Origin of the sequence: Pedobacter africanus (assembly GCF_040548825.1) — a bacterium.
Lineage (GTDB): Bacteria > Bacteroidota > Bacteroidia > Sphingobacteriales > Sphingobacteriaceae > Pedobacter > Pedobacter africanus_A.
Genome location: NZ_JBEPSL010000005.1, coordinates 115,343 through 173,013 on the forward strand (window position 1 = coordinate 115,343; position 57,671 = coordinate 173,013).

Here is a 57,671-nt window from a genome sequence, read left to right on the forward strand (position 1 = left end):
TGCAAATTTAAAAAGTTCTGGTTGGCCTTCAGATCGGGATAGTTCTCCACAGTCACCATCAGGCCCTTCATGCTGGAACTGAGCTGATTGTCTATTTCCAGTTTCTCTGCATTGCTGATGTTCGGGTTTGCGGCCTTGCTCCGCAGATCAACTATTTTACCCAGAAGGCTGCCTTCATAATCCATGTACTGTTTAACTGTTTCGATAAGGTTCGGCAAAAGCTCAAATCTCTTTTTTACCATTACATCAATTGCAGAGAAAGCATTGGTTACCTGGTTTCTTTTTCCGATCAGGGAGTTGTAAATCACTATCCCGATAATAAGGACCGCGAGGATAATTAGCGTTATGATCATTTTTTAGCTTTTTTGAATGAATAGAAGTTCTAATATATAGAAAAATTCAAAAAAAAATCCTCGTTACCTTACGATAACGAGGATAATCATCCCTATTGTTTGTTAAAATCCATAAATGAACGTTAACGCTTCAATTAAGACAATTAACAGGCCATTTTAAAAAAGACTTTAATTGTTTGCTTAAGTGATTGATATATAGGTGTGTATATTGTTTGCCAAAAATAACATATAATGAAAAACGTGGAAATAAATACTCAAATTGTAGAACAACGGGCATGTATTTCTACATTTCTGGCTTTATCCGAATAAAATGGAAAATACGTCTTCAATCTTACTTACAGCGGTAATCTCAATTTGATACCGTTCGGTTACCAGGCCTTTTTTGTTGTAGTTGGAAATAAAGATCCGTTCGAATCCCAGCTTCTCCGCTTCCATAATGCGTTGCTCAATGCGGCTTACTGCCCTGATTTCTCCCGACAGTCCAACCTCGGCCGCAAAGCATATTTTTGAAGAAATGGATATTTCTTCATGCGAGGATATAATGGCGACCATAATGGCCAGGTCTATCGCCGGATCTTCCACCTTTATACCTCCGGCTATATTTAAAAAAACATCCCTGGTACTCAGTCTGAACCCACACCTTTTTTCAAGTACAGCCAGCAGCATGTTCATTCTTTTGGTGTCGAAGCCATTTGACGATCGCTGCGGCGTTCCGTAAGCCGCAGCGCTAACCAGGGCCTGTGTTTCTATTAACATCGGCCTGGCGCCTTCTAAAGTGGCAGATATGGCAATTCCGCTCAACTCTTCATCCCTTTGAGAAAGCAGGATCTCCGAAGGGTTCGAAACCTGCCTCAGGCCCGAATTGTGCATAGCGTAGATCCCCAGTTCTGCAGCGGCCCCAAACCTGTTTTTGATCGAACGTAATATCCGGTACACATGATGCCTGTCACCCTCAAACTGTAAAACAGTGTCCACCATGTGTTCCAGTATTTTAGGGCCGGCTATGGTACCATCTTTGGTAATGTGGCCAATCAGGAATACCGGCGTGTCGGTCTCCTTTGCAAAACGGAGCAGCTCTGCCGTACATTCCCTTACCTGCGACACACTGCCTGGGGTAGATTCTATATGTGCCGAATGCAGCGTCTGTATGGAATCAACAATTACGATATCGGGTTCAAGGGCCTCCAGCTGTTTGAATATGTTCTGTGTGGATGTTTCTGTAAGGATATAGCAGTCAGCTTCCGGCTTATCGGTAATGCGTTCTGCCCTCATCTTGATCTGCTGTTCACTTTCCTCACCGGAAACATACAGGATCTTTTTTCCGGGGATATTCAAGGCCAGTTGCAGCATCAGCGTAGATTTTCCGATCCCGGGTTCACCACCAATTAAAATTACAGAGCCAGCTACCAGTCCGCCACCCAAAACCCGGTCCAGCTCCTTGTCGCCGGTTAAGGTTCGTTCTTCAGTAATGGACTGGATGTGGTCTACTTTATTGGGCTTGTTTGTGCGTTCCATACCGGTGCTTGTTTTCCAGGAAGGAACCTTTGCCGCCGTTTTTTCAATAACCTCTTCTACAAAGGTATTCCATTCGTTACAGGAAGGGCATTTGCCCAGCCATTTTGCAGATTCATATCCGCAACTCTGGCAAAAATATGCTGATCTTGTTTTAGCCAATTTATTTTATTTTAATGAACCATTTCCTCATCCTGAATTTATTTCGGGCTGAAAATTTCAAGGCATCCGATTTACGAATTTAAGGGAAATTATGGCAAAGTACTCAAACCAAACAAAACAGGCCCGGTCTCTGTAATGAAACCAGGCCTGTTAAACAATCGCTTTGCAATTATAATTTGATCTCTTCGTCTTTTGACGAAATAAAGTGGAATTCTGTGAGGTTATAAGACGGTACAGCTTTAATTTTTATGCGTTGTCCGAATTTAAAGAACCACTTCCACTGCAAGGAAATAAATCCCTTTTTAATGAAAGCTTCAATGTAAGGGTGTACACAAAGCGTAATATTTTTTTCGTTTTGCTCCTGCAAAATATAGGTCAGGTTGTTTTCAATGTCGTCCATCAAAACAATACTGGCCTTAATTTCTCCCGTACCGTCACAGGCTGGGCATTTCTCGCTGGTTACAATGTTCATCTCCGGTCTTACACGCTGACGGGTGATCTGTACCAGTCCAAATTTACTTGGCGGAAGTATGGTGTGTTTTGCGCGGTCAAGCTGCATCAGGTCTCTCAGGTGATCAAACAGGATCTTCCTGTTGGCCGCTTTGTGCATGTCGATAAAATCGATCACTACAATACCGCCCATATCACGTAAGCGCAGCTGACGGGCAATTTCCTTTGCGGCTTCCTTGTTTACCTGCAGGGCATTGTCTTCCTGGTTTTCCTTGCTTGCCGTTCTGTTCCCGCTGTTCACGTCAATCACATGCAATGCCTCAGTATGTTCTACAACCAGGTAGGCACCCCCGGCCAGGTTCACCGTTTTGCCAAAAGCATTTTTAATCTGCTTTTCAATTCCGAAATGCTCAAATATCGGTTCTTTATGCCTGTACAATTTTACGATCTTTTCCATCTCGGGCGAGATTTCATGAACATAGGAGCGGATGTCCTCAAAAAGATTGCTGTCGCTCACATAAACATTCGTGAAGTCAGTACTTAGAATGTCGCGGATCAGTGTAGATGTACGGTCCATTTCTCCCCATACACGTTTGGATGGCTCAGCATCCGGAAGCTTCTTGATAAAGCTTTCCCATTTAGCCACCGAATCCAGAAGGTCTTTCTGAAGTTCGGCAACACCTTTTCCTTCCGAAACAGTTCTGATGATCACACCAAAGTTCTTGGGCTTAATACTTTCTATAATCTTTTTTAACCGATTACGTTCAGTATTGCTCTTGATCTTTTTTGAAATAGAGATCACATTTGAGAAGGGCACCAATACAATATATCTTCCTGCAATAGAAAGATCAGAACTTAAACGAGGTCCTTTAGTTGAAATTGGTTCTTTAGCGATCTGGACAGGTAGTACCAGGTTTTTAGCAACTACTTCTGATATTTTACCTGCTTTGTTAATGTCGCCCTCTAACTTGAAATTATCTAGTAAAGTGCCATTAACAGAGCCGTTACGCTTAATTTTCGTAAGCTTTATTAAAGATTGGACTTGCGGGCCCAGATCGAAATAATGCAGGAATGCATCTTTTTCATAACCCACGTCTACGAACGCAGCATTCAGGCCTGGCATAATTTTCTTTATGCGGCCTAAATAGATGTCGCCTACAGCGTAGTTATTATCAATCTGTTCCTTATGAAGTTCTACAAGTTGTTTGTCTTCAACTAAAGCTATGGTTACTCCCTGAGGAGATGAATCTATGATGAGTTCCTTTACCAAAAGCTACAGATTTTAAGGTATAAATACCTTATTTAACACATGGACAATAAAAAAAAACTTGCTGCCAACAACTAAAGGCTACGATCACAAATCCTAGCCTTTTTTGTTGTGCAATACATTAAGAAAAAATTATTTTTTCTTATGTCTGTTTTTTCTTAAACGTTTTTTGCGTTTGTGCGTAGCCATTTTATGTCTTTTTCTTTTTTTACCGCTTGGCATAGTTTTAAATTTTAAATATTTTTATAAATCTGTTTATTATTTTTTGCTGTTTAATGCTTTGACCTTATCGTCAATAAACTTTGATAAGGTAGCATTGCCAGCTAATTTTTTACTGTTTAAATAAGCATCTATGGCTTCCTGGTTCTTTCCAAGATTCTCATAAGCTGTTCCCAGATAAAAATAGGCATCTGGAGTAGGCTTTATGGCAATGATATTGTTAAACCTTGTAATCGCCTTGTCAAACTGACCGGATTTAATCGCAAAAGTACCTAAGCTCATGTTTGCTTTTAAGTTCTTAGGATCTTTTTTAACCACATCCATCAGCATAGCTATCCCCTGCATTGGCATGCCCATTCCATTTACTATGGTAATGCCCAGTCCGGTTTTAGCATCTGCACTGTTCGAATCTATTTTTACCGCATTGGTATAAGCCAGATTGGCTTTTTGCAACAATGCCGGTTGCAATAAACTGTCACGGGTATTGTCAAAGGCTTTTAAGAACCGTTCGCCGGTTAACAGCCAGTTATTTAATGTCTGCTCCTTTTCTGCTATGATCTCTAAATACAGGGCACTTGGAACAGCTTGTTCCACGTCATCCCATTTCTGGGCCAGTAATTTCGCTGCTTCAGCTTTTTTAGCTTCAGGAGCCGATTTAAAAGCATTTTCCAGTGTACTGATCTCAGCAGAAAGGTTTGCACTCAGTAAATTCTTGCCGGTTGTAGAAACCTCATTTAAATTAATAGCTGCTGTTTCAGCCGCGGCCATCTGACCACCAGCAGGAACAGCAGCTTTAGGCTCTTCTTTTGGCTTCACCAAACCTTTAATATCCCTCGTAAACAAAAATGCAACAAGCAAAACCATTGCACTTATTAAAATAATTTGTTTAGAACGGATACTGTTTATCATGGCTATTAGGCTTCTACGCTAAGTTTTTTTGAGTTGTTCTTTACTTTGTCAACAAAAACCTTTGCTGGTTTGAAACTTGGTACAAAGTGCTCAGGGATGATGATCGCTGTATTTTTAGAAATATTTCTTGCAGTTTTCTGTGCTCTCTTTTTTACAACAAAACTACCGAAACCTCTTACATATACATTTTCGCCACCGATCATACTGTTTTTGATGACCTTGAAAAATGCCTCAACGGTTTCTTGTACATCTACCTTTTCAATTCCTGTTTTCGTTGATATTTCTGAAATAATATCTGCCTTAGTCATATTTTTTGTTTTATTAATTTACTGTGTGTTGTATATTATAAATGTTTTGGGGTTGCAAAAGTATTGCTTTTTAATGAGATAGGAAAATAAAAGATGATTTATTTGTCAGTTCTTCTATCACTGTATTGCAAGTTTTACGAAAATCAAATATTTACCCCGTATTTTTACCGCCATGAGTTTTCAAACTGAAATCGTAAACTGGTACCTTAAAAATAAACGGGCACTGCCCTGGAGGGACACTACAGATGCCTATGTGATCTGGTTATCGGAAGTGATCCTGCAGCAAACCCGTGTAGAACAAGGCTTGCCTTACTTTAATAATTTTTTACAAAACTATCCCACAGTTCAGGATTTTGCTGCTGCAACGGAAACACAGATTTTGAAATTGTGGCAGGGACTCGGCTATTACTCCAGGGGAAGGAATATGCTTTTTACCGCTAAGCAGGTGTGTGAATTGTACAACGGACAATTCCCCGCCAGTTACAAAGAACTGATCAAACTAAAAGGAGTGGGCGACTACACTGCCGCCGCAATAGCTTCTTTTTCTTCAAACGAAGCCAGGGCAGTATTGGATGGAAATGTATTCCGGGTATTGGCCAGGTATTTTGGCATAGCAGAACCCATCAATAGTACCGCAGGAAAGAAACAGTTCCAGGAGCTGGCACAATCGCTGATGGAAGGCCAGGAAGCTGCGGTGTACAACCAGGCCATTATGGAGTTCGGGGCAATGCAGTGCAAGCCCAAATCGCCCGACTGCAGCAGCTGCCCATTGGAGCAAACCTGCTTTGCCCGCAAGCATCAACTGGTGTCCGGCCTCCCTGTTAAGCTCAATAAGTTAAAAAAGCGGACCCGTTATTTCAATTATTTCCTTTGTACCGATAGGGAAAACATCCTGGTTAAGAAACGGAACCCCGGAGATATCTGGCAGGAACTGTACGATTTTCCACTGATTGAGACCGACAGGATATACAGCGAAGACCAGGAACAATTTAACAACAAGCTAAAAGAAGCCTTTGGTAACGACTGTAAAATCACCACTTTATCGCATCAGAAGCATTTATTAACACACCAAACTATATATGTTCAATTTTTTGGTTTAGATAATTATATCATTAACTTTAATCAGAATGCAGAAATAAAATGGGTCTCATTGCAGGAGTTTGACGAATTGCCGCAGCCTAAAGTGATCTCCAGTTTTGTGGCTAAGCATCTTATTACATAGAAAAACCAAAGTTCATGTCAGGTATTAACAAAGTTATTTTAGTCGGACATTTAGGCAAAGATCCTGAAGTCAGACATTTAGACGGAGGTGTAACTGTAGCCAGTTTCCCGCTGGCAACATCAGAAACCTATAACAAAGACGGCAAACGCGTAGAGCAAACAGAATGGCACAACATCGTTTTGTGGAGAGGACTGGCAGAAGTTGCCTCCAAGTATTTGCAAAAAGGTAAACTCGTGTATATCGAAGGTAAATTACGTACCCGCTCTTTTGAGGACCGGGAAAAAGTGAAAAAGTACGTTACAGAAGTTGTGGCGGAAAATTTTACTATCCTGGGCAGGAAAAGTGATTTTGAGCAAACACCGGTAAGCAGCAGCGAAAATGTAGCGCCAAAGAGTGAGAGTGAGTATACTGATCTTACAGACCCATCTGGCGATCTGCCCTTTTAAATAAAAAAAGGGTGCTGATTAAGCACCCTTCAAATATTATTCTACGGTTACCGACTTGGCCAGGTTCCTTGGCTGATCCACATTGCAGCCTCTCAAAACAGCTATATGATACGATAGCAATTGCAGTGGTATGGTTGCCAGTAAAGGCAAAAATGCTTCGCTTGCATCCGGTATCTCTATGCAGTAATCTGCCATTTTTCTGACTTCAATATCACCCTCAGTTACAATGGCCAGTACAATCCCTTTTCTGGCTTTTACTTCCTGAATGTTGCTGATCACTTTCTCATAGGAAGAGTTTTTGGTAGCAATCACTACAACCGGCATTTCCTCATCAATTAAAGCGATAGGACCATGTTTCATCTCGGCAGCAGGATAACCCTCGGCATGAATGTAAGAGATCTCCTTCAGCTTTAAAGCCCCTTCCAGCGCTACAGGGAAACCGCTTCCCCTGCCCAGGAACAGACAGTTCCGGGAATCCTTGAATTTCTCAGAAATTTCCTTGATCATTTCATTGGACTCCAGTGCCACCTGGATTTTCTCCGGAATACAATCCAGTTCAGTTAGCAGTTCTACAAGTTTTGAATGGGTTAATGTGCCTTTTTGCTGTGCCATGTAGAAGGCCATTAGCGTAAGTACTGTAACCTGGGCAGTAAATGCCTTGGTCGACGCCACCCCAATTTCCGGCCCCGCATGCGTGTATACACCTGCATGGGTAAGTCTTGGAATGGAAGCGCCGACAACGTTGCAGACGCCAAAAATGGTAGCTCCTTTTTCTTTGGCCATTTCTATGGCCGCCATGGTATCTGCTGTTTCGCCCGATTGGGAGATGGCAATAACCACATCTTTCTCGGTAATGATCGGATTGCGGTACCTGAACTCTGAGGCATACTCAACCTCAACCGGGATGCGCGCATACTCTTCAATCAGGTATTCGCCCACCAGTCCGGCATGCCATGAAGTACCACATGCCACAATGATAATGCGGTCTATGTTCTTTAGTTTATCGGCATATTCTTTTATTCCACCAAGCTGCACCTTACCCTCATTCGGATAAATACGGCCCCGCATACAGTCCCTTATCGAACGTGCCTGCTCAAAGATCTCTTTCAGCATGAAATGCTCGTAGCCACCTTTTTCCAGCATCTCCAGCTTTAGCTCCAGCTCCTGGATATAAGGGCTTTGAACCACATTGTCCAAACGCTTGATCAGCAGTTCGTCGCGCTTTAAAAAGGCAATCTCATTGTCGTTCAGGTAAATTACATTTTTGGTGTATTCTACAATAGGGGTCGCATCCGAGGCAATAAAATACTCGCCATCGCCAACACCAATTACCATCGGACTTCCTTTCCTTGCTGCAATCAGCTGGCCTGGCTGTTCTTCATCCATCACTACAATGGCGTAGGCCCCGCTTACTTCATTTAATGCAAGCCTAACGGCTTCTAAAAGATCGGTATTGTCGTTTTTATAAATTTCCTCGATCAGGTGTACCAGCACTTCGGTGTCGGTGTCGCTTTTAAACTCATGGCCACGCGTCAGCAATTCTTCCTTAAGCGTTGCATAGTTCTCAATGATCCCGTTATGGATAATGGTCAGCTTGCCATTGTTTGAAGTATGGGGGTGGGAATTCCTGTCGGATGGTGCGCCGTGTGTTGCCCATCTGGTATGGCCAATTCCGATTGTTCCTGAAAGATTTTTTCCGGCGGCAAAGTTTTCCAGTTCCTGTACTTTTCCTGCCTTTTTATAGATGTTTAATCCCGAGTCGTTAATTAAGGCAATACCGGCACTGTCGTAGCCACGGTATTCTAATCTTTTCAGTCCTTTAATAACAATGGGCCAGGCTTCTCTATGGCCTATGTAACCAACTATTCCACACATACAATAGGTTTATATTTAGGTATAAAAATAAATCCCCCGAAATTAAATATTCCCGGGGGATTTGACCACATCATCTGGTTAATTTTTTTAATTGACCAGGGTATAGTAAATGTTTAATCTCAAAGCTTTATCACTGTCAGCCCGCGGATGCTTAAATTTGCTGATGATTGATCTTGCGGCTGAAGTTACAGGAGGATTAATGTTCAGTTCTGTAAGCGAGCTTGGGGCCAGGAAGGTTCCGTAATCTTCTGTCTTTCCATCCATTAAGTCCTGAATGTAACTGGTAACGGCAAAAATATAACGTTTTCTTACCGAGTCAAAATAGCCGCCAAACACCAATTCGCCTACTGCTCTCGGGTCTCCCTGATAGGACGAAGTAGAATTGTCATTATCAGGGAGATTTGCACGCTGGCCGGCAATATCATATCTGTATAGCGAGAGTCGTTGTGCAGCGCTGAAAGGCAGCACATCTGTTCCGGCGCTCAGGTCAACTACCAGTTCGGCTTTGTTAATCACGATTTTTGCATTGGGCTTTCCGCCCTTGGCCGGATCTCTTTTGTCGGCCAGGAATTTCTTGAGGTAAGGAAATGAAATTTTGTTTTTCAGTCCACCCAAAGCCTGCAAATAAGTTACGGTATAAGGTGTAGCCGGGGCAGGATTGTCCAGCTGGGTTTTAACAGGCGTGCCTGTATAGTCATGTTTGATAGAAGCGTGTACCGGTCCGGCAGAAGCACCTGTTGAATTGTTGCTGCCAATAGGAAAGTTTACGACTACCGTATCTGTATTGGCCGGCGTTGTGGCATTTGGCCGTTTATAATAAATTTCTATCCTGCTGTCTGACGCATTTGCCGTAAAAAACATCATCCCGCCTTTATCCGTTGCGGTCGATGTTACATTCAGCCCTTTAAAAGACTTCCAGAAGTTAGCGGCTTTAGATAAGGTTACCGAATCCAGATTGATGATGTTGTTCTGGATAAAGGAATTGGCTAATTTGATCCTTACCTGCGGGATCACCGATTTTGAGGTGTCAGCACCTCCGGTTACGATATCTGTAATCTTGAACTTGGTGTTTGGCTTGATCTTTCCGCTGTAAGTACCAATAACTGCGGGTTGTACCGGCCAGGTTTTATCTGTAGTGTAAGCTGTTTCTTTAGAAAGATCGTTGGCCAGCTGTTTTACGGTAAAGATGTAAGTTGGCGCAATGGTATCGCCATAAAACTGCGTAGAATAAGGTAAAACCAATACCGCAGAATCAATTATGGCGCCTGTGCCAAATTTGTAGTTCGCCTGTGGCAGACCAACCGACATGGATAACGCGGCTTCCGATTTGCCAAAATCCGGATCGGTCATGTAACCCAGGGGATACCTTAAAAGGCCCACACCCGAACTAATATCCTCCCTAAGGGTTTGAGAGGTAACTGTAAGACTATCTACGCGTTCACCAAGTATGCCCTGGCCATCTTCAGAGCCTAAACCAATTGTGTTGGAATCTTTACAGGAAGCAAAAAGAAAAAGACCTATCAACAGGGTTAATAAGTCTTGTTTTGTAAATTTCATATATATTTTAATAACCTGGGTTTATGCTATTGAAGCCAATTCTTCATCCGAAATCTCCTCATATAAAGAATAGAAGTTTTCAAAATTTTCGGTTAAATTAAAAGCTAAAGTTGGTTTATTAGAATCTTTAACAAATTTTAACACATTGCCGCTGATGTTTTCGTCGGCCAGTACCACTGCATCCGAGTAACTGACAGCACCCATATGTAAGGTATCGCAGTCTGCATTTTCAAACATTTTGGTATCTTCAGCAGTCATGGCGTTCATGATCGCCTTTTTATGCAGGTCGGCATTTAAAGTCTCGGTAAAGCAGTTCTCATAAATGGAGTAAACAACTTTTGAGTTTTTAAAAGTAGGGTCGTTTTTATACGTGGTTTTAATATAAGCCGGCACCAATGCGGTCATCCAGCCATGGCAATGTACAATATCCGGTGCCCATCCTAATTTTTTAACGGTTTCCAGCGCGCCTTTGCAAAAGAAGATCGTCCTTTCGTCGTTGTCGGCATAAAACTTATCTTCTTTATCCCTGAATACATATTTACGTTGAAAATAATCTTCATTATCCAGAAAATATACCTGCATGCGGGCTGCAGGGATAGAGGCAACCTTAATGATTAAAGGGTTATCATTGTCATCAATAATGATGTTCATTCCTGAAAGACGGATAACCTCGTGCAATCTGTTCCTTCTTTCATTGATATTCCCAAACCTAGGCATCAATATGCGGATCTCAAATCCTTTATCCTGCATGGCCTGAGGTAATTGGCGGGTAATTTCAGAAATCTTTGTGAGTTCAAGGAAAGGCGACATCTCGTGTGTAACAATCAGTAGCTTCGTTTTTGCCATCTCCATATTCTAAATAAAAATTTATGTTAAAGAAAAGATTATCAAGGGGCAAAGGTAAGCAAAATAATAACATTTATCAATATTATGCACAAGATGTTTTGTTGCTTGGGTATAAATGAGCAACTTTGCCCCTTTGAAATTTTACAGGCTGGTTTGGAAGTAATAAATACTATTGCGGCATTAAAGTCGCTGCTTGGGCCAATTCAATTGGCGCAACAGAAAATTGCCCTGGTGCCCACAATGGGTGCCTTGCATAAAGGACACGTATCGCTGATCAAAATAGCACAGCAACAGGCTGATGTGGTGGTATGCAGCATTTTTGTAAACCCCACCCAGTTTACAGACCCTAAAGACCTGGAAAAATATCCCCGCCCGCTGGAGCATGACCTGAAGATGTTAAGTGAAGCAGGCTGTAATGTGGTCTTTATGCCCTCGGTTACCGAAATGTACCCTAAAGCCGAAGCCTGGCATATAGACCTTGGGCCGGCAGAATTTCTTTTAGAGGGCGAATTTCGCAAAGGACATTACCAGGGCGTAACACAAATCGTAAAAAAGCTTTTTGATGCCGTAAACCCCGATGTGGCCTTTTTTGGGCAGAAAGATTTTCAGCAGGTGCTCATGATCAAAAACATGGTCGCCTATTTCAATATGCCGGTACAGATTGTTTCCTGTCCCATCATCCGGGAAGCCGACGGACTGGCCATGAGCTCGCGCAACATACACCTTACTGCGGCCGACCGTAAAAATGCCCTGGTACTGAGCCGCGCGCTCAGTTATGTGCAGGAAAACTTTGCCGACAAAAGCGTTCCCGATTTGCTGCGAGCTGCCAAAGAGATGATCGATGCGACACCTGGTGTTGAACTCGATTATTTTACGATAGCCAACGGAGAAACCCTTTTGCCCGAAGAAGATAAGACCCATCACAATATCGTTGCGCTGGTGGCCGCTAAAGTGGGCCAGACCCGCCTTATCGATAATATGATACTCAACTGAGACAATTAACACTCCCGAAAAACCACGCATTGATAAATTTAGTTTAACTTTGCATCATGATTATCGAGATCTTAAAATCGAAAATACACCGTGTTAAAGTAACACAGGCAGAATTGAATTATGTTGGCAGCATCACCATTGATGAAGATCTGATGGATGCAGCCCAGATCATTCCCAACGAAAAGGTGCAGATCGTGAACAACAACAATGGCGAACGTTTCGAAACCTATGTCATTAAAGGCGCGCGTGGCAGCGGGACCATTTGCCTGAACGGTGCTACAGCCCGGAAAGTTCAGGTCGGCGATATCCTGATCATTATGTCTTACGGCTCCCTGCCAATAGAAGAAGCGAAAAAATACCATCCCATACTTGTATTCCCCGACGATAACAACCACTTGTTGAAATAAATTGTTATGCAGCCATAGTAATTTGGCTGAGAATTATATAAATTTGGCATAACTTATTATTTTACAATATTATTATGCGATTTCAATTAAGTGAAGAACAATTGATGATCCAGCAGGCCGCCCGCGATTTTGCGCAGAACGAACTGAAACCTGGAGTTATCGAAAGAGATGAGCATCAGAAATTCCCTGCCGAACAGGTAAAGAAGCTGGGCGAACTGGGTTTTCTGGGAATGATGGTATCAGAAAAATACAATGGTAGTGGCCTGGACGCCCTGTCGTATGTATTGGTTATGGAAGAGCTGTCTAAAATAGATGCATCTGCTTCGGTGGTCGTTTCTGTAAACAACTCATTGGTTTGCTACGGACTGGAGTCTTATGGTTCCGATTATCAAAAGGAAAAATATTTAAAACCCCTTGCTGCCGGTGAAAAGATCGGCGCTTTCTGTTTATCTGAGCCCGAAGCAGGATCGGACGCGACCTCACAACAAACTACAGCCGAAGACAAAGGAGATCATTACCTGCTCAACGGGACAAAAAACTGGATCACCAATGGCAGTACGGCTTCTACTTACCTGGTTATCGCACAAACAGATAAATCCTTAAAACATAAAGGCATCAATGCTTTTATCGTTGAGAAAGGAATGGAAGGTTTTACTGTAGGACCTAAAGAAAATAAACTGGGCATCAGGGGTTCCGATACCCACTCGCTGATGTTTAACGATGTCAAAGTACCAAAGGAAAACCGCATCGGCGAAGATGGTTTTGGTTTTAAGTTTGCCATGAAAACCCTTGAAGGTGGCCGGATAGGTATTGCTGCCCAGGCATTGGGCATTGCTGCGGGCGCTTATGAACTGGCGCTGCAATATGCACAACAGCGTAAAGCTTTCGGTAAACCTATTGCTGAACACCAGGCCATAGCTTTTAAACTGGCCGACATGGCTACTCAGATTGAGGCAGCCAGGATGCTGGTGTACAAAGCTGCATGGCTCAAAGATCAGGGAGAATCATATACACTGGCCGGTTCTATGGCCAAGCTCTATGCTTCTAAAGTGGCCATGGATGTTACTGTTGAGGCGGTTCAGATTCATGGAGGCTACGGCTTTGTAAAAGAATATCATGTGGAACGTTTGATGCGCGACGCGAAGATCACTCAGATCTATGAAGGGACTTCTGAGATCCAGAAAATGGTGATCTCGAGGGAGATCATCAGATAAAATATTGTGGAGGTTCGGCTAAGAACAAAATAGGGATACTCTTCCGAGACTGGAATCTTTTGCCCGCTTCGCTAAGAGGGCAAAAGTTCCTATGTCTCATCAGAGCACCCAATTTTGTTTTTAAACGCCGAATTTGATTGTTTAATCTTTATCAGTTCCCGCAACGGCATTAAATACAGCCTTGATCAGTGCTACTACAATGGCCAGAAAAGCTGCTGCCCAGAAACCGGTGGTGTTGAACCCGCTCATCAGGTTGTCGACCAGTAAAATCATCAGTACCGTAATGATAAAAGATACCAATCCCAGGGTTAAAAAGTTAACAGGGAAGGTCATTACCCTTAAAATAAATCCGATAGTGGCATTGGCCAGGGCTATTAAAACCGCTGCAATAATTGCCGTTCCGTAACCGTCTACCTGTACACCTGGAACGATGTAGGCCCCAATCAGTACGGCGAGGCCCATTAATAAAATTTCTACAATCAGTCTCATAATGTTTAATTTAGTGATATGGTTAAAAGTACTGTTAATTTGTTTGCTGTTTTGTATGCCGCAGTTTGTTTGCTTGCCTGTTCATCTGCAAATAATAAGCCACTTTTGATCGGGTTTAGTGCAGACAGTTCGGCCATTGTGTTTAACGATATTGATCAGTCAGGTTTGCTGCAGCTGAAAACCGGTCAAAATGCTGATTCTTTGCTTCATAGCCTGGTGTCTGTTCTGGAAAGCCCTTCTGAAAAAGACACTGCAATTAAAGAAGCGCCTGTTGAAGGACGGTTTAAGGTGAGCGACAGCAACCTGGTTTTTATTCCGGCCATGCCTTTTGTTAAAGGAAGGGACTACCTGGTGATTACGCACCTGAACACCCGCTTCGGGGAACTGAAAGATGTAATGAACGGAGGGCTGAGCAACCGGATTAAGCCAGTTTCTAAATTGCTTACCAGATAGGATTTGCCAGCCCTTTGAAGTGCTGTTTTGCTCAAGTTAAGTTTGTGTCTGATTTTAGGTTTATACAATCTTCATACAATGATTATACAATGATTATACAATATTAAAACAATAGTTTATTGTATAAAGATTGTTTAATAAAACTTTAAAAATTGTTAAATTAAAGTTTTATACCTAAATTAGGTTCAACCTTAATACAAAGGGATTAATGATTTAGACTATGGGAAAAGCAACAGAAGGAATAGCCGGGCCTGTTTCCGGAAAAGTAGGTCCGCATGTGTATTATATGTTAAATGGTAAGCCCTGTGTGCGTAGCTTGCCAAGCAAAAGATCTGGCAAAAAGACAAAAAAGGAAAAAAATAATACCACCGGTTTTGCCAAAGTACAGGCTTTTTTAAAGCCGATCAAATCATTTTTAAAAGTGGGATTCAAGGATTATGGAACGTCAACAGGGGGCTATAGAGGGGCGGTATCCTATGCCTTGAGAAATGCGGTTGAGGGTGAACATCCAGACCGGGTTGTAAATCCCGCTTTGGTAAGGGTTTGCGGGGGTGAGCTTCATTTTCCTGAAACTTATGAGGTTGTTTTTGAACCCGATCAGGTGGTCCGGTTTACCTGGAGTGCCGAGGTAGGCCAGAATGGCAACCCTTACGATCAGGTATTTATGCTGGCTTATTCACCTGCTGATGCTGAGTTGAATTTGAGCAGCATGGTTGGTGTTTCAACCGGCGCTTTTAGAATGACCGGTACGGATAGCCTTACACTTACACCGGCGCGTTTGGCGAGGGAATATCACATTTATATGGGTTTTATAGCAAAAGACAGGTCAGGGCAGGCGCATAGCCAGTACATGGGAAAGATACTGGTGCCGGCGAAGTAAAAGATTTATAAGCCGCTGATTGCGAGCCGGCATTTTTATTTTGTAAAAATATTTCTTACATTTGCGGTGTAATAGAGGTAAGAGGGGACAGGAGTCCCCTCTTTTCTGTTATTGGCAAATTGGTTATGCAGGTAGAAAAAAGAGTAACAGAATTAGTTGAAGAGAAGATTTCGGACAGGCCGGAGCTGTTTTTAGTTGAGGTAAAAATGCTGCCAAACAATAAGCTCATTATTCATGTAGATGGCGATGAAGGGATCAGTATCCAGGATTGTGCGGCCATCAGCAGGCATGTAGGCTTTCATTTGGAAGAAGAAAATACAATAGAAAAAGCGTATAACCTGGAAGTCTCTTCACCGGGTGTTGGTGAGCCCTTAAAGTTGAAAAGGCAATACCTTAAAAATATCGGCCGCGAGGTTAGTGTTAAATTAAACGGCGGTGAAGTAAAAGAAGGAAAATTGCTGACAGCCGATGAGCAAGGGATCACCATTGAGGCAAAAGTTAAAGAAAAAGGCAAAAAAGTTCAGCTGGTTGAAACCAGGGCAGACTTTGATAATATAACAGAAACAAAGGTTTTAATTTCATTTAAATAAAAATGAGCAATATTAATTTAATCGATTCATTTCAAGAGTTTAAAGACTTCAAGAACATCGACCGCCCTACAGTGATTAGTGTGCTGGAAGAGGTATTTCGCAGTATGTTGCGTAAAAAATATGGTACGGATGAGAATTGTGACGTAATTGTTAACCCGGATAACGGTGATTTGGAAATCTGGCGTACCAGGAAAGTGATGGAAGATGGTTTTTCTGAGGACGACGATCTGGAAATTGAGCTTGCTGAAGTAAAACAGCTGGACCCGGATATGGAGGTTGGCGACGATTACATCGAGCAGATCACACTGGAAAGCTTTGGCCGCAGGGCGATTTTAGCTGCCCGTCAGACCCTGGTTTCTAAAGTTTTAGAACTGGAGAAAGACGAGATCTTTAAAAAATATAAAGACAGGGTTGGTGAAATTGTTACCGGTGAAGTTTACCAGGTATGGAAAAAAGAAACGCTGGTACTGGACGATGAAGGCAACGAGTTGATGATGCCTAAAACAGAGCAGATCCCTGCCGATTACTTCAAAAAAGGAGATTCTGTTCGTGCAGTGATCCTGAAGGTAGATATGGTAAATGCTACGCCTAAGATCATCATTTCGAGGATTGCACCTGAATTCTTGCAACGCTTGTTTGAGATTGAGGTTCCTGAGATCTTTGATGGTCTGATCACCATTAAAAAGATTGTTCGTGAGCCAGGTGAAAGGGCTAAAGTTGCGGTAGAATCTTACGATGACAGGATTGATCCGGTAGGTGCCTGTGTGGGTATGAAAGGTTCACGTATCCATGGTATCGTCAGAGAGCTTAAAAACGAAAATATTGACGTAATTAACTTTACCAACAATATTTCACTGTACATCACCAGGGCATTAAGTCCGGCTAAGATCACTTCCATTAAGCTGGATGATGAGACCAAACATGCTTCGGTTTACCTGAAGCCAGATCAGGTTTCACTGGCTATTGGCCGTGGCGGACACAACATTAAACTGGCAGGTAAACTGACCGGTTATGAGATCGATGTATACCGTGAGGCAGGTGAAGAAGATGAAGATGTGGATATCGAAGAATTCTCGGATGAAATCGACAGCTGGATCATCGATGAGCTGAAAGCGATAGGCTGTGATACAGCTAAAAGTGTGCTGGCACTTTCTGTAGACGAATTGGTAAAACGTACCGATTTAGAGGAAGAAACCATCAAAGAAGTGATGAGTATTTTGAAATCAGAGTTTGAATAAAATGCTTGTCAACGTGTTTACAAAATTCTGTAGTTATTAAAAACTAATTGACTACACATGAAATAAACAAGAATAAACGTTACTTTTGTATAAGAACTAAAGAAAAAAAAGGATATCAATGTCAGACGACAAACCAATAATTTTATTTAAGGCAGTTAAGGAACTTAACGTAGGCATTGCTACGGCCGTTGAGTTTTTGGAGAAGAAAGGCTTTTCTGTCGAGAATAAACCCACTACTAAGCTCTCCCGCGACATGTATAATGCATTGTTGAAAGAGTTTCAGGGCGATAAGATCGTAAAAGAAGAAGCCAATCAGATTGTTATTGGTAAAATCCGTCGTGATGAACCTGAAGTGACTGAGAAAGTTACGGACGCACCTAGAAAAAATGTTGAATTTGAAAATGAAGGCGTTTTAATCAAAAACCTTCATTCCTATACTCCTCCTGCTGAGAAAGCAAAAGAGGAGGCCCCTGCTGCTGAAAAGGCAGAAGAAGGTGCTTTACCTGGTGTGAAAATAGTAGGAAAGATCAACCTTGATGATTTGAATGCTAAAACACGCCCTGTTAAGAAAGAAGAAGCTGCAGAGCCGGAACCAAAAGCTGAGGCACCTGTTGCTCCTGCTGCTCCGGTTGAAAAAGCACCTGAGCCGGTAAAGGAAGTAGAGAAGCCGGTTGAACAGCCTGTTGCAGAAATAAAACCTGAACCTGTTAAGCCAGTGGAAACACCTAAAGCCGAGGAGCCTGTAGTTAAAGCTTCTGAACCAGTAGCTACACCAAAAGCGACTCCTGAACCGCCGAAAGCGGACAAGCCTGAAGAGAACGAGGTCATCAAAGCCCGTTCTGTAAAACTTTCTGGCCCGAATATCATTGGAAAGATTACTTTGCCGGTAACACCGGACCGTAAATCTCAGCCAGTAGCTTCTTCGGGCGAGAGTGCCGACGCGAAAAGGAAGCGCAAACGCAAAAAAACTCCTGGAGGACATCCAGGTCAGCCGGGACAACATGGAGGCAACCAGCACGGTGGACAGCAGGGTAACCAGCACGGTGGTCAACAGGGACAAGGCGGAGCGCCAAGGCCTGCAGCACCTACATTTGGTAACAGACCGGATTTTAGAAATAACACAAATAATGCTGCCAACAGGCCTAATTTCAGGAACAACAAGCCGGGAGCTCCAGCTTCGGGACCTAAAGAAGAGCCTACGGAAAAAGAAATACAGGATCAGATCAAGGCAACGCTTGCACGTTTGAGCGGAGCAGGTAAGTCCGGAAAATTTGCACAGCGCGCCAAACTTCGCCGCCAGAAACGTGACGATGTGGCCATGTCGGCCGATGAGGCTGCAATGGAGCAGGAACTGCAATCACGTGTACTTAAAGTAACGGAGTTTGTAACTGCAAACGAGCTGGCAACGATGATGGATGAACCGGTTACGAAGATCATTGCGACTTGTATGAGTCTGGGCATGTTTGTATCCATCAACCAACGTCTGGATGCTGAGACTTTAACTATTGTTGCTGATGAGTTTGGCTATGAAATTCAATTCGTTAAGCCGGATGATGAAAGCGACATCCTGATTGAAGAAGAGGATAGCGAAGAGGATTTATTACCAAGGGCACCAGTGGTAACCATTATGGGACACGTGGATCATGGTAAAACATCTTTGCTGGATTATATCCGTAAAGCCAATGTGGTTGCTGGTGAGGCGGGGGGTATTACCCAGCACATCGGGGCCTATATGGTAACGACTTCTACAGGTAAAAAAGTAACCTTCCTGGATACACCGGGTCACGAGGCCTTTACGGCCATGCGTGCAAGGGGTGCCAAGGTAGCGGATATTGCCATTATTGTGGTTGCTGCAGACGATGCGGTGATGCCTCAGACAAAAGAGGCCATTAACCATGCTCAGGCTGCCGGTGTACCATTGGTATTTGCCTTTACAAAGATTGATAAACCGGGAGCAAATTCCGATAAAATACGCGAGCAGCTTTCTATCATGAATATCCTGGTTGAGGATTGGGGAGGTAACTTCCAGTCACAGGAGATTTCTGGTAAGAGTGGTTTAAATGTAGACCTGCTTTTAGAGAAAGTGTTATTAGAGGCCGAATTGTTAGACCTTAAAGCAAATCCTAACAAGCGTGCAACAGGTAGTGTAATTGAGGCCACCCTGGATAAAGGGCGTGGTATAGTAACTACCGTACTTGTTCAGGCAGGAACACTTAAGGTGGGTGACCCAATCCTTGCCGGTAGCTATAGCGGACGTGTGAAAGCTTTGTTTAACGAACGTGGACAGAAAGTAGATAAGGCGGGCCCATCTGTACCGGTACAGGTATTGGGTATGCAAGGCGCGCCTACTGCGGGCGACAGGTTCAATGCACTGGAAAGTGAAGTTGAAGCAAGAGAGATTGCGAACAAGCGTTTACAGCTGATGCGCGAGCAGGGGCTTCGTACGCAGAAACACATTACACTGGATGAGATCGGTCGTCGTTTGGCTATCGGAAACTTTAAAGAGCTGAATCTGATTGTTAAAGGTGACGTGGATGGTTCTATCGAGGCACTATCTGATTCATTACTGAAACTCTCTACTCCGGAAATACAGATCAATATTATTGGTAAGGCTGTAGGTCAGATCTCAGAATCTGATGTATTGCTGGCATCAGCTTCTGATGCGATCATTGTTGGTTTCCAGGTACGTCCTTCCCCGGGAGCGCGTAAACTGGCAGAGGCTGAGCAAATAGACATCCGCCTGTATTCTATCATCTACGATGCAATTAATGAAATCAAAGCAGCGATGGAAGGTATGCTGGCGCCTGAGTTTGAAGAGAAGATCACGGCTAACGTTGAGATCAGGGAAACCTTTAAAATCACCAAGGTGGGTACCATTGCTGGATGTATGGTACTGGACGGTACCATTACACGTAACAGCAAGATCCGGATCGTTAGAGATGGCGTGGTAATTTACACTGGTGAACTGGCTTCATTGAAACGTTATAAAGATGATGTGAAAGAGGTTTCGAGAGGTTACGAGTGCGGATTGAACATCCAGAACTTTAACAACATTGAAGTAGGCGATATTGTAGAAGCTTACGAGCAGGTTGAAGTGAAACGGAAGTTGTAATAATTTCCTTTAGATAATATAAAGGCGTTGAGAGAATTCTCAACGCCTTTTTTATGAAACGCTGATTTTCAGATTGCAACAATAATACAATTTATTTGCGCGATAGCGGGATTCTTCATAAGCTTTTGAATATTTCAAATTTTGAAAGTTTGCTTTGACACCCGGTAATTGGGGCTAGTTGGGAAGGTTTTGTTATCGAAAATATAATTGTGCAATTGTTAAGTAAGTGGCAATACAGCTACTATAGAACGGCTTCACAAACTGAAATTGATCTGGTACTTGAAGGGCCAGATCATCAGATAAGGGCAATAGAAGTTAAAAGGTCGTTATCTCCAAAAAATCGGCAGGGGTTTTCATATCGCGTGTGAAGACATAAAAGCAACGCATAAATTCGTAGTATACTCAGGTTCGGAACGTTATCCAATGGCTCAGGATACAGAGGCTATCGGGCTTGTTGAATTTCTGGAAATGTTAAATTAAAGGAAGTAGTAAATTATAATATTGCCGAATAGCTGAAGTTTTGAGAGGCTATGTATTCGGATTGAACATACAGAACTTTAACGACATTGAAGTAAACGATATAGTAGAGGCTTACGAGCGGGTTGAAGTGAAATAGAAGTTTTGATAATTTCCTTTAGATCATATGAGGGCACATTATGAATTGGGCCACGAGGAGTTGTCTGTGTTATTTAAAATAATAACCAAATCCCAGGGTGGCGGCGAATGTGTTGTTGTATCCCGGTTGTTCTAATTCAGGGTTTTGTTTTTGCGGGCTTGTCAACGACTGATAATAATGTCCCTTCAATTGACATGAAAAATTCTTAAAAATTCTATATTCTAATTCAACTTTTCCAACCCAACCGAATTCAGATCTGTTATCCTGTTCTGAATTAAAATCATGAGCATATTTGATATATTCTAGTTTAATGGATTCTACATTTTCGTTATCAGAAGACAGCTCAAAAACATTTGGTGCAAGGCCATCTATATTGCTTCTTAACCAGTAAGCGTAATAGACTCCTAAAGTTCCTGATGCAGATAATTTATTTGTAAGTTTCGTTTTGTATTTAAGGCTGACAGGAAACTGAAAATAAGTGTTTTTTACATTCTGGTATATGGCTGTCTTATTTTTAATGGAATAATTCTTTTGTAACATACTCGCAGAGGTTTCTAATATAAGCAGCCTGGTTAATTTATGATTTAGATTAATACTGGCGATGTAACCTTCTTTCGAGGTCGATATGATATTATTGCGACTATTTAAGCTAAGCTTATTATAGGTAATTCCTGTATCAAAGCTAATATTTGTTTGAGCCGTTGTTATGATTGGAGTTACAGGTAGTAGTAAAAAAAGAAATAAGAATGGGTTTTTTATATTCGTTTTAATCAACATAATATTCGGAGATTATTTATTTGATTTGGCTTATCGCGAGCTCTAATTGGTCATCTTTTCCAAGAGATAAATTTTTGCTGTTAAAAGGTGAATGCAAATCTGGCGTTATTCCAATGCCCTCATAGAACTTACCATCCATACCTTTAAACTGTACAGCAGACGTTTTTACGGTAAGAAAATCACCAACATTGAAAGATCCCGCATTAAATATGTCTGAATCCGATAGAGGTCCGGTGGCGCCGTAGGTCTGTTCACCAATGAAAAGGTTTTTTTCAGATTTTAGGGCAAGAACTATGATCTCTGCTAAAGATGCGGTGTAATTATCTCCCAATAATATTATGGGTACATTCACATTATATTGAGCATCATGTTTTAATCTCGCTTCAAGCCAGGGTAAATAACCCCATTTTCCTAATCCGTTTTTGCTTCTGGTATAGCCAAAGGTAACATCCTTATTTATCAACTTACCGACAAAGAAATTTAGGTCTGCGATATTACCTCCGCTATTGTTCCTGAGATCGAGAATAACACCCTTAATAGGGGTTGTTGTTCTTTTAAGCTGAGAGAAAAAATGATCGAGAACCATTTTTATCTTATTTCCATTGTTGGATTCATAAGATTGCTTGAGTGCGAAGAAATTACAACGGAAATAAAGTAAATTGTTATTGATTGTACCAACCGTGGCATTAATGGGAATCCCATCTTGATTAATATTTCCGGTGGTAGATAAAAAGCCTGCATCCAGGTAAGATTTGGCAACACCATCATAACTATATTTTCCATGAAAATTCGGGTTTTTTCTCTTTCTATCAAGTGAAGGATTAACAACAGAACCTAATAGTGCTTCATCTCGAAAAGTAATATTAAAGTGATTATCTATAAGATCGCCAGTCATTTCTCTAAAATATGAAACGGCTTTTCTTTTGTCTTCATCAGTATTTTCCAACTGATTGAATAATGGCTTGTATTGTTTATACATAGCATTCCAGTTGGTAGGATCTTTATCCCAAAAAACATATTGATAATTCATTTTATCCCAAAATTGTATAAAAATTTTGGTCAGGCTTTTATCGTTGTCGCCGGTTAAATCTGTATTTTCCTTTTTGCAGGAATAAAGTAGGATAGGGATTAACAAGATGAAGAGTCCTTGATAATTGAGGTAGCGCTGCTTTCTTTTCATAGCATCAAAATTAACATCCATCATTGTAAGTCCATAAATAAATATTTTGAGATTTATGCTAGAATATCGTTCACGTAATTGGGTGGTTCATTCACGTAAGAAAAAGCGGTGTTCACGTAAAAAAAATGTTTGCTGTGTAGAATTTATCTATGTTCGCGACCTAAATTGAATTAACATTAATTATGAAAAAACAAACAGTGCTTGCCTTTTTAATCCTGGCATTTATAGGGGGATTAACTGGGTGTAAAAAAAATGAAACATTAACGGCTGGGTCGGGTATTTCAACACAAGATGGCAGTAAATTATCTGGGGGAGACGGTATGTGGGATTTGTTGGGCTACGGATTAGATGTAACAGATGATATGCAAGGTCAAAACAGTACATCTGACGCACCAATTATTGATATACTAAGATTTAAGACGGACTTCCCAAATTCCAGAACGGAGATTACATCTACATCCTATGGCTACCACAAAAGTTATAGTGGTGCTACAGCAATAGATTATATGAGAGACTATAGTAAACAAAAGTCTTTTGAGGTTAAAGCTAATGGTACCATTGAAGGAGAAAAGGTCGAAGGTAGTAGTAAGACACCAATGCAATACAATTTTTCTGGGTCTTTTAATCAAAATAGTACCGACCAAAATATACTTACGGTATTAACCAAGTATTCATACGCAAGTTACGAAGTAACCAGGGTAATAAAGAGATTACGATTTAACCAAGATGCAACAGTTGAGTTATTGAACCAGTATTTGACGCCCGAATTTATAAATTATGTCAATACAATGAGTGCTGAGAATATAGTGGCGCGCTATGGAACACACGTAATGCTTGATATCAGCATTGGAGGAATTCTGCGGTTTAACTACAGTGGTGCAGTTGTGAAGGAGACGGAATTTAGTAAAAAGGTGTCCGGAATTAAAACGGGATTTAGTTTTGGCTTGTTGAAACTAATTAACGTAAATCTCTCTCAAGATAAAACTACTACAGAGATAGCTCAAACATCTAATGAGATCCAAGAAAGAGACTATGAAGGTAGATATTTTGGGGGGACAAATTCTGGAATAAGCATCTCTATCGATAAAGATGGAAACACTGCTCAAAATGTTAATATATCAAGTTTCGAATCAGGAATTACTCCGACAAATGCTGCGTTGGTTGATGTAGGGCGCGCCATATTTATCTATCATTTTATAGCCGATCCTGTTAAAAAAGAACAGGTTAGGATTGCTGTTGAAAAACATATAACTGATAGCCAACGGAAAGAGCTCGGGGAAGTTCCTATTTATGTTTACAACTCTAATAGATACGGAGATCATTATTATACAACGGACAATGTGCCTTCGATTGGAGATGGTTCTTATTATAATGAAGGGTTAGCATTTTACGCTTTTCCATCGCCAACTTTAGGTGCAGTGCCAATTTATGTTTATAACGGGAATGGAGATCATTATTATACGCCAGATAACCAACCAACTATTGGCGGCGGTTATTTTAGGAATGAAGGAATAGCATTTTATGCTTATCCAACGCAGGTTACGGGATCAATTCCAATCTATGTTTATAATTCTCAAAGACACGCTGATCATTACTACACACCGGAAAATAGGCTTTGGATCGGTGATGGATCTTATAGAAATGAAGGGATTGCATTTTATGCTATTCAATAACGTAAATCTGAATTATTTCATTTGCTCAGATGAAATAACGTCATTAAGCACAGATGAGATAAAACTTTGAGCAAATAAACCTTTGGAAAGTAAAGGGTGTTAAGATTTTTCTTGACACCCTTTTTAGCTTGATACTTATGTAGGAAAAATATTTTGAGATTTATGCTAAAAAATTGTTCACGTAATAGCGTAGTTCATTCACGTAAGAAAAAAGCGGTGTTCGCGTAAAAAAAAATCAATTGAAAAAGAAATGGATAAATTCGGCGAAATAATGTAAAATAACAATCTTTATGAACAAACAAACAAAAACAGCTTGTCTAATTTTAGCTTTTGCGGCTATTTTAAGCAGTTGTAAAAAAAATGAAGCTCTTAATGGGGCAGAAGTTGTAGGAAAGACAACCAATTCACTTTCAGCAGGCGATGGCCAGAATGATTTATTGGGCTACGGTTATGATGTAACAGGTGAATACGCGAACTCTAGTGCTGCAAAATACTCTGTTATAGATGTGGTAAGGCTTAAAGCGGATCAGCCTACGAGAGTTGAATGGGATCTTTCCAGTAAAAAGTATGGCGAAGTGATAGCCGGAGAAAATGCATTCACTTATCTAAGTTCCCTAACAGATAAACTTGGCAGCAGCTTGACAGTAAAGGATCCATCAGATACGTCAAAGAAAGCGATTTTTTTTAAGGGGAGTATAGAAAATTCTTTCGATAACTCAAACTCGTTTTCATCAAAACATATTTACAGTGGTTACGCCATGAAAATTCAACAAAAAAGGGTAAAGATGAACGCAACCATATCTATGTTAAAGCAGTATTTGACGTCAAGTTTTATTGCAGATGTACAAAGTGGAAGTCCTCAGTATATTGTAAGTCAATACGGCACACACATATTGAAGGATATTATATTAGGTGCAAAGTTGGACATTAAATTTAGAGCAGAAACAAGCAAATCAGATCGCAAAGATGCGGCTACCAAGGGCATTGAATTTAATATATTAGGTATATTTGGATTTAGTACAAGTTCCAATTCAGCAACGCAGCAGGTTGCTGAAAATTTTTCCCAGCGATTACGCTATGAGGCGATTGGAGGGGAACCCTCAGCAAGCTTAAGTGGAAATCTGACTATTGGAGGAGGTACTTTGCCAGTTATTTCCACAACAGCTTGGGAGAATAGCTCTTCATTGCTGAATGCGGAGATGATTGATGTTGCAGAAAACGGTTTAATTCCGATATGGGAGCTAATAGATGATCCGGCAAAAAGTGCAGCGGTAAAGACATACGTAATTCAATACATTATTGACAAGCAACTGAAGCTTACTTACCCAGATTTCGTTGTAAACGGTCGTTTTGTTCGGAATGATGATGACTTGAAGCTTTATATGGTTTTTGATAATACTTTAAGGCATATACCTAGTATGGCAGTGTTAGACCGTTTGTTTCAATTCGACGAAAGCCTTATGCATCACGTTAACTTCATAGACGTTTCATCTGCTATTGTCGGTGCTCCAATTTCCCATGATTCTGAAATACTAACGGATTTGGTAGGAAGTAAAATGTATTTTAGAGAGGGAAATGTAATTAGACACATCAGTACCTGGGATGTATTCTTGAAATATCATTTTAATGACGTAACTGCACGTGAAGTTTATGGTATAAGTGGGTACACTCTAGGCAAGCCAATAGAATAAAACAGGTTACTTCTTGTGGTAGATGAATAGACCGTTTAAGAGTGATAGAAATCTATGAACAGGTTGACGTAAAATTGAAGTTAAATAGTATAAAGGCGTTGAGAATTTTCTCAACGCCTTTATTGTTTTTTGGATTTTTGTCATTGTAATTTCGGTCAAAAATAATTGCAACATTTCTGTTGCATATGCTAGGATGTTGTTGGCGTAATAATGGTGTTCATTCGCGTAGGAAAACCTACTGTTCGTGTAAAAAAATGGCAGTTAAATTTTTTTAAGATAACTTTAGGCTAAACTTCTTATTCAAAGAATATGCTTTCAGTTCTCGTTAATCAGGGACATTTACCTTTAGATCATAATTCTGAAAAATCTTCAATTCTTACTCAAACTAAAAATGGCTATAGTCGAATAGCCAAACTATAATCTGCAAATTCCAGAGGTCGCCGAAAATCTTAAAAAGAGTAGGCATTTATTCAAATTAAATCATGTTAAAATTAACGAAACAAGTGATGCTAATTGCCTTTTTAGCATCAGCAGCTTTAACTAGCTGTGAAAAAAAGGAGGTAGTTTCAACAGAAGAACCATCGGATCTGGAGAAGTTAAAACTTCAAAAAATTAAGCGATTTATTTCGATTATGTGGGAGGTTCCTTTAGCGGGGGTTCTGTTTAATGAAGAGAAAAAGGAATTTACATTCGGGAATATAACGATGGCTAAAGATAAAATAGAAAAGATTTATGACGTCTCCAATGAGTATAAATTTAATTATGAGAGGGACTAATTGACATGAAGAAGTTTATATCATTAATTGGGTTTCTATGCTTTTTTATGGTAGAAAGCATTGCAGGAGTGTCAATATCTCAGTTTGCTATAAGATCAGGATATACAAGTGGAGATAAATTAGTTGTAAGTGCTGGACAACCGACCACATTTATTGTAGATGCCGTTCTTATTCAATCAGGAAATATGTCCAACACTGCTAGGGTAACGGTAGTTTATCAAGAAAATAATATTGACACAGAGCTTAGCCAAGAATTATTGAATTATGACTGGAGTACCGGTAGTGGAATTTGGCAACCTACAATAACTGCGACATTACCTGCAGGAAAAACTACAGGTAGAATTTATCTTAAACTGCAAACCTGGGATGGAAGTAATCAAGGACCAACAAGCTATTCAAATGTATCTTACGGAATTGATACCGGTTCAGGACCCGTAACTCCAGGACCAGGAGGAGGAGTTATTGGCGTACCTCCACCTTTTGAGGCTCCAGTGACAGGTGCGGTTCCGCTATATGAATACGTTTCAGGCAATGTGAGTCATTTGAGTGTCACGTATTATTCTTCTCTTCCTAATTTTACTTACAATGGTGTTTTTGGGTATGTTTTTACAAGCGCAGTCTCAGGGACAGTTCCACTGTATAGATTTGTGAATAGGACCAATGGAAATCATTTTTACAGTACTAATGATAATGACGGATTCATCCCTGGCTATAGCACACATGGAATTGTCTGTTACGTATATTCAAGTCAGGTTTCTAAGTCCCTTCCTGTATATGGGCATCATACTCTAATTGCAGGTTTACATGTTTATCGCTATTCTAACTCACCAGGAACTTTTTGGGGGTATTCATTTGAAGATGAGTATTTTTATTTGTTGCAAAACAAGCAGCCAACAACCTATCCTTTGCCGGAGGAAGATTGTGCAGAGCTTTACCAATATTATAGTGACGACCTAGGTGATCATTACTATACAACCGTTAAGAAGGACTATGGATTAGGTTTCCAATTTGAACGTGTACTAGGGTATGTTCATACGATTCAGAAACCGGGGACAGTACCTCTATATGTTTACTATTCAGCGCGGGATGAAGATCATTTCTATACTCGTGTAAAACAAGATTATGATAGCTATAGATACGAAGGCATTGTTGGATATGTTTATGCATCCTCAGGGACGCCTGGAACGGCGGCTGTTCATCGTTACTACAATGACTCAGGTACGGATCATTATTACTCTATGCTTTATGAAATTCCTCAGTATTATGTCTATGAAGGGGTAGAATTTTATATGCTTACTTATAATCATTAATTCGATAAAAATTTTTCATACAATAAGCATATACGATTAGAGAACTATTCTGACCATGCTATTGTTCGAAACAAGGACATTTAGCGTCACCGAAAACCTTAAAATAAAATCTGAAATCATGTTAAAATTAACGAAACGGGCAGTGCTAATTGCTTTTTTAGCACCAATGGCTTTAACTAGCTGCGAAAAGGAAAAAGAAGTGGAAAAGTCAATTGAAGCGACTACTTCAACGAATACCCAGGAAATCAGGGTTCAAAAGATCAAAAGATTCATAACAATCGCATTTAAAGTATCAGAAAATGAGATTATATATAGCCAGGATAATGAAAAGGTACAGATTAAAGGCCATGAATTCACTAAGAAAGAAATCGAGTATTTGTACGATAACGCAAATGAATATAAACTCGTTTACGAAAACTAAGTTATGAGAAAAATTGCATTAGTGCTTTTATGTACTTTTTTATTTGTTGGGAAGTACAGTGATGTAAAAGCTGGTCGAACCTACGATGAGGGCCCCTATCTAGCAACATTTACAATTTTGGATGATTTTCTTTATCAAGGAAAGTTAGAAGTTAATTCTATTGTCTCTACTCGCTTCACCGCTAGGTTTACCTTATTAGGATATGGAAATCCAGGGCCCGCAAAAGCGTATTTAATTCATATTGATGACTTAAATGTTGAAACGATAATTAGTGACGTGCTAGAAGAGAATGTAACGGGCGTTTGGGCGCCAACTATTCAAGGAGTATTACCCTCCGGGATTGTTAGCGGCAAAGTTTGTCTTAAATATGAGTTTTTTAGTGGTAACCAAGCAAAGAGCAAGCTTTCCTCGGTTAAGTTTGATCTGTTTCCGCCTCCAGCTTATGAAGCTCCGGCTCCTGGGGCAGTGCCCTTATACGAATACGTTTCAGGGAATAAAAGAATGTTGACAACTCTATTTCACAATTCGTATTTTGGTTATAGCTATAATGGAATTTTAGGATTTGCATTCACTTCGCAAATTTCGGGGACAGTTCCTCTTTACCAATATCTTCAAACATCAAATGGAAATAAATATTATACAACGGTACAGGGTAATTATGGTGGCGGATATACTGAAGAGGGAATAGTGTGCTACGTTTATGCTAATCAGGTCACTAAATCGCTTCCAGTTTATCAGCATTATATTGGTGATGCGCAGGGAGGCTTTCATCGTTATTCTAATTCTCCCGGCACCTTTTGGGATTGGTCATTCGATGACGTTAAATTTTATCTTCTGCAAAACAAGCAGTCAACAACTTATCCATTACCAGAGGAAGACTGTGCGGAGCTTTACCAATATTATAGTGGTGACCTAGACGATCATTACTATACAACCGTTAAGAAAGACTATGGACCAGGCTTCCAATTTGAACGAGTTCTTGGATATGTTCATACAATTCAGAAGCCGGGGACAGTTCCACTATATGTGTACTATTCATCGCGAGATGAAGACCATTTTTATACCAGGGTAAAACAAGATTACGACTACTATAGATATGAAGGAATTGTAGGGTATGTATACGCAACTTCAGGAACGCCTGGAACAGCAGCAGTACATCGTTATTACAATGAAACAGGTGCTGACCATTATTATTCTATGCTTTATGAGACTCCTCCGTATTATGTTTATGAGGGTGTAGAATTTTATATGCTTACCTATAATCATTAAGAAAAAGTAATTTCGGGGGCTGATTAGGCCCCCGTTTTGTTAACAATGGCGGCGTATATCTAATTTTTTAATAGATTTGGATAATTCGTAATTGCGTGTATTATGCAGGAAGCCCCGATTTACCTTCGTAAAAGCCGGAGGATAGTCGACAATGATTGGATTTTTAGTTATTTATATAAAAGAATAAAATGTCAGATACCAATATTTGCAAAGTTTGTAGTGCAAAATTAAGTAACACTTTTAAAATAAAAGAGATGATGCTTGGTCTTAGAGAAGATTTTGAGTACGCACAGTGCAGCGAATGCCGCACGATACAGATCATAAATGTCCCTGTTACAATAGAAAAGTATTATCCAGATTATTATTATTCATTTAAGCAGGTTATTCCGAAGCTATCTCCCTTGCCCTTTTTTAAAAAACTCTTCAATGGTTATAGAATAAAGAAAAAATATAGAAAGGAACGTTACGAAATATTCAGGCATCTAAAGCCTCTTATGATACGCCCTTCGCAAAAAATACTCGATATTGGCTGTGGAAGAGGTGCACTGATTTGTCAGATGTTTAATTATGGATTCACTAACGTTGAAGGGATTGATAAATATATAGATAAGGAGTATAATTACAATTATGGTGTTAATGTTTATAAAAAGGATTTGAGTGAATTAAAAGCCAATAGTTATGATTTGCTTATGATGCACCATGTGTTTGAACACATGGATAACCCATATGAAGAACTTGCAAAATGTAATAAGCTACTCAAGCAAAAGGGGCATTTAATTATAAGGATACCAGTGGTAGCAAAAGCATGGGAAATTTATCAGCAAGACTGGATTCAATTGGACGCACCACGGCATTTCTTTTTGCACACTACAGAAAGTATGAGGTTGTTGGCTGAGAAGACTGGCTTTAGTATAGATAATATTGTATATGATTCGAATGGATTTCAATTTTGGGGAAGTGAGTTGTATAAACGAGATATTGGATTAGTAGATGAAAATACCAAAGAGTATCGTAGAGGAGAAGATTTTTTTTCAGATAAGGAGTTAAATGCTTTTGATTTAAAAGCTGAGGAACTGAACCGTACCGGGCAGGGCGATCAGGCTATTTTTTATTTAAGCAAGAAGTGATTTCTGAGTTAACGTCATAAACTAGGATGAGTATTATAAAAGTTGGGTTCTTGGTGTCGTATGATTATGAGTTTTTGCGAACATCATTGCCCTTGGTTTACGATTATGTCCCGGAGATTTTCTTTGCTGTAGATGTAGAAAGAAAGACCTGGGCCGGCAAGCAATTTAGCATCAGCGAAGGTTTTTGGGAATGGGTTAAGGAAATTGATACTCAAAACAAGATTACCATTTATGAAGATAAGTTTTTTATTCCTGAACTTACCGCGATTGAATGCGATACCAGGGAAAGGAACCTTTTGGGAAAACAGATGGGTGTCGCGGATTGGTATGTGCAAATAGATTCTGATGAGTACTTTGTTGATTTTGAGGGTTTTGTAAATAAACTAAAACAGTATAAGCCTTCCATGCCCACAACTGTAACTTGCAGAGTGGTGACAATGTTTAAGAAATTAGAATCGGGTTATCTCTTAATCGATGAATCTATGGTTTCCTTAAATTTTGCAACCAACAATCCTGTTTATGATGTTGCAAGGGTTAACCAATCGGGTAATACGATTGTAGACTGGGATGACCTTGTATTGCACCAAAGCTGGGCCAGAAGTTCAACTGAAATTTTATTAAAGTTAAAGAATTGGGGGCATAAAGACGATTTTAACACCATAAGCTTCTATAATTTATGGGAGGCTATTGATGAATATAATTACGTCTATATCCGGGATTTTCACCCTTTGCAGCCAATTATATGGGGGAGTTTGTTTCTTGAGGAAGGTAATATTATCGCTATACGTGAATCGCTTAAACTGAGAATTGTCCGGACTCGAAGGGAGTCTGATCCAGTAAAAAGAAAGCCTTTTCTATCGAGATTATGGCGTAGGATAAAGTTCTGGTAATGGTTATAGCCGCTTAAAAAACAAGATCACTCTTTTTAAGAAGCCGCTCCCATAGAGATCTATACATCTATTTGAGTAGTCATCCACAATTTTTTGTGAAAAATCAAGCAACAACGTTTCTGGCGAAGTTTTTATTGGTATACCCAGATGATCAAAAATTAACTGCTCGAAGCTTTTAACAATTCTACTGGCCTTGTATGCATCTAGAGTTTTTTTTGCTGAGGAACGAGAAAACCGATTTCTCAAATTGCGGTCCTGATATAAACGGTGTATTGCCGAGGCTATTTTTTCCTTTTTTCTTTTTACTACAAATCCTGTTTCATTGTTGTCTACCAATTCAATTTGTGCATTGTCCCGGTCTTCGGTGCTGATCGTTATTACTGGTATTCCCGCAGTCATGGCCTCGGCAATCACCATCCCAAAGCTTTCACCTATGTTGCTGGCAGCTAGAAAAACATCCATTGTTTTGTAATAGACGAGCAACTCCTGGAGGTCGGATGTGTTTTCAAAAAGGACTAGTTTATCTGATACACCTAATAGTTCAGCATGTGCAATGATGTTCGGTGTTGCGCCCAATAACAAAAAGCGGGCAGAATTTACTTTCTTAGCAAATTCTGCAAATCCATCCAGAGTTATCAAGTCAAATTTATTGTCATCTGCACGGCCGATTCTTCCCACAATAAAATACCCTTGCAAATGATGTTTCTCTTTAAAAGCTGCAATGGTAGATTGGTCTGGCAACAGGCTGTTTATTTGGTCAACATCAATGGGGTTATGAAGTACTTTTCTCTTTGAGGAAAAATGGTCTTTTAATGATTTGTCAATACCCATTCGCCTGATCAAAACCATTTTAGAAACATACAGGTCGTAGTCTATGATATCATAAAAGTCAGAGGGTTCATAAAGGCCGAAAACATTTGTTTGTATAACGAGTTTAGGCTTATTTGCTTTGACTATGTTAAATAAACCGGGATCCAAAAGGCCATTACCGTGCCAATGGAATACGTCAGTTTCCAGAAGTATTTCTGTGAGTTTAGCCAGATCTCCATTTAATAAAACAACCTCAATTCCCAGGTCCTGGATCAGTTTAACCCTTGGGCCACCATCTAACAGTCCGATAACTGTTACGGAAAATAATTCTTTGTTTAGAAATTTGCTGTAAAGTTGGAGTACATATTCTGTTCCACCTAATCCGAGTTGATTTACTGCTTCTACAATTCTGATTTTACCCCTCATAGCCTTTTTAGTTTTCAGCCTACTATACGAATTTAATTAAAGATCTCTTGTAATTGCTTTGAGACATTTAGTGGGGCATATTTTTCAATAGCTGCATAGGAATTGAGATGGAAACGGTTCCACAGAACTTCATCATAGTATAAACTAGTGATTTCTTTTACAAATTCATCTGTAGTGTTTGCTATCAATACATTATGTCCGTGCTGCAGGTCCATACCTTCCGCCCCTATATCTGTAGTTATTACCGGCAGGCTATATTCAAGGCTTTGTCCAATCTTTCCTTTCATTCCGGCTCCATATCTTAATGGCGCAACAAATACCCGGGAGGAGGTGAAGTAATCCGTTACATCTTCTACGTAGCCAGTAACATTAATACTTGCGGATTGAAGTGCAAGAATTTCGGGGGGGGGATGACTACCCATTACAGTCAACTTCATTTCAGGATGATCGCACCATATTTTTGGCATAATTTCGTTAGTAAGCCACAAAACGGCGTCGATATTAGGTTGATGATAGAAGCCCCCAATGAAACATATTCCAGCTCTTTCTGAAAAGCTTTTCTGTAATCCTGTGTAGGGAATATGTATATTTGGTATGACCTTAACTTTTTTGGCCCCTTTAGTGATCAAAACCTCTGCTTCAGGTTCTGTTATAGCGATAGTGATGTCGGCATCTTTAGATAACTGAATTTCTGTAGCCATCGTAGAATTGATCAATTCTTTCTCAATTTCCGATATGGAATTTTGTAGTTTCAAACCTCTTTCTTCACGAATAAAGTGTAAATCTACGGTATCATACGCCCATATGATTTCAGCTCGAGTTTTTACAATTGGAGCAAAAATTTTATTAAGCTCAGGCCTGGATATCCATGCGATATCTATTAAATTAATAACCTCATACAGCAATGATGTTGAAGGAGTATGTGGAAGTGCCGGATATAAAACACGAACTTTCATGTTAATTAATTCGGAAAAGTAGGGCTCTGTTTTAAGACCATTGTTAGGTAGAAACATTACATTGAAACTCAGTGATTTAAATATTTTCATAAGTTCGAACATTCGTTTGTACCCAGAAGCCTTGTCACGTTCAGGTAAGATAACGTCTATCAATAGAATTGTTTTCTGATGATCAAACTTGTTCGCAAGCTCGACGCTTGACCTTGTGATTGGAAAGGAGTTCAAGACTTTGGCCCATTTGTTTTTAAATTTCTGGGCATTTATTTGCTGATATTCTTTTATGCTCCCCTTTTTGACTATTTTACCGGAGCTTATTCCTTCAAAATGGACAACTTGCGATAAAGGTTGGTAGAATACTTTTTTATTTAGTTGATGACGAATAGCCATACAAAGGTCTGTATCTTCATAGTATGCCGGGGCATATTGTTCGTCGAATCCTGCTAACAATTCAAAGTCGGCCTTAGACAACAATATGCTTGCCCCAGAGCAATAGTCTGTTTCTCTGAGGTAATTAAATTGCCATAGATCTGGATCCTCATATTTACCATAATTAGCAGGATTGCCCAAATTGTCAACCAGGCTACCCGCTTCCTGGAGCAATCCATAAGGGTAAATTAACTTACTGCCGACAAGACCAGCCTGCTTGTCGTTTATGAAAACTGCAAGCATTTGATAAAGCCAGTTAGACCGGACTTGCGTGTCGTTATTCAGGAAACATAGGTATTCTCCCTTTGCATGTGCTGCTGCTTTGTTACAGGATTTTAGGAAACCAAGGTTTTCTTCGTTCTCGAGATAGGTAATGTTTTTTATTTGTTTTATTAATCGCGAGGTATTGTCGGAAGAAGCATCATTTATAAGAATGATTTCGTACTTAACATTTGATGTGTGGATAAGTAAGGCATTCAGGCAATTGTAAGTATAATTAAAATGATTGTGCACAGCTATAATTATGCTGACGGTTGGATTTAATTCGGGTTTAAATGTCAGTGGTTTTAGCTGCGGTTTATCCGGAAGTAAATCAGAAACCTCGAACTTGTATAGGCCTAGCAGACGTTTAATAAAATGTCGGAAATCGGGAGATTTAAAATATTTTTTATATGGACTTCTATTAAAACGAAACAATCCAATGAACACATAAAACAGCCGCTTAATAAAAAGCTTTGGCAAACTGTGTTTTAAAAAACACACATTTAATCCCTGTTCCCTTCGGGAATAATAAGTTTGGTTAATCCGAAGGCAAGTTTTATGGTCTTTTTTATCTACCCACCTGGTAAACTTCTTTGAACTCATGGTCGCAAATTATTATTTAGTGTTTTTTAGATTGATGCCTTTTCTTAAATGATTCAAATAGTTTGATTAGGGCTTCCGGTGTTTCCAATACGTACCAAGTACTATTTTAATAAAAATTGCTTTTGATGTTAATGGGTTTTTGAAAAGATACCTGATCTGTTCTCTGAATTTAGGGTCGAGTTTGTTCCTGGTGGGATAGTAGGCCCGATAGTGAATTTTAAATGTTTTGTAGTAATCTTTTGAAGAGATCAGCCCTCTTTCGTAAAAAATATTAATAATGTTCAACGTTTCTACCAAAGCCAAACCGCTTTTAATTGCTTCACCACTTACATCGCTTTCGTGTTTTCTAAAATAATTCAGAAGTTTGCCGCTGATATGTACTTTACCCATAGTGCATAATTCCATCCAGAAAAACCAGTCTCCACAAAGCTTATAGGCTTTAAAACCATCGGACATCCGGGTAAACATTTCTCTTTTCCACAATACCATGCTTGCATTAAAAATAGGGTTATGCAAAAGCATTTTATTTTTCATAAAAGGAGTACCCTCTACCATTTCTGACAGATAATCTGTATGGGAAATCCAGTTTATTTTATTTTCATTCTGAATGCAGTAGGATTGACAGTAGCTGATTACACATTCAGGGTCCTTAACAATTCCTTCATGCAGCGTAGATAATAAATTGGCTTCGCACCAATCGTCGCTTTCGGCTATCCAGATATATTTTCCTTTGGCCAGTAAAATACCCTTTTCCCATTGTTTAAATGTACTGCCCGTATTTACCGTGTTAAATACAACGTGGGTCACCTTTGGATGCGATCTGTAACGCTCCAGCACTGATCTGCTGTCGTCGGTTGAGCAATCGTCCATCAATATGACTTCAAAGTCCTGAAAAGTTTGATTTAAAACACTTTCTATCCTTTGTTCAAGATATTTTGCATGATTGTAATTTGGTATAATAACGGATACTTCTGGCATGGGTTGAAAGTTATTACTGAGTAAAACAACGTTTTATGAACCTTTTGAACCTTCTTTTATAGGAATTATGCTTCTTCCATCTTTTGACAAGATCAAAATCACGGACGAAAACTTCATAATCTGCGGCCTTCTCAGGTAATACATATTTTGGGTAAGCTATTGTTTCCATACTTTCCAGCGGCAGGTTCGCGTATTTGCTATGCGGGTCGGTTGTATGGGTTGCATCAGGCCTGAACCCAATATTAGAGATCAGGTTTACATTCGGGTTTACCGATAAACCGTTGTTAAAGTAGTTAATCAATGACAGTTGATAATCCCAGGTGTCAATTTTCCCGGACTTCAAATCGATAAAGATTTTTTTCCAGCTATCTATCAATAGTTCATCGTTAAAAACGTTCCTTAATGCAGCAGCTACTTCCTCTTCAAGGTATTTAGACAGGTTCTTATCATAATCTTTCCAGACCCTTCTCCAGCTTGCCCAGCCCCATACATGGGTTTGGTTGGCAAAGTAAAGACTCGCTGTTCCCCATTTTTTTCCGAGCTGATGACTGGAGCCGGCGACATGCCTTATACGTGTATCATCCCGGTATTTTTTTAGCATCTCGTCACAGAAGAAAAAGAAACTGTTCGAAGGCAAACAGTCATCCTCTAGTATAATTCCTTCTTCTTCATGGTCGAAAAACCAGTCCAATGCCGAAGAAACCGCATTTTTGCAACCTAAGTTCTCCTCTCTGAAAAGTGTAAATACCTTACAATCCCAATCAACCTCTTTGAGGATTGACCTGGTTTCATTACACAGACCGGCCTCATTTTCTTTTTCGGGCCGGGGGCCATCTGCAGCAAGATACAGCCGTTCGGGTTTTGTCTTCCTGATCTCGGCAAATACCCTCTTCGTGACATCAGGTCTGTTGAATACGAGAAAGAGAACAGGCGACTTTGTGATGTAAACTTCCATTGAATTAAGCAGATCTTAAAAGGTGATTGTAACACGCTATTGTTTGTGTTACACAAGCATCAAACGCAAAAAGATCATTTCTCTTATAACCATTGGCAATAAGGAGCTTTCTCAAGTCCTCGTTATCTAGCAAATTGGAGAGGGTTTTAGTTATTGAGCCAATATCAAGCGGATCAAAATAGACTGCTGCATCTCCTGCTACTTCAGGCAGGCATGATGTGCCACTACAAGCCACAGCGCAGCCATTTTTGAAGGCTTCCAGTAAGGGTAGGCCAAACCCCTCTTCCAGGGAAGGATAAACAAATAGGAGTGCTTTTTGGTAGAGTTGCATAATGACAGCATCAGTTGCGTTTAATTGAATAACTTTCTCGCTCAATCCCTGGGATTGTAAAAAACGGAGTTCGGCCTCGTTAAAACTTCCTCCTCCTGCACAGATCAGAAACAGGTTCTTTCTGGTTTTAATAATAGGGGTAACACCTTCTATAAAACATTTAAAGTTTTTGTAAGGGGCGTAGCGGTCACCAACATAGAGTAAAAAGTTTTCTGGGAAGTGTTCATTTGCCGGAACAATATTCGACTCTGGCAGCCCGTGATAAATCACATGTATTTTATCTTCCACCAACGGATAATATTTCAGAATTTCCTTTTTTGTATATTGTGATATCGCGATAATTAAGTCGGCAGCCTTGATGAGTTTGTGCTTCCTGGCAATGACCTCTGCTGCATCCCTGAATTGATGGGGGAAATTCTCATAGATCATGTCATGTACGGTTATGACCAGGGGTTTCTTCAAAGAAGGGAGAAAATACGGGTCGTAATAGGTTGCGTGAAAAATGTCGTACTTGTTCTGCCTTATTTTTGCGATTGCTAGTTTTTTATTCCATTTTATCCGGTTGTACCCCTTTTTTAGTAACTTTTTGCCTAAATAATTGTTAAAAAGTTGTGGAAAGTCACGCAGATAATAATTAGTTGAACGTACTATTGGCAATTCAGCCTGGAATTGTCCGCGTTGTTGAATGGCCAAAATCAGATTCGCAAAATACCTTGATATGCCGCCATAATTTTGTAAATCAAACATTTGGGGGTCATATAAAATTTTGCGGGGAAAGCCCATTCCTGTTGGTTTAGTTTAAATTACTACTTTTGGCAAAGTTAGCAATTAGGTTCTTTAACTAGACTATAAAGCTTTTCTTATTTAGAATGATTGATCAGTATCCCAAAATTACAGTTGTAACACCATCCTATAACCAAGGAGACTTTCTTGAATATACAATTAAGTCTGTTCTGGATCAGAACTATCCCAATCTTGAATATATCATTATAGATGGGGGGAGCACAGATCATTCAATAGACATTATTAAAAAATATGAGGATCGTCTGGCTTATTGGGTCAGCGAAAAAGATAGCGGGATGTATGAGGCGATCCAAAAAGGGTTCGAAAGGTCAACCGGCGAGATTATGACCTGGATCAATTCCGATGACATGCACAACCAGAATTCTTTGTTTACGGTGGCTGAGATTTTTGCGGCGTTGCCAAAGGTAAACTGGATTATGGGCAAAAATTCTTATTACGACGAAGTGGGCAAAGTGTTTGTGTTCGACGATGACCCTTATGAAGAGCGCTGGTCGAAATGGAGGATGTATGATTTTAGGGGCAGATTTATTCAACAGGAATCGGTCTTTTGGAGAAGAACCCTTTGGGAAAAATCTGGCGGCTATGTGGATGTAAATTTGGCTCTTGCCGGTGATGCAGACTTGTGGCTTAGGTTTTTCAGGCATGATAAATTGTATTCTACGGGTTTTTTACTCTCAGGCTTTCGTTTCAGAGCGGGAAATCAGAAAAGTAAGGATCATAGAGAGGAATACCTGGATGAAACCAGAGTACTTATAAAAAGGGAATTGAAACTATCCAATTCTTATGCTCGGTTCTGGTTTATCAGGGTATGTAAGGTTTTGTCTTACCTGGTTCCGGTTGGTCTTTTTAGAAAGCGGTTTCTTTCTGCCACATTAAAATTGACACCAAAAATCTCCTATTTTCCCTCAGCAGGATATTCTTTTAATAAGAAATACCATCGATAGCAGAACTTTAATGAGGGTTGTTAAAATAACGAGTGCTTAAGTTTCTTAAACATGAAGCGCATCCATGGCCCATATCCATGATATTTTTTAATCAGTGCGGCTTTTCTTTCTTCAAATAAAAGGTCGTCTTTCTGTGATGAGATTCCGGTATGGTTAAAATTGGCAATGGTATAGTCCAGGTATTTCATGCTGAACTCCGGATCGGCATAACATTTCATATTCAAATGCCTGTCGGCCGCTATTTTGTATTCCAGATCAAAACGGTATTTCTCAAAAACGCTTTTGGGGTAAAATATTGACTGATGGCATATGCCGTTTTTTGCCTGGTTGTAACTGCTGATGTGGCTCTGGCATTTAACACCTTTAGAAATGATGCTGCCGTAATAAATGATGTGTTTATTTTTGAGCACCTTTGCCATATCCGAAAAGCCAGGTAACAGGGTGTCGTCTGCACCCAGGAAATAGATCCAGTCGCCACTGGCCAGGTCAAGCGCTTTGTTCATGGCATCATAAATGCCCTGATCTTTTTCGCTGATCCACTTGGTGACTACGTCCTCATTTTTCTTTAGAATATCAATAGTGCCGTCCTGACTGGCCCCGTCGGCAACAATAACTTCTATGGCTGCGTAGGTCTGGCTGCGGATGCTGTCCAGGCAAGACTGAAGGTCTTTTTCTGCATTGTAAGTAACTATGATTATTGATACTTTGTCCATCATACTTATTTATGCCTTACACCTGGGCCAAACCATTGGCGCATGTTTTTAGCTGTTGTTCCATGGTTACTTTCACCGCATCGGAATGCAGGGATTCCTGTTCACGTGAAGAAAGCTCATGCTGCAGGTGGAATTGTACCGCTTTAAACTTAACGGCTTTCTTAAGGATATTGTTGTTGATGAAGCGGGCGGCCAGTTCTTCATCTTCATGCCCCCAGCCCTGAAGGTCGTTGTTGTATCCGTTAATGCGTACATAATCTGATTTCCAGTAGGCCAGGTTGCTTCCCCTTACGCTATAGGAATTGTTCTGCTTTTTGGTAAACATAAAGGCCAGAAAAGGAAGCCGTATGGAATTGAAACGATGGATAATCCCCCTGGAAAAATAATTGAAATCCGTTTTGCCGCTTTGATATGCAGCGGCGATTTCGTTACGGTTCAGATGGGCACGTGTCCCCCTTACAAAAGTTCCTTTTTCTGCAAGATCTACATGGTCTTCAACAAAATGCTGGTTTAAAATCACGTCGCCGTCAACCTGTATAATGTAGTCTCCTGATGCGGCTTTAACGGCTTTGTTTAAGATGATGGCTTTTCTAAAGCCCAGGTCTTCATGCCAGATGTGGATTAAAGGAACCGGAGAACTTGCCTGAAACTGCGCAATCAGCTCCCTGGTTTCTGTGGTCGAGCCATCATCTGCTATAATGATTTCCATGGGCATTACTTTTTGCCTCATGATGCTCAGCAAGCATAATTTAAGTGCCTCGGGCCAATTGTAAGTTGCCACTATTAGGGATGTTGCAATCATAAGGTGCTGATAGTTATTCAGAGAAAGTCTGCATATCTATTAAACGTCTGTATAAGCCGTCGTTTCTCATCAGTTCGCTATGGGAACCTTGTTCAACCACCGTGCCATTGTCTAATACGATGATCAGGTCTGCATTTTGTATGGTTGATAAACGGTGTGCAATAATTAAGGATGTCCGGTTTTCCATTAATTTATAAAGCGCTTCCTGAACCAGTTTTTCCGACTCGGTATCCAGTGCAGACGTGGCTTCATCAAGCAGCATTAATGGTGGATTGCCCAGGATAGCTCTGGCAATGCAGAGCCTTTGTTTCTGGCCCCCAGATAAACGGATGCCCCTGTCGCCAATAAAGGTTTCATACCCGTTTTCTGTATTGGTAATAAACTCATGGGCATTGGCAATTTTTGCAGCACGTTCTACCTCTTCATAGGTGGCATCTGGTTTGGCAAATGCGATGTTGTTAAAAATGGTGTCGTTAAACAGGATTGATTCCTGATTTACAAAGCCCATTTGATCTCTTAAAGAATCGGTATTTAAATCTTTCAGGTTAACACCATCCCAGTAGATACTCCCTTGCTGTGGTTCAATAAACCTTGGCAAAAGATCCATCAGCGTAGATTTTCCTCCGCCGGAAGGTCCGACAAGCGCAACGGTTTTGCCCTTGGGGATTTCTATGTTTACATGTTTTAATATCGCTCGCTCGCCATAAGCAAAACAGACATCCTGCAGGCGGATTGAATCTTTAAAGGATTTGACAACAACAGCATCAGGTTTGTCCGTAACTTCGGGTTTGGTATCAATCAGGTCCAGCACGCGCTTACCCGCAGCAAGACCGGTATGTATGCCTGTAAAGGCATCGGACAAGGCTTTTGCCGGGCGGGTAACCTGAGAGAATATGGCAATATAGGCGATGAATTCTGCCGAGGTTAATGTCGATTCGCCATTTAAAACCATGGAGCCGCCGAAATACACGATGCCGGCAACCATCATTACACCCAGAAACTCTGAAACAGGGGATGCCAGTTGCTGCCTGCGTACCATTTTACGGGTGATGTTAGAATAAGTAACGTTTTCCTGGTGGAACCTGTCTTTAACATATTCTGTAGCATTGAATGCTTTTACAATTTTGATTCCAGCCAGGGCCTCGTCGAGATAGCCCAGCATATTTGCAAAAGTTTCATGTGCCTGTGTGGCCTGCTGTCTTAAGCGTTTTACAATTTTGGCAATGATAAATGCTGATAGCGGGATAACCAGCAAAGAGAACAAGGTTAATTTTGCTGAAATTGAAAAAAGCAGCACTACATATACGATCAGGGTTACAGGTTCTTTAAATACTACCTGCAAAGTGTTGGTTACGGTAAATTGCACTACCTGCACATCCGAAGATACTTTGGAAAGGATATCCCCTTTTCGCTGACTGTTGAAATAACCCAGGTGCAGGTTCATCACATTGTTGAATACCGATTTTCTGAGACTAAGCAGTGTGTGGATCCTGAGGTCTTCCATGATGCGCGCAGAGAAGTATTTGAAAACGTTGGATAGGAGTACGGAGATCACAATGGTAATACACACGAATTTCAGCGCTTCCTGTGAGCCATAATTGCCAACGAAATAATCTGTCAGTTCTCTGAACTTGGCCATCACGTCCCACCATGAAGCTGGTTCAGCTGCTGCTGCAGTTGCTTCAACAGCTTTTTTATGGTTAAATAACGTATCTAATAAGGGTGCTAATAAAGCAAGGTTTAAGGTGTTAAAAAGTATGTACAGCAGGGTTGCAATAACATAGGGGATTGCAAACTTTTCAATGGGCCTGGCATACGATAATAACCTGAAATAGTCTTTCATTTAAAGTTTTGAAATTTTCCAAAGGTAAGGATTTACAGCAATGTTTAAAATAAGGGCAATATGCGTACTTTATCTACAATGCCTAAAGGCTAAAATAAATTGCTTTTATTTGTACATACAGAATCCGGAATGAATACCCCTTTATCACTGATCACAGAAATTGAGCATGGAAACTTTAATGCATTGGCAAGGGCCATTACTTTGGTTGAAAATGACATCCCGCCGGCTGCGGAATTGTTAAGGTCAATAAACGTTGAAGTAAATGTGCCTGTCATCGGAATAACAGGCCCTCCGGGAGCAGGTAAAAGTACGCTGGTGAATGCCATCACAGCAAGAGTAACTGCGGCGGGCAAAAAGATTGCGATTCTGGCAGTCGACCCCACCTCTCCGTTTAATTTTGGTTCGTTGCTGGGCGACAGGATAAGAATGGCCCAGCAGTTCAATAACCCAAATGTTTATATCCGTTCTTTAGCTACGCGTGGGGCATTGGGTGGTATATCGGCAAAAACAATTGAAATTGTGGATGTGCTGAAAGCCGGCGGATTTGACCTGATCCTGGTAGAGACCGTTGGTGTGGGACAGTCGGAAGTTGAAATTGCCGGGCTTGCAGATAAGACGGTTGTGGTGCTGGTTCCGGAATCGGGAGATGAAATCCAGAATATCAAATCGGGTTTGATGGAAATTGCCCAGGGCTTCGTAGTGAACAAGGCAGATCGGGAAGGGGCAGATACTTTTGCCAATAACCTGAAAAAGCTGGTTCATCAGCAGCACCAGGTGATCCCGGTTTTTAAGACAGTGGCTGATAAGAATGAAGGGATTGACAAGCTTTGCGATTGGCTGCTCAAACCTGTAGCGGCCGACAATAGCCGCAGATCATTTCTGCTGGCTGAAAAAGCATTTAAGATCATTCAGCATTACCGGATGGCCAATGTAGACCGGAAGCGCCTGCGGGAAGAAATAGATAAAGCACTGCATAAACCCGGCTTTAACATTTATCGTTTTACAGACAATTGGAGTTGATATTTGAGTATTGTCTCAAAAACAGGACTTGACTGTATGTCGTATTAGGACAATAATAGACAGGAATTTAACAAAATGGTAACAATTAAGCCGTTTGCTGAAGTGTATTTTGAACACTGATATAGGCACCATGATGATTTGTGTACTGAAAAAATTGACTTTTTCGGTGTTTTAGACAGTGTTTTTAAAGGTATTTAACCTAATTGAGGTTATTTTTTGACAATTTGGAAGTTTGGAACGGAGTTTGTGTAAGTGTTTTGAGAATTTAAAAATTTGTTTAATTTTGCTACACAAAAAAATTATACAATTAAAATTTGTTTAACCTTAAAAAAGAAAAATTATGAATTATTCTACTTTAAAAAAGGGTCTGGCGGCCTCTCTGGTAGCTTTAATGGGTGCTACAACCCTTGCTACTGCTCAGGACGCTTCGACTTCTTCTTCGGCCAAGGTATTTGGTGGAAGAGGCCAGTACAGAACGTGGTCACTGGGTGTTAACGGTGGTGTTTTATCTCCGTTCATCGCTATCGGTGGTACCAACGATTTCACGAATGCTGATGTTAACTTAGGTTACGGTATCTCGTTGAGAAAACAATTAGGTCATGCATTTGGCTTAGAAGGTAACGTTTTCCGTGGTAAGATCTCTGGAACTAACAAAGATGGCGGTCCTGCTGCTATCGCTGGTTTAAGCTCTTTCGAAACTGAATTGGCTTATGCTGCTGACTTAAGAGGTGTTGTTAACGTTGCAACTGTTGACTTCTTACGTCGCGAAAACTCTGTTAACTTCTTCGTAACTGCTGGTTATGGTGTTGCTGCTTACAGAGCTGCATTAAACGGTGCTGATCCTAAAGATTTACCAGAAACTTATGGTAAAGACGGAGACAAAAAATACATCAAAGAAGCTTATATCCCAGTTGGTGCTGGTATTAAATTCAAAGTTTCTGAGCGTGTATCTTTCAACTTAGGTTATACCATGCACTTTGTTGATGCTGATAACCTGGACGGAGTTTGGGCTAAAGCAACTACTAAAGACAAATTCTCGTACGGATATGCTGGTTTAGAATTCTCATTAGGTTCTAAATCTAAACCGAACCTGGATTGGGTTAACCCATTGGCTTTAATGTATGATGAATTGAAAGATCCTTCATTACGTCAGGAAGTTGAAGCTTTGAAAGGCCGTGTTGCTAACATCGAAAAATCTGTTGAAGATCTGAAAAAAGATAGCGATGGTGACGGTGTAGCTGATCAGTTTGACAAATGCCCAGGTACTCCAGCTGGTACTGCTGTTGATGGTTCAGGATGTCCTCTACCTAAAGCACCAGAGCCTACTGCAGTTAACACTAGCAACCTGACTGGTTTCGAAACTATTCAATTTGAATTCAACTCTTCAGTTTTAAAAACTGAGTCTTACCCTACTTTAGATAAATTATCTTCAGTATTGCGTGAAAACGGTGGTAAAGTAACTGTAAACGGTTACGCTTCAAGCGAAGGTACTGCTGCATACAACCTGAAATTATCTAAAGACAGAGCTAACTCTGTTAAAACTTACTTAGTTAACTCTGGTGTTAACGCTAGTCAAGTTGTAACTAAAGGTCATGGCGAAGCTAATCCAATTGCTTCTAACGATACTGAAGAAGGTCGTATCCAGAACCGTCGTGTTGAATCAGCTAGAAACTAATTATTTCTAATTCATACGAAAAAAAGAGGGCTTCAATTTTGAAGCCCTCTTTTTTTTATTTATACCTTTGTAGAGCTATGTATCTATTCAGAAAGAAAGACCCGGACAGACCCATAAATACCAATATCAGGATCATGCACATCATCAATGCTATTGCCATTATTATGTTTGCTGCAGGTATTTTATGGAAACTGATGGCATGGCTTTTTTAATCAAAAATAAGATGAAAAGGATAATCAATACCACAAATGCTCCCGCCCCGATAGGCCCCTACAATCAGGCTGTAATGGCCAATGGTTTTTTATTTTTATCTGGTCAGGTAGCCATCAATCCAGAAACAGGTGGGCTAACCCAGTCGTCCATTACTGAAGAAACGCACCAGGTGATGCGTAATATTAAAGCTGTTTTGCTGGAAGCTTCCTATGGTTTTGAAGATGTGGTTAAGACCACAATCTTTTTATCTGATATGGCGCTGTTTGCCGAAGTGAATGAAGTGTATGGCTCTTACTTTGAAACTGACTTCCCTGCCCGTGAAACCGTAGCCGTAAAGGGCCTGCCAAAAGGGGTGAATGTGGAGATTTCCATGACTGCATATAAGGGCTAAGTTTTGAAAAAGTCTAACCTCCGGTATTTCTTTGCAGGCATTTCGTCTGCTGTTATTTGGGGGTTTTTCTCTATCCCTCTGCGAAACCTTAAGGCCTTCCCTTCGGAAGAGATCCTGTATTACCGTATTTTTACCTCGCTGGTTTTCATCTGACTGGCCATTTTGATATTCAGAAAAAAGCAGCTGAAAGCTGATCTGGATTACCTCAAATCTATTGAAGTTAAAAAAAAACGGATCATCTTATTGCAGCTCGTGGCCTCGACCTTGCTGCTGACAGGCAACTGGTACACCTATATTTATGCGGTAAATAATGTCAGCCTGCAATCGGCTGCCTTTGCCTATATGGTTTGTCCGCTCATTACCGCCTTTGGCGGATTTATAATTTTAAAAGAAGCGCTTTCCCGCTTAAAGCTGATCTCGCTGGGCATCGCATTGTTAAGTATCCTGTTGCTGGCCACGGGTTCGCTGATAGAAGTACTGTGGTCTGTAGTCATTGCTTCATTGTATGCCTTTTATCTCATCATACAACGTAAGATGCAAAACCTGGATAAGCTGAACGTACTAGCGGTTCAGATCGGTTTGGCGGTGTTGCTGATGCTTCCCTTTTACCTGGGCAAACATGCCGGTGTCCCTAACGACTCCTGGTTCTGGGGAAATATTATAGTGATTGCGGTTTTCTTTACCATTATCCCTTTGTTCATGAGCCTTTATTCCCTGATCGGGATACCGTCATCTACTTTAGGGATCATCATTTATATCAACCCTATCATTGCTTTTACAGTGGCCATTTTTTATTTTGGAGAACGGGTTGATGTTCATCGTTTATTTGCCTATGGCTTGCTGCTGGTATCTGTGATTGTATTTAATTGGGGCATCTTAAAAGATATCCTTACATTTAAAGGGAATAAGAATATACCACTGAAAAATAATTAAAGTCTTGTTTGCCGCTACCTTAGATACAACGATCGAATATTTGAAGGGCGTAGGTCCTAAACGTGCCGAACTTTTGCAGAAGGAGCTGGGTATTTTTACCTATGAGCATTTGCTCAATTATTTTCCTTTTCGTTATATAGACAGAACCAGGTTCTATAAGATAAATGAGCTCAGTACCGAACTTCCCTATGTCCAGATATTGGGGCGGATAACCAGCAAGGAGCAGGTTGGAGAAAAACACAAGAAACGGATTGTAGCAAAACTGACAGATGAAACCGGTTCTATCGAACTGGTATGGTTCCAGAGTTTAAAATGGGTTGATGAACATGTAAGTAAGGGGAAGGTTTACATTGTATTTGGTAAGCCTTCGGTATTTAATGGTAGCTACAGCATCTCCCATCCCGATCTGGAGAGTTATCCCCGTCCTGCAACAGTTACAGGCAATCTGCGGCTGCAGCCAGTTTACAATTCAACCGAAAAATTAAAGAAGTTTTTTTTAGACAGCAAGGGCATACAAAAACTGCAGGCCTTGCTGCTGGAGCAGCATCTATACGAAGTTAAGGAAACTATCCCCCCTTATATTCTGGAGAAGTATCATATGCTTTCCAGGAAGGAGTCAATTCTGAATATTCACTTTCCAAAAGATGTGGCGGTATTAAAAAAAGCCGAGAGCCGATTGAAGTTTGAAGAGCTGTTTTTTATCCAGCTGCAGTTGCTGCACAACAAACATCTTCGTGAACTCAAATTTAAAGGCCATTTGTTTGAAACCGTAGGCCAGCGCGTCAATACGTTTTATAAGGAAATATTGCCTTTTAATCTGACCAACGCTCAGAAACGGGTAATCAAGGAGATCAGGCTGGATACACAACGTGGTATTCAGATGAACAGACTGGTACAGGGAGATGTAGGGAGTGGTAAAACTGCGGTGGCTTTAATGAGTATGCTGCTGGCCAATGACAACGGTTATCAGGCTTGTATGATGGCCCCTACAGAGATTCTTGCCCGACAGCATTACGAGTCTATTGTATCGTTACTGAAAGGCCGTTTGGTTAATGTCGCGATCCTTACGGGCAGTAGTACCAAAAAACAAAGGACCCAGCTGCACGCGGCGCTTGAAGCCGGTGAAATAGACATTCTCGTGGGTACACATGCCCTCATTGAAGATAAGGTGATATTTAAAGATCTGGGCATGGTGGTGATTGATGAACAGCATCGGTTTGGTGTGGAGCAAAGGGCAAAGCTCTGGCGTAAAAATGCGGTTCCTCCGCACATTCTGGTGATGACTGCAACGCCGATACCCAGAACCCTGGCCATGACCATGTACGGCGATTTAGACGTGTCTGTAATAGACGAACTTCCCGCAGGCAGGAAACCCATTGAAACCAGGCATTTGTTTGAAGGGCAGCGCCTGAGGATGTTTGGTTTTATGAAGCAGGAGATTGCCAAAGGCCGCCAGGTGTATGTGGTTTATCCACTGATCAAGGAAAGTGAAAAACTGGACCTTTTACACCTGGAAGCAGGCATAGAACAGATGGGCTATCAGTTTCCACGGCCGCAGTACCAGATCAGTATTGTGCATGGCAAAATGAGCAATGCCGACAAGCAGTATGAAATGCAGCAGTTCATAGATGGGAAGAGTCAGATCATGGTGGCAACAACGGTAATAGAGGTTGGGGTGAATGTTCCGAATGCTTCTGTGATGATCATTGAGAATGCAGAACGTTTTGGCCTTTCGCAATTACACCAGCTGCGGGGCCGTGTAGGAAGGGGGGCGGAGCAATCGTTCTGTATCCTGATGTCGGGCAATAAATTGAGTGCAGATGGAAAACTGCGTCTGGAAACTATGGTCAGGACGAATAATGGTTTTGAAATATCAGAGATCGACCTGCAGCTCCGTGGGCCCGGCGACATTACCGGTACGCAGCAAAGTGGTGTACTGGAGTTAAAGCTGGCCGATCTGGCAAAAGATCAGCTCATCCTGCAGGAAGCACGAAACACCGTAATAGAGGTGCTGGCAGCAGATCCACACCTGGAACTACCTGAAAACAGTCTGCTGCGGACTTACCTTTCTAAAAGACGCAAGGGCATTGCTTTCGATAAGATCTCCTGATTAATCTTCGTCACTTCCCGGTAGAGAGCCTGCTCCCGAATAGGCGCCTTTGCGGATAACAGGAACGCCAAGGTGTTTATACAATTCATCAAGTTGCATCAAACTGCCATTGGTTAAATTGCCCAGAAATATAATGACAATATCCTTTTGGAAATCGCGCACATAAATGTGTCTGAAGCCATGCCACCATCCCGTATGATACACTACTTTCCTGTTTTTTTCTCCGTCAAATATGCGCCAGCCATAGCCGTAGTTGAAATGACCTTTGATGGCTTTGTTGCGGCCTTTGTAGGCTGAATCCAGACTTTTTTGTGTCAATAATCTGCCGTTCTTCAGGTATTTGTCATACAACACCAGATCGTGCAAAGTGCTATAAATACCCTTATCGCCAACAGGGCCATCTAAAAAGTTCTGCACTACCGAATACCTAAAGCTGTTACGATCATGGCCCACTACATCAACAGGAATTTTTTCATATTCTGTTGTAGAGTAAACATGGGTATTTTTCATTCCGGCAGGCTTAAAAACATGCTCCATCATGTACTGCGAAAAGCGTTGGCCCGTCACCTTTTCTATAATGGCGGCCAGTACCATAAAATTAGAGTTGTTGTAATGAAAAACCCGGTTTGGTTTGGTATAAGGGTTAGGTTTTTTGTCGGCAATCACTTCCATTACCTCCTGGTTGGATACACCTTTTTTCATGTTGCGCTTTTCTTTGCGCCAGATGTCGTCAATAAAATAGACGTAGTTCATCATCCCGCTGCGGTGCGACAACAAAAGTTCTACTGTAATTCCATCGTAAGGGAAGTTAGGGTAGAATTTTTTTACATCGTCGGTCAGCTTTAATTTTCCTGCTTCTACCAGCTGCATGATGGCAACCCCGGTAAAGGTTTTGGTGATGGACGCCAGTTCAAATTCCGAGTTTATTTTTAAGCTGTCGCGGTGCAGGTAATCGGCCCATCCAACGGCTTTCTCATAAATGATCTTTCCACCTTTTGCCACCAGCATATTTCCGTTGAAATTATATTTTTTGTGTAGGTTCTGTACAAAGCCTGCAATCCATTGGTCCGCTTTTTCGGGGTTGTAAACCAGCGCAAGGCTATCGGCCCTGTCATCTTCTTTAACCCTGACCTTTTTATCGGCTTCGGCTTTTTTAGCTTTTTCTTCCGGAGTTGAACATGAGGAGAGCGATAAAATGGTTAGTGATGTGATTATGCTTAGCAGACGAAACTTCATGAAGAATGCAATACGGTTTAAAAAGTCGAAAAATAAGGATTTTTACCCCTTTAAACGTAAAAGAGTTTTAAACATTATATCATTTGTTACATAAATAAAACTCATTGAGATACAAAAACCTTAAATTTGGGCGACAACAAAAAATAAAACAAATGAATTTTAGAACAGAACACGATACGATGGGTGAAGTGCAGGTGCCTGCTGATAAATATTGGGGTGCTCAAACTGAACGTTCAAGGAATAACTTTAAAATTGGCCCCGAGGCTTCTATGCCTAAGGAGATCATTCATGCTTTTGGATATTTAAAAAAGGCTGCTGCTTTGGCTAATACTGAACTTGGTGTTTTGAGCCAGGATAAAGCGAACCTGATTGCAAAGGCTTGTGATGAGGTCATCGCGGGTAGTTTGGATGATCAGTTTCCGCTGGTGATCTGGCAGACGGGATCAGGCACGCAAAGTAACATGAACGCCAATGAAGTGATTGCCTATCGTGGACATGTTTTAAATGGTGGTGGATTAGGCGATGAAAAGAAAGTGCTGCACCCTAATGATGATGTAAACAAATCGCAGTCTTCAAACGATACCTACCCTACTGCTATGCATATTGCTGCGTATAAGCAGGCGGTAGAAGTGACCCTTCCGGGGCTGGAAAAATTGCATGGTACCCTGGTGGCAAAATCGCAGGAATTTGCCACGATTGTTAAAACCGGTCGTACCCATTTTATGGATGCCACACCTTTAACATTGGGACAGGAATTTTCGGGTTATGCCCAGCAAATCAGTAATGGCATCAGGGCCATTAAAAATGCCCTGGTGATGATCAGTGAACTGGCATTAGGTGGTACAGCGGTAGGTACAGGTTTAAACACCCCAAAAGGTTATGATGTGCTGGTTGCTCAAAAAATAGCTGAGTTGACCGGCCTGCCATTTGTAACCGCGCCTAATAAATTTGAAGCCCTGGCGGCGCATGATGCAATGGTAGAACTTTCTGGAGCCTATAAGCGTGTGGCCGTTTCATTAATGAAAGTTGCGAACGACGTAAGGATGCTAAGTTCCGGTCCGCGTTCGGGAATCGGGGAGATCATCATTCCGGATAATGAACCGGGATCCTCAATTATGCCAGGTAAGGTTAACCCTACACAACCTGAAGCACTGACCATGGTTTGTGCGCAGGTTATAGGAAATGACGTTGCGGTAAGTGTTGGTGGAAGTACAGGGCATTTCGAACTGAACGTGTTTAAACCTGTAATTGCGGCCAATGTATTGCAATCAGGCCGGTTGATAGGTGATGCCTGTGTTTCATTTAATGACCATTGTGCTGCAGGGATCCTGCCAAACCTTCCTGAGATTAAAAAACACCTGGAAAATTCACTGATGCTGGTTACTGCGCTGAACCCGCACATAGGCTACGAGAATGCGGCAAAAATTGCAAAAAAAGCACATAAAGAAAATAAAACACTTCGTGAAGCAGCCGTAGAACTGGGCTTACTCACTACCGAACAATTTGATGAGTGGGTACGCCCGGAAGATATGGTGGGTAGTTTAAAATAAGCCGGATTAGCTGAAAAAATATGCTGAGATTGTTTTTTTGCCTTTTGTTGATGGTGTGTATTTCTGCTTCGTGCAGGCGCCTGCCTGATGTACAGGGAAAGGGTGAAGCTTTTTTGCAGGGGGTATGGAACCAGGACAGCATAGCGAATGCGGATAAACTGCTGAACTATACCCTGCATAAATTCAGGTTTACCTGCGACTCCTTTTATGTGGACCTGACGACGCATTCGAAAGTAAACTACTATTCAGATTCCTGCTTTAACGGAGGGGTTTGGAAGGAGTATGCCAAAGGGGTGTATGAAGTGAGGGCCGACAGTCTTTTCCTGGTTGGGACTTATACCAAAGCCAACTATAAGCAGAAAATTTCCGGCTGTTACCAGATTGGCCGCTATATACAGACTTTTTATATAAAGGCAGCCGGTCAGGACCAGCTTAAACTGGAAAGCACCAGCAATCAAAGGGAATGTACCCTGGTTTTAAAGGAACGCATTATTTGCCGGCCTAAAGAATTATAGAGATGAAAAAGAATGTAATGATAAAAATGTGCAAAGGCCTTCTGGCCTTTGCCTTTGTTTTATATCTGCCGCTAAATGCAGGTGCCTGGGGCATGCTCGGACACCGGATAGTTGGACAGATTGCCGAAAGCCACCTTAGCGGCAAAGCAAAGAAAGGTGTAAAAGAAGTGCTGGGTAACGAAAGCCTGGCCATGGCAAGCAACTGGGGCGATTTTATCAAGTCGGACCCTGCCTACGATTATTTATACAACTGGCATTTTGTAAACCTGCCTGCCGGGCTGGACAAACAAGGGATATTTGATCTTTTAGATCAGGAAAAATCTCCGAACGTTTACAATAAAATCCCGGAAATGGTGGCCGTATTGAAGAACAGAAAGGCCAGTGCCGAAGAAAAAAGACTGGCGATGCGCCTGCTGATCCACCTGGTGGGTGATTTGAACCAGCCCATGCATACCGCAAGGAAAGAAGACCTTGGCGGCAATAAAGTATTTGTAACCTGGTTCGGTGAAAAGTCTAACCTGCACAGGGTTTGGGACGAATCGCTGATCGAATACCAGCAGCTCAGTTATACAGAGTATGCAAATGCCATCAACTTTCCTTCGGCCGATCAGTTGAGTACCTGGAGGAACAGCTCTTTAAAAGATTACGTTTATGGATCTTACCTGGCCTGCAATAGGATTTATGCCAACATTAAGCCTGAAGAAAGGCTGAGCTATAAATATAATTTTGAGTTTGTAGGCCTGCTGAACGAGCAGCTGCTTAAAGGTGGGATTTGCCTGGCAAACATTCTGAATGACATTTATAAATAGCGGGTATGAAGATACTGATGGTTTGTTTGGGCAATATCTGCCGCTCACCCCTGGCGGAAGGCATTATGCGGCAACTGCTGGAAGAACAGGGGCTGAACTGGGAGGTCACTTCGGCGGGTACAGGTGATTGGCATGTGAACCAGCCTGCAGACAGGAGAAGCATCGCCATTGCCAGAAAATTCGGATATGATATCTCAAAGCAAAGGGCAAGGCATTTTGGTAAACAGATGTTTGATGAGGCAGATCATATCCTGGTGATGGACCGGAATAACCTTAGAGATGTGCTGAAACTGGCGGAGAATGCGGAACAGCGTGAAAAAGTGAAACTGTTTTTGTCCGGTGATCTGGAAGTGACAGACCCATATTATGATGACCAGCTTTTTGAGCCTGTTTTTTTAGGCATCGAGGAACGTTGCAGGGCATTGATAGCGGAAATGAAACAATAACTATGGAACCACTTAAACTTTTTATGTTTTTGCTGGGTTGTAAGCCCCCGGGCCGGCATACCGAGCAGCACGATATCTTTTTTACGATCGGAAGTTCACTGGCAGCAGTGAAACAGGATATCATAGACTTCTGGCCAGAGGCAAACGGGAAAATCCATATTGATGCCTGGAGAACGGTGAGCAGGGTTGGAGAGTATCAGCTAAAAGTTGTGCCAGCTGCAGAAAAATCAGCTGATCAGAAAAATAAACTGTTTTTTCTGAATCTGGGCGGTTACAAAAAAGGGGAGTTTGATGAATTGCATTATAAGCTGTTGATTGTGGCAGACAGCCTTGGCTCAGCTTCTAAAACGGCCAAAGAAACTGCTTTTTATAAACACACAGGGTTTGAAGGGGCAGTATCGCATATTGACGACAAATACGGAGTCGATGTAGATGATGTATTTGAAATAGCTGAAGTACTTCCATCAGGTGTTAAAAGTAAATACAGGTTACAATTAGAGGCGGGTGCTGACGGGCCGGCCGATGAAATGCACCTGGGATATTTACCTTTAAGTAAGGTTTAATTTATGCCTTTTGATTTAGTTTACAGTTGTTTAACTAAATTTATTCTATCTTTAGCGAATGAACAAAATTTGTTTGATACTGATTGGTCTGTTTTTTTCCAGTAAGGCCATGACCCAAACCGGTACTTTTTTGTCGCAGGAATCCCAGCCCGGCAATGGGGCTGTAAATATTGTCGTGTCCAATCTGGATGAAAATGACGGTGATGATTATTTTGCAGAGGCAGAAAAGAATGAACGACGTGGAGATCTGAATGATGCCATTACTTTGTACGGAAAAGCGGCATTTGAATACAATAGCTCAAAAAAATTTACTCAATATGGCTCGGCTCTTTTAAGGCTGGCAAATGTACACTATCTGCTTGCACACTATTCTGAGGCAGAGCAGGTAACGTTGAATGTTGCGCTGAAAAATTATTCAAAGATCGGAAGTAAATCCGGTCAGATGGAATCTTATGGACAGTTGGGTAAAATATATTTTGCAGCCAGCAAGCTCACCCAGTCGCTCTGGTTTTATACCCAGCAGGGTATTTTGGCCCAGCAGATCGGGAATAACAATGCTTATATCGATTCTGTACTGGGGCTGGCACAGGTTAAGATCAGGAAAAAAGAATATACCCTTGCGGCAAGGGACCTCAACAGGGCGGAACTGCTGGCAAAGTCTTCCGGTTTAGCCAGGTTTAAGACCCAGATCAAAGAAGCCAGGGCACAGATCCCGGCCAAAGCTATGGCAAAGAAATAGTTGGCTTGTCAAATATTTGCAGCTCAAATAGTTTTTTTGTATCATTGATTCTATAGTATTTGACTACTTTTGGGTATGTTTACAGAAAAGAGACAGTATTATTACTGTCTCTTTTCTGTTTATTTCTGAAATTGGTATCATATTAGTGCGAAATATAAAAATGGATTTTAAAAATGTTAAAGAGATGTTGAAGAAGATATTACTGGTAACCTTTACTGCCGCCGTTCTTGCCTGCCACGCTGCTCCTAAAACACAGCCCCTGGTTCAAGGTGTAAGCAACATTGTGCCTGATGAAAAACAAGCACTGGTATGTAAGGAGATTGTGGGGTTGATAGAAAATTACAACTACAAGAAAATAAAAATAAACGATTCCATTTCTTCACTGGTGCTGGATAAGTACATCAAGGATCTGGATCCTTATAAATACTATTTTCTGGCTTCGGACATAAAGGAGTTTGAGAAGTTCAGGTATTCATTGGATGATGATTTCCGCAATGGAGACCTGAGTGCGCCATTTTATATTTTTAACGTTTACCTGAAACGTTATAACGAGTTCCTGACTTATGCTTTTACAGAGATTAAAGCGAAGCAGAACTACACCCAGAATGAAACTTATGTGTTCGACAGGGAAAAGATGCCGTGGACAAGTTCTAAATCAGCATTGGATGACCTTTGGAGAAAAAGGGTAAAATATGAACTGGTAAACTTAAAAATTGCGGGTACACCGGAAGCCAAGAACGTAGAAACACTGACAAAACGTTACGAGGCACTTAAATCTCAATCATCCAAACTGAACAATCAGGATGTTTTCCAGACCATCATGGATGCTTTTACCGAAACCATTGATCCGCACACCAATTATTTTAACCCAACCAATGCCCAGCAGTTTAACGAAGATATGGCCCGTTCTTTTGAAGGGATTGGCGCCAGACTGCAACTGGAAAACGAAGTACTTAAAATTGCTGAAGTGATTCCCGGAGGACCTGCCTTTAAGAGCAAGTTACTGAGCGCGGGCGACAGGATCGTTGCAGTTGCGCAGGGTGCCGGTGAATTTGAAGACATCATTGGCTGGAGGATAGAAAGTTCCGTGGCTAAAATTAAAGGCCCTAAGGGCACGAAAGTAAGGCTTAAAATTATTCCTGCGGGAATGGAAATGTCGGCCAAACCGGTAATTATTGAACTGGTAAGGGAAAAGATTGTAATGGAAGACCAGTCTGCCAAAAAGAAGGTACAAACCATACAATCAAACGGCAAACCCTATAAGATCGGAATCATTACTGTACCTGCATTTTATGCAGATTTTAAAGCCGCAAATGCCGGCGATCCTAACTATAAAAGCACTACCCGTGATGTAAGGCTGCTGATTGACACCTTAAAAAACCGCGATAAAGTAGATGCCATTGTAATGGACCTGCGTGCAAATGGTGGTGGTTCTTTGGTTGAAGCAATTGATTTAACAGGCTTGTTTATCAATAAGGGGCCGGTTGTACAGGTTAAGGACCTTAGGAACGGCGTAGAAGTGAGTGAAGACAATAATCCAGGTGTGGCCTGGGCGGGACCTTTTGGTGTGATGGTAGATCGCTTAAGCGCTTCGGCATCTGAAATCTTTGCAGGAGCTATTCAGGACTATGGCAGAGGGATCATCATGGGGACACAAACCTATGGAAAAGGAACGGTACAGTCATCGATAGATATGAATAAGCTGGTTAATCCTTCCATCATTCAAAGATTGGCTGCACTTGTGGGTAAAACCGGCGGTGTGATAAAAACTGAAAAAGAGGGCATTCAGCTTGGTCAGATCAATTTAACAATGGCGAAGTTTTATCGTGTAACCGGTAGCAGTACCCAGCATAAAGGGGTAATGCCTGATATTGAGTTCCCTTCTTTATATCCAATGGATAAGATTGGTGAAGATACAGAGCCTTCGGCTTTGCCATGGGATGAAGTAAAGGCTTCTAATTTTACACCAGTGGCCAACCTTGCTGCCGTTAAGCCAGGCCTGATAGCGTTGCATAAACAGCGTATGGCCAAATCGCTTGACTATAAAATAATGGAGCAGGACATTGCAGAACTGAACAAAAGCGATAAAGAAGTTTCGGTTTCTTTAAATGAAGTAAAGCTGAAACAGGAAAGAGATAGTCTTGAGGCGAAAAACCTGGCTAAGATCAATTCGTTAAGGGCTTCAAGAGGCCTGCCTGCTGTTAAAAAAGGGGACAAGATAAAGAAAGAAGAGAGCTTTGATTTTGTACAGGATGAAAGTTTAAGGATCATGGCCGACTTTATGCAAGTGACCGATCCAGCGGCGAAAGGATTGGTAAAAAACCAAACTCCTTTAAACTAAATTCCTTTAAAGTATTCCATAAAAAAGGCTCCTGACACAATATGTC

General features: G+C 41.0%; 53 protein-coding genes (1 of these 53 cut by a window edge). 33 read left to right on the forward strand and 20 right to left on the reverse strand.

Annotation, left to right across the window (positions count from 1 at the left end):
• The 5 genes from ABIE26_RS22270 to ABIE26_RS22295 form a co-directional block, all read right to left on the reverse strand.
• Window positions 1-353 carry the 5' portion of a LemA family protein gene (locus ABIE26_RS22270; RefSeq protein WP_310146092.1) on the reverse strand. 202 nt of this gene lie to the left of the window's left edge, so only the first 353 of its 555 coding nucleotides appear in the window; its start codon is at window positions 351-353; its stop codon lies beyond the left edge, outside the window.
• A 297-nt stretch (window positions 354-650) separates the two neighbouring features.
• Window positions 651-2,027, reverse strand: coding sequence for a DNA repair protein RadA (gene radA / locus ABIE26_RS22275; protein ID WP_310146091.1), 1,377 nt, complete (start codon window positions 2,025-2,027; stop codon window positions 651-653).
• A gap of 169 nt (window positions 2,028-2,196) precedes the next feature.
• Window positions 2,197-3,747: an Rne/Rng family ribonuclease gene (locus ABIE26_RS22280; protein ID WP_310146090.1), complete on the reverse strand. Its 1,551-nt coding sequence runs from the start codon at window positions 3,745-3,747 to the stop codon at window positions 2,197-2,199.
• 255 nt (window positions 3,748-4,002) lie between these two features.
• A complete protein-coding gene (locus ABIE26_RS22290) occupies window positions 4,003-4,827 on the reverse strand; it encodes a tetratricopeptide repeat protein (RefSeq protein WP_310146089.1) in 825 nt (274 codons plus the stop codon).
• 50 nt (window positions 4,828-4,877) lie between these two features.
• Window positions 4,878-5,180: an HU family DNA-binding protein gene (locus ABIE26_RS22295; RefSeq protein ID WP_012780307.1), complete on the reverse strand. Its 303-nt coding sequence runs from the start codon at window positions 5,178-5,180 to the stop codon at window positions 4,878-4,880.
• Window positions 5,181-5,352: 172 nt separating this feature from the next.
• Here ABIE26_RS22295 and mutY point away from each other — a divergent pair, with 172 nt between their 5' ends.
• A complete protein-coding gene (gene mutY / locus ABIE26_RS22300) occupies window positions 5,353-6,402 on the forward strand; it encodes an A/G-specific adenine glycosylase (protein ID WP_310146086.1) in 1,050 nt (349 codons plus the stop codon).
• 14 nt (window positions 6,403-6,416) lie between these two features.
• Complete coding sequence (locus tag ABIE26_RS22305; protein WP_310146085.1) at window positions 6,417-6,848, forward strand: single-stranded DNA-binding protein; 432 nt, start codon at window positions 6,417-6,419, stop codon at window positions 6,846-6,848.
• Window positions 6,849-6,884: 36 nt separating this feature from the next.
• On the opposite strand, the gene glmS is transcribed toward ABIE26_RS22305, so the two are convergent.
• The 3 genes from glmS to ABIE26_RS22320 form a co-directional block, all read right to left on the reverse strand.
• Complete coding sequence (gene glmS, locus ABIE26_RS22310) at window positions 6,885-8,723, reverse strand: glutamine--fructose-6-phosphate transaminase (isomerizing) (protein ID WP_310146083.1); 1,839 nt, start codon at window positions 8,721-8,723, stop codon at window positions 6,885-6,887.
• An 87-nt stretch (window positions 8,724-8,810) separates the two neighbouring features.
• Window positions 8,811-10,280: a DUF4270 domain-containing protein gene (locus ABIE26_RS22315; protein WP_310146082.1), complete on the reverse strand. Its 1,470-nt coding sequence runs from the start codon at window positions 10,278-10,280 to the stop codon at window positions 8,811-8,813.
• 21 nt (window positions 10,281-10,301) lie between these two features.
• Entirely contained in the window at window positions 10,302-11,126 is an 825-nt protein-coding gene (locus ABIE26_RS22320; RefSeq protein ID WP_310146081.1) for a glycogen/starch synthase, read from the reverse strand.
• Window positions 11,127-11,279: 153 nt separating this feature from the next.
• On the opposite strand from ABIE26_RS22320, the gene panC reads away from it, so the two are divergent.
• From panC to ABIE26_RS22335, 3 genes are all read left to right on the forward strand, one after another.
• A complete protein-coding gene (panC, locus tag ABIE26_RS22325) occupies window positions 11,280-12,119 on the forward strand; it encodes a pantoate--beta-alanine ligase (RefSeq protein WP_310146079.1) in 840 nt (279 codons plus the stop codon).
• Between the two features lie 56 nt (window positions 12,120-12,175).
• A complete protein-coding gene (gene panD / locus ABIE26_RS22330; RefSeq protein ID WP_084238535.1) occupies window positions 12,176-12,526 on the forward strand; it encodes an aspartate 1-decarboxylase in 351 nt (116 codons plus the stop codon).
• Window positions 12,527-12,600: 74 nt separating this feature from the next.
• The gene (locus ABIE26_RS22335) at window positions 12,601-13,740 is read left to right on the forward strand and encodes an acyl-CoA dehydrogenase (protein WP_310146077.1); all 1,140 of its coding nucleotides are present in this window, start codon (window positions 12,601-12,603) and stop codon (window positions 13,738-13,740) included.
• 141 nt (window positions 13,741-13,881) lie between these two features.
• Here ABIE26_RS22335 and ABIE26_RS22340 read toward each other — a convergent pair whose 3' ends face one another.
• The gene (locus ABIE26_RS22340) at window positions 13,882-14,229 is read right to left on the reverse strand and encodes a phage holin family protein (RefSeq protein WP_084238540.1); all 348 of its coding nucleotides are present in this window, start codon (window positions 14,227-14,229) and stop codon (window positions 13,882-13,884) included.
• Between the two features lie 18 nt (window positions 14,230-14,247).
• Here ABIE26_RS22340 and ABIE26_RS22345 point away from each other — a divergent pair, with 18 nt between their 5' ends.
• From ABIE26_RS22345 to ABIE26_RS22370, 6 genes are all read left to right on the forward strand, one after another.
• Window positions 14,248-14,682: a hypothetical protein gene (locus ABIE26_RS22345; RefSeq protein WP_310146076.1), complete on the forward strand. Its 435-nt coding sequence runs from the start codon at window positions 14,248-14,250 to the stop codon at window positions 14,680-14,682.
• Window positions 14,683-14,902: 220 nt separating this feature from the next.
• On the forward strand, window positions 14,903-15,562 hold the full coding sequence (locus ABIE26_RS22350; RefSeq protein WP_310146074.1) for a DUF6266 family protein: 660 nt from the start codon (window positions 14,903-14,905) through the stop codon (window positions 15,560-15,562).
• A gap of 125 nt (window positions 15,563-15,687) precedes the next feature.
• Window positions 15,688-16,152: a ribosome assembly cofactor RimP gene (gene rimP, locus ABIE26_RS22355; protein ID WP_310146072.1), complete on the forward strand. Its 465-nt coding sequence runs from the start codon at window positions 15,688-15,690 to the stop codon at window positions 16,150-16,152.
• Between the two features lie 2 nt (window positions 16,153-16,154).
• Window positions 16,155-17,390, forward strand: a complete 1,236-nt coding sequence (gene nusA / locus ABIE26_RS22360) for a transcription termination factor NusA (RefSeq protein ID WP_084238549.1) — start codon at window positions 16,155-16,157, stop codon at window positions 17,388-17,390.
• Window positions 17,391-17,508: 118 nt separating this feature from the next.
• The gene (gene infB, locus ABIE26_RS22365) at window positions 17,509-20,502 is read left to right on the forward strand and encodes a translation initiation factor IF-2 (protein WP_310146071.1); all 2,994 of its coding nucleotides are present in this window, start codon (window positions 17,509-17,511) and stop codon (window positions 20,500-20,502) included.
• A gap of 209 nt (window positions 20,503-20,711) precedes the next feature.
• Window positions 20,712-20,870, forward strand: coding sequence for a DUF4143 domain-containing protein (locus ABIE26_RS22370; protein WP_354376255.1), 159 nt, complete (start codon window positions 20,712-20,714; stop codon window positions 20,868-20,870).
• 317 nt (window positions 20,871-21,187) lie between these two features.
• Here ABIE26_RS22370 and ABIE26_RS22375 read toward each other — a convergent pair whose 3' ends face one another.
• Together ABIE26_RS22375 and ABIE26_RS22380 are read right to left on the reverse strand one after the other, a co-directional pair.
• Window positions 21,188-21,895 carry an outer membrane beta-barrel protein gene (locus ABIE26_RS22375; RefSeq protein ID WP_310146070.1) on the reverse strand — a complete coding sequence of 236 codons (708 nt, stop codon included), beginning with the start codon at window positions 21,893-21,895 and terminating at the stop codon, window positions 21,188-21,190.
• 16 nt (window positions 21,896-21,911) lie between these two features.
• Complete coding sequence (locus ABIE26_RS22380) at window positions 21,912-23,075, reverse strand: S41 family peptidase (RefSeq protein ID WP_310146069.1); 1,164 nt, start codon at window positions 23,073-23,075, stop codon at window positions 21,912-21,914.
• Between the two features lie 182 nt (window positions 23,076-23,257).
• Between ABIE26_RS22380 and ABIE26_RS22385 the strand changes: the two genes are divergently transcribed.
• The 8 genes from ABIE26_RS22385 to ABIE26_RS22420 all read left to right on the forward strand — a co-directional run bounded on the left by ABIE26_RS22385 (window position 23,258) and on the right by ABIE26_RS22420 (window position 32,232).
• Complete coding sequence (locus tag ABIE26_RS22385; protein WP_310146068.1) at window positions 23,258-24,748, forward strand: hypothetical protein; 1,491 nt, start codon at window positions 23,258-23,260, stop codon at window positions 24,746-24,748.
• A gap of 290 nt (window positions 24,749-25,038) precedes the next feature.
• Window positions 25,039-26,439: an MAC/perforin domain-containing protein gene (locus ABIE26_RS22390; protein ID WP_310146067.1), complete on the forward strand. Its 1,401-nt coding sequence runs from the start codon at window positions 25,039-25,041 to the stop codon at window positions 26,437-26,439.
• A gap of 482 nt (window positions 26,440-26,921) precedes the next feature.
• Window positions 26,922-27,215 carry a hypothetical protein gene (locus ABIE26_RS22395; RefSeq protein ID WP_310146066.1) on the forward strand — a complete coding sequence of 98 codons (294 nt, stop codon included), beginning with the start codon at window positions 26,922-26,924 and terminating at the stop codon, window positions 27,213-27,215.
• A gap of 5 nt (window positions 27,216-27,220) precedes the next feature.
• Complete coding sequence (locus ABIE26_RS22400) at window positions 27,221-28,525, forward strand: hypothetical protein (protein ID WP_310146065.1); 1,305 nt, start codon at window positions 27,221-27,223, stop codon at window positions 28,523-28,525.
• A gap of 118 nt (window positions 28,526-28,643) precedes the next feature.
• On the forward strand, window positions 28,644-28,946 hold the full coding sequence (locus ABIE26_RS22405; RefSeq protein ID WP_310146064.1) for a hypothetical protein: 303 nt from the start codon (window positions 28,644-28,646) through the stop codon (window positions 28,944-28,946).
• A 3-nt stretch (window positions 28,947-28,949) separates the two neighbouring features.
• On the forward strand, window positions 28,950-30,215 hold the full coding sequence (locus ABIE26_RS22410) for a hypothetical protein (protein WP_310146063.1): 1,266 nt from the start codon (window positions 28,950-28,952) through the stop codon (window positions 30,213-30,215).
• A gap of 188 nt (window positions 30,216-30,403) precedes the next feature.
• Window positions 30,404-31,342: a class I SAM-dependent methyltransferase gene (locus ABIE26_RS22415; protein ID WP_310146062.1), complete on the forward strand. Its 939-nt coding sequence runs from the start codon at window positions 30,404-30,406 to the stop codon at window positions 31,340-31,342.
• A 26-nt stretch (window positions 31,343-31,368) separates the two neighbouring features.
• Complete coding sequence (locus ABIE26_RS22420; RefSeq protein ID WP_310146061.1) at window positions 31,369-32,232, forward strand: hypothetical protein; 864 nt, start codon at window positions 31,369-31,371, stop codon at window positions 32,230-32,232.
• A gap of 3 nt (window positions 32,233-32,235) precedes the next feature.
• Here ABIE26_RS22420 and ABIE26_RS22425 read toward each other — a convergent pair whose 3' ends face one another.
• From ABIE26_RS22425 to ABIE26_RS22445, 5 genes are all read right to left on the reverse strand, one after another.
• Window positions 32,236-33,468 carry a glycosyltransferase gene (locus ABIE26_RS22425; protein ID WP_310146060.1) on the reverse strand — a complete coding sequence of 411 codons (1,233 nt, stop codon included), beginning with the start codon at window positions 33,466-33,468 and terminating at the stop codon, window positions 32,236-32,238.
• Between the two features lie 32 nt (window positions 33,469-33,500).
• A complete protein-coding gene (locus tag ABIE26_RS22430) occupies window positions 33,501-35,714 on the reverse strand; it encodes a glycosyltransferase (RefSeq protein WP_310146059.1) in 2,214 nt (737 codons plus the stop codon).
• A gap of 66 nt (window positions 35,715-35,780) precedes the next feature.
• Window positions 35,781-36,692 (reverse strand): glycosyltransferase family 2 protein, encoded by a 912-nt coding sequence (locus ABIE26_RS22435; protein ID WP_310146058.1) that lies wholly within the window; start codon window positions 36,690-36,692, stop codon window positions 35,781-35,783.
• A 13-nt stretch (window positions 36,693-36,705) separates the two neighbouring features.
• Window positions 36,706-37,647: a nucleotide-diphospho-sugar transferase gene (locus ABIE26_RS22440; RefSeq protein WP_310146057.1), complete on the reverse strand. Its 942-nt coding sequence runs from the start codon at window positions 37,645-37,647 to the stop codon at window positions 36,706-36,708.
• Between the two features lie 4 nt (window positions 37,648-37,651).
• A complete protein-coding gene (locus ABIE26_RS22445) occupies window positions 37,652-38,725 on the reverse strand; it encodes a glycosyltransferase family 4 protein (RefSeq protein ID WP_310146056.1) in 1,074 nt (357 codons plus the stop codon).
• A gap of 122 nt (window positions 38,726-38,847) precedes the next feature.
• Here ABIE26_RS22445 and ABIE26_RS22450 point away from each other — a divergent pair, with 122 nt between their 5' ends.
• A complete protein-coding gene (locus ABIE26_RS22450) occupies window positions 38,848-39,726 on the forward strand; it encodes a glycosyltransferase family 2 protein (protein ID WP_310146055.1) in 879 nt (292 codons plus the stop codon).
• Between the two features lie 20 nt (window positions 39,727-39,746).
• On the opposite strand, the gene ABIE26_RS22455 is transcribed toward ABIE26_RS22450, so the two are convergent.
• Genes ABIE26_RS22455 through ABIE26_RS22465 form a run of 3 tightly spaced genes read right to left on the reverse strand, consistent with a single transcriptional unit; the run spans window position 39,747 to window position 43,084 of the window.
• Entirely contained in the window at window positions 39,747-40,442 is a 696-nt protein-coding gene (locus tag ABIE26_RS22455) for a glycosyltransferase family 2 protein (protein WP_310146054.1), read from the reverse strand.
• A 13-nt stretch (window positions 40,443-40,455) separates the two neighbouring features.
• Complete coding sequence (locus ABIE26_RS22460; RefSeq protein WP_310146053.1) at window positions 40,456-41,241, reverse strand: glycosyltransferase family 2 protein; 786 nt, start codon at window positions 41,239-41,241, stop codon at window positions 40,456-40,458.
• A 13-nt stretch (window positions 41,242-41,254) separates the two neighbouring features.
• Complete coding sequence (locus ABIE26_RS22465) at window positions 41,255-43,084, reverse strand: ABC transporter ATP-binding protein (protein WP_310146052.1); 1,830 nt, start codon at window positions 43,082-43,084, stop codon at window positions 41,255-41,257.
• Window positions 43,085-43,213: 129 nt separating this feature from the next.
• On the opposite strand from ABIE26_RS22465, the gene meaB reads away from it, so the two are divergent.
• From meaB to recG, 6 genes are all read left to right on the forward strand, one after another.
• Window positions 43,214-44,104, forward strand: a complete 891-nt coding sequence (gene meaB, locus ABIE26_RS22470; protein WP_310146050.1) for a methylmalonyl Co-A mutase-associated GTPase MeaB — start codon at window positions 43,214-43,216, stop codon at window positions 44,102-44,104.
• 340 nt (window positions 44,105-44,444) lie between these two features.
• Complete coding sequence (locus tag ABIE26_RS22475) at window positions 44,445-45,779, forward strand: OmpA family protein (RefSeq protein WP_310146048.1); 1,335 nt, start codon at window positions 44,445-44,447, stop codon at window positions 45,777-45,779.
• Between the two features lie 77 nt (window positions 45,780-45,856).
• Window positions 45,857-45,991, forward strand: a complete 135-nt coding sequence (locus ABIE26_RS22480) for a DUF6728 family protein (RefSeq protein WP_310146046.1) — start codon at window positions 45,857-45,859, stop codon at window positions 45,989-45,991.
• An 11-nt stretch (window positions 45,992-46,002) separates the two neighbouring features.
• Window positions 46,003-46,383 carry a RidA family protein gene (locus ABIE26_RS22485; protein WP_310146044.1) on the forward strand — a complete coding sequence of 127 codons (381 nt, stop codon included), beginning with the start codon at window positions 46,003-46,005 and terminating at the stop codon, window positions 46,381-46,383.
• A gap of 162 nt (window positions 46,384-46,545) precedes the next feature.
• Window positions 46,546-47,316 carry an EamA family transporter gene (locus ABIE26_RS22490; RefSeq protein ID WP_310146042.1) on the forward strand — a complete coding sequence of 257 codons (771 nt, stop codon included), beginning with the start codon at window positions 46,546-46,548 and terminating at the stop codon, window positions 47,314-47,316.
• 4 nt (window positions 47,317-47,320) lie between these two features.
• Window positions 47,321-49,426 carry an ATP-dependent DNA helicase RecG gene (gene recG / locus ABIE26_RS22495; protein ID WP_310146041.1) on the forward strand — a complete coding sequence of 702 codons (2,106 nt, stop codon included), beginning with the start codon at window positions 47,321-47,323 and terminating at the stop codon, window positions 49,424-49,426.
• Here the strand turns inward: recG and ABIE26_RS22500 are convergent, their stop codons facing one another.
• Window positions 49,427-50,662: a serine hydrolase domain-containing protein gene (locus tag ABIE26_RS22500; protein ID WP_310146040.1), complete on the reverse strand. Its 1,236-nt coding sequence runs from the start codon at window positions 50,660-50,662 to the stop codon at window positions 49,427-49,429.
• A 152-nt stretch (window positions 50,663-50,814) separates the two neighbouring features.
• Between ABIE26_RS22500 and fumC the strand changes: the two genes are divergently transcribed.
• The 7 genes from fumC to ABIE26_RS22535 all read left to right on the forward strand — a co-directional run bounded on the left by fumC (window position 50,815) and on the right by ABIE26_RS22535 (window position 57,625).
• Entirely contained in the window at window positions 50,815-52,212 is a 1,398-nt protein-coding gene (gene fumC, locus ABIE26_RS22505; protein WP_310146039.1) for a class II fumarate hydratase, read from the forward strand.
• A gap of 20 nt (window positions 52,213-52,232) precedes the next feature.
• Complete coding sequence (locus ABIE26_RS22510; RefSeq protein ID WP_310146038.1) at window positions 52,233-52,727, forward strand: fumarate hydratase; 495 nt, start codon at window positions 52,233-52,235, stop codon at window positions 52,725-52,727.
• A 2-nt stretch (window positions 52,728-52,729) separates the two neighbouring features.
• The gene (locus tag ABIE26_RS22515; protein ID WP_310146037.1) at window positions 52,730-53,536 is read left to right on the forward strand and encodes a S1/P1 nuclease; all 807 of its coding nucleotides are present in this window, start codon (window positions 52,730-52,732) and stop codon (window positions 53,534-53,536) included.
• A 5-nt stretch (window positions 53,537-53,541) separates the two neighbouring features.
• On the forward strand, window positions 53,542-53,982 hold the full coding sequence (locus ABIE26_RS22520) for a low molecular weight protein-tyrosine-phosphatase (protein ID WP_310146035.1): 441 nt from the start codon (window positions 53,542-53,544) through the stop codon (window positions 53,980-53,982).
• 2 nt (window positions 53,983-53,984) lie between these two features.
• Window positions 53,985-54,545, forward strand: a complete 561-nt coding sequence (locus tag ABIE26_RS22525) for a DUF1543 domain-containing protein (RefSeq protein ID WP_310146034.1) — start codon at window positions 53,985-53,987, stop codon at window positions 54,543-54,545.
• Between the two features lie 58 nt (window positions 54,546-54,603).
• The gene (locus ABIE26_RS22530) at window positions 54,604-55,284 is read left to right on the forward strand and encodes a hypothetical protein (RefSeq protein WP_310146033.1); all 681 of its coding nucleotides are present in this window, start codon (window positions 54,604-54,606) and stop codon (window positions 55,282-55,284) included.
• Between the two features lie 184 nt (window positions 55,285-55,468).
• Entirely contained in the window at window positions 55,469-57,625 is a 2,157-nt protein-coding gene (locus tag ABIE26_RS22535) for a carboxy terminal-processing peptidase (protein ID WP_310146032.1), read from the forward strand.
• Window positions 57,626-57,671 lie beyond the last annotated feature (46 nt).

What these genes read in the sequence shown, in the direction of transcription:
- ABIE26_RS22290 (WP_310146089.1), bottom strand. Translation starts at nt 4,827, where the DNA reads ATGGTTTTGCTTGTTGCATTTTTGTTTACGAGGGATATTAAAGGTTTG.
- ABIE26_RS22295 (WP_012780307.1), bottom strand. Translation starts at nt 5,180, where the DNA reads ATGACTAAGGCAGATATTATTTCAGAAATATCAACGAAAACAGGAATT.
- mutY (WP_310146086.1), top strand. Translation starts at nt 5,353, where the DNA reads ATGAGTTTTCAAACTGAAATCGTAAACTGGTACCTTAAAAATAAACGG.
- ABIE26_RS22305 (WP_310146085.1), top strand. Translation starts at nt 6,417, where the DNA reads ATGTCAGGTATTAACAAAGTTATTTTAGTCGGACATTTAGGCAAAGAT.
- glmS (WP_310146083.1), bottom strand. Translation starts at nt 8,723, where the DNA reads ATGTGTGGAATAGTTGGTTACATAGGCCATAGAGAAGCCTGGCCCATT.
- ABIE26_RS22315 (WP_310146082.1), bottom strand. Translation starts at nt 10,280, where the DNA reads ATGAAATTTACAAAACAAGACTTATTAACCCTGTTGATAGGTCTTTTT.
- ABIE26_RS22320 (WP_310146081.1), bottom strand. Translation starts at nt 11,126, where the DNA reads ATGGCAAAAACGAAGCTACTGATTGTTACACACGAGATGTCGCCTTTC.
- panD (WP_084238535.1), top strand. Translation starts at nt 12,176, where the DNA reads ATGATTATCGAGATCTTAAAATCGAAAATACACCGTGTTAAAGTAACA.
- ABIE26_RS22335 (WP_310146077.1), top strand. Translation starts at nt 12,601, where the DNA reads ATGCGATTTCAATTAAGTGAAGAACAATTGATGATCCAGCAGGCCGCC.
- ABIE26_RS22340 (WP_084238540.1), bottom strand. Translation starts at nt 14,229, where the DNA reads ATGAGACTGATTGTAGAAATTTTATTAATGGGCCTCGCCGTACTGATT.
- ABIE26_RS22345 (WP_310146076.1), top strand. Translation starts at nt 14,248, where the DNA reads ATGGTTAAAAGTACTGTTAATTTGTTTGCTGTTTTGTATGCCGCAGTT.
- ABIE26_RS22350 (WP_310146074.1), top strand. Translation starts at nt 14,903, where the DNA reads ATGGGAAAAGCAACAGAAGGAATAGCCGGGCCTGTTTCCGGAAAAGTA.
- rimP (WP_310146072.1), top strand. Translation starts at nt 15,688, where the DNA reads ATGCAGGTAGAAAAAAGAGTAACAGAATTAGTTGAAGAGAAGATTTCG.
- nusA (WP_084238549.1), top strand. Translation starts at nt 16,155, where the DNA reads ATGAGCAATATTAATTTAATCGATTCATTTCAAGAGTTTAAAGACTTC.
- infB (WP_310146071.1), top strand. Translation starts at nt 17,509, where the DNA reads ATGTCAGACGACAAACCAATAATTTTATTTAAGGCAGTTAAGGAACTT.
- ABIE26_RS22375 (WP_310146070.1), bottom strand. Translation starts at nt 21,895, where the DNA reads ATGTTGATTAAAACGAATATAAAAAACCCATTCTTATTTCTTTTTTTA.
- ABIE26_RS22380 (WP_310146069.1), bottom strand. Translation starts at nt 23,075, where the DNA reads ATGAAAAGAAAGCAGCGCTACCTCAATTATCAAGGACTCTTCATCTTG.
- ABIE26_RS22385 (WP_310146068.1), top strand. Translation starts at nt 23,258, where the DNA reads ATGAAAAAACAAACAGTGCTTGCCTTTTTAATCCTGGCATTTATAGGG.
- ABIE26_RS22390 (WP_310146067.1), top strand. Translation starts at nt 25,039, where the DNA reads ATGAACAAACAAACAAAAACAGCTTGTCTAATTTTAGCTTTTGCGGCT.
- ABIE26_RS22395 (WP_310146066.1), top strand. Translation starts at nt 26,922, where the DNA reads ATGTTAAAATTAACGAAACAAGTGATGCTAATTGCCTTTTTAGCATCA.
- ABIE26_RS22400 (WP_310146065.1), top strand. Translation starts at nt 27,221, where the DNA reads ATGAAGAAGTTTATATCATTAATTGGGTTTCTATGCTTTTTTATGGTA.
- ABIE26_RS22405 (WP_310146064.1), top strand. Translation starts at nt 28,644, where the DNA reads ATGTTAAAATTAACGAAACGGGCAGTGCTAATTGCTTTTTTAGCACCA.
- ABIE26_RS22410 (WP_310146063.1), top strand. Translation starts at nt 28,950, where the DNA reads ATGAGAAAAATTGCATTAGTGCTTTTATGTACTTTTTTATTTGTTGGG.
- ABIE26_RS22415 (WP_310146062.1), top strand. Translation starts at nt 30,404, where the DNA reads ATGTCAGATACCAATATTTGCAAAGTTTGTAGTGCAAAATTAAGTAAC.
- ABIE26_RS22420 (WP_310146061.1), top strand. Translation starts at nt 31,369, where the DNA reads ATGAGTATTATAAAAGTTGGGTTCTTGGTGTCGTATGATTATGAGTTT.
- ABIE26_RS22425 (WP_310146060.1), bottom strand. Translation starts at nt 33,468, where the DNA reads ATGAGGGGTAAAATCAGAATTGTAGAAGCAGTAAATCAACTCGGATTA.
- ABIE26_RS22430 (WP_310146059.1), bottom strand. Translation starts at nt 35,714, where the DNA reads ATGAGTTCAAAGAAGTTTACCAGGTGGGTAGATAAAAAAGACCATAAA.
- ABIE26_RS22435 (WP_310146058.1), bottom strand. Translation starts at nt 36,692, where the DNA reads ATGCCAGAAGTATCCGTTATTATACCAAATTACAATCATGCAAAATAT.
- ABIE26_RS22440 (WP_310146057.1), bottom strand. Translation starts at nt 37,647, where the DNA reads ATGGAAGTTTACATCACAAAGTCGCCTGTTCTCTTTCTCGTATTCAAC.
- ABIE26_RS22445 (WP_310146056.1), bottom strand. Translation starts at nt 38,725, where the DNA reads ATGTTTGATTTACAAAATTATGGCGGCATATCAAGGTATTTTGCGAAT.
- ABIE26_RS22450 (WP_310146055.1), top strand. Translation starts at nt 38,848, where the DNA reads ATGATTGATCAGTATCCCAAAATTACAGTTGTAACACCATCCTATAAC.
- ABIE26_RS22455 (WP_310146054.1), bottom strand. Translation starts at nt 40,442, where the DNA reads ATGATGGACAAAGTATCAATAATCATAGTTACTTACAATGCAGAAAAA.
- ABIE26_RS22460 (WP_310146053.1), bottom strand. Translation starts at nt 41,241, where the DNA reads ATGATTGCAACATCCCTAATAGTGGCAACTTACAATTGGCCCGAGGCA.
- ABIE26_RS22465 (WP_310146052.1), bottom strand. Translation starts at nt 43,084, where the DNA reads ATGAAAGACTATTTCAGGTTATTATCGTATGCCAGGCCCATTGAAAAG.
- meaB (WP_310146050.1), top strand. Translation starts at nt 43,214, where the DNA reads ATGAATACCCCTTTATCACTGATCACAGAAATTGAGCATGGAAACTTT.
- ABIE26_RS22475 (WP_310146048.1), top strand. Translation starts at nt 44,445, where the DNA reads ATGAATTATTCTACTTTAAAAAAGGGTCTGGCGGCCTCTCTGGTAGCT.
- ABIE26_RS22480 (WP_310146046.1), top strand. Translation starts at nt 45,857, where the DNA reads ATGTATCTATTCAGAAAGAAAGACCCGGACAGACCCATAAATACCAAT.
- ABIE26_RS22485 (WP_310146044.1), top strand. Translation starts at nt 46,003, where the DNA reads ATGAAAAGGATAATCAATACCACAAATGCTCCCGCCCCGATAGGCCCC.
- ABIE26_RS22500 (WP_310146040.1), bottom strand. Translation starts at nt 50,662, where the DNA reads ATGAAGTTTCGTCTGCTAAGCATAATCACATCACTAACCATTTTATCG.
- fumC (WP_310146039.1), top strand. Translation starts at nt 50,815, where the DNA reads ATGAATTTTAGAACAGAACACGATACGATGGGTGAAGTGCAGGTGCCT.
- ABIE26_RS22510 (WP_310146038.1), top strand. Translation starts at nt 52,233, where the DNA reads ATGCTGAGATTGTTTTTTTGCCTTTTGTTGATGGTGTGTATTTCTGCT.
- ABIE26_RS22515 (WP_310146037.1), top strand. Translation starts at nt 52,730, where the DNA reads ATGAAAAAGAATGTAATGATAAAAATGTGCAAAGGCCTTCTGGCCTTT.
- ABIE26_RS22520 (WP_310146035.1), top strand. Translation starts at nt 53,542, where the DNA reads ATGAAGATACTGATGGTTTGTTTGGGCAATATCTGCCGCTCACCCCTG.
- ABIE26_RS22525 (WP_310146034.1), top strand. Translation starts at nt 53,985, where the DNA reads ATGGAACCACTTAAACTTTTTATGTTTTTGCTGGGTTGTAAGCCCCCG.
- ABIE26_RS22530 (WP_310146033.1), top strand. Translation starts at nt 54,604, where the DNA reads ATGAACAAAATTTGTTTGATACTGATTGGTCTGTTTTTTTCCAGTAAG.
- ABIE26_RS22535 (WP_310146032.1), top strand. Translation starts at nt 55,469, where the DNA reads ATGTTGAAGAAGATATTACTGGTAACCTTTACTGCCGCCGTTCTTGCC.